Raw genomic sequence first — 54184 nt, 5'->3', positions numbered from 1 at the left:
TTATCATCGAGGCGGTAATTACAACAGATGCTACGGTTTTCTTCAGCTTGTGTTTCACTTGGGTTTCCTCCTGTCAAGTCTGATGTCGGTTATTTAGCCAACTGTACTTTTTCTTTGTCCTTTAATTGGTTTTGTCCAGATACGATCAGTTGTTCACCCTCACTGACGCCGGAGAGGACTTCCTGGAATGTATCGTTTACTCGTCCAAGCGACACCTTCCGCTTCTCCACCTGGTCGCCAACGAGAATAAACACAAAGGTTTCTCCGCCTTCACGCACAACACTGAGCGAAGGTACGGTGACAACCATCTGTTCGCTTTCCTCCGTAAGCAGAATTTGTGCCTTCATCCCCGGTTTCAGCTTACGGTCGCCATTGGGAACCTCCAATTCCAGTGTAAACGACTTCGATTGAGAGCTCATCACGTCGGCTAAGTAGCTCACCTTGGCTTTCGTATGATCCAACGTGCCCGGTATATAGAAGGTAAGCTCTGTCTTGCCCCTTACCAGCTTAGCCATTTCTTCCGTCAGCTCCGCCTTGATTTTGATCGGGTCAAGCTGCTGTACCTGGGCCGCACGGAACCCTCCATTCAAGTACATACCGACCTCGATAGGAAGATCCGTCAGTACACCGCTGACGGTGGCCTTCACTTCCATATTCTCGAGGGTGCGGTCGATCTCGCGGATGGATAAGTTCGATGTTTGGACAGCCTGTTCGAGCTGAGCCAACGAATTCGTGCTTTCAAGTGTTTTCAGCTTATTCTGACTGCTCTCCAGATCAAGGCGCAGGTTGTTAAGCTGCGACTCCATTTGCTCCAGCTGGAATTTGGTCACAAGCCCCATATCATAATCGTTGCGCATCTTGTTATAATCTTTTTCCATATCTTTGATGGACTGTTCAAGCTTCTTGATTCCGTTTTGCAGGTCCAGCTTGGAATCCGCCAAATCTTGACGAGCTTTGGCGATTTGCTGTTGAGCCGTGGCCAAAGCGATTTGTGTCTTTTCCTTTTGAATTAATACATCCGTAGGATCAAGCCGGAAAATCACCTCGCCTTTATTCACCATGTCGCCGCGTTTTTTCAGAATTTCCTTTACGTCGCCGCCCGCTTTGGTGACAATATCCATCTGTATTGAAGAGATGACGTCGGCCACTTGTTCCATAGGCTCACTGATTTTTCTCTTCTCGATGGGCGCCGCCCTTACGGTCTTCAATTGGGCTTCCGCCGTATTCGCCGTAGCATCCGCCGGGGGCTGAGAAGAACAACCCGTAAGGAGAGCCGCGCTGATGACAACAGCCCCCGCTATTTTGGTGCTATGTTTGACTGTATGATTCCATGTCCGATTCATTTGTGCCGATTCTCCTTTTCCTTTATCTATCGATACCGATCGCAGGTTGAATTAAGGTGCGACGGATTCTGTCTTCATAGCGACAGCCTGTTTCTTGTTCCGCCTGAACAATCTGCTTACTCGCTGCTTGGCTCCATCCACCAACTCATACATGACAGGCACCACAACCAGAGTCAGGATGGTAGAAGTCGTCAGACCTCCAATCACGACAACGGACAACCCTTTGGAAATAAGCCCTCCCTCAGCTGCTCCAAAGGCCATAGGCAGCATGGCGGTTATCGTAGCTCCGGCAGTCATAATAATCGGGCGAAAACGGCTTACTCCTCCTTCTATCAATGAATCGCGAATGGAATGCCCCGCCTCTACATTTTGCTGAACGCGGTCGACCAATACGATGGCATTCGTAACCACCACCCCGATCAGCATAAGAAATCCGATCAAAGATGTGATATTGATCGTTTCTCCGGTTAGCAAAAGCGCTATAAATCCGCCAATAGCGGCAAGCGGAAGCGAGAACAGGATAACGAATGGCGCGCTTGCGTTCCCAAAGGCGATAACCATGATCAGATAAACGATGCCGATGGCCGCGGCCATGGCAACAACCATATCACTAATCGTTTTTTGGATGTCGTCGCTAACCCCCTGAACTTCGGTCCGTACGCCGTTGGGAAGCTCAATGGTTCGCAGCGCCGCACTCACTTTATTGCTGACGCCGCCTTTGTCCTTGCTTTCGATCGAAGCCGTGATTCTTACATATTGTTCCTGATTTTCACGGGTAATGTTGGCCGGTGAATCGATTTGACGGACTTGAGCCACTTCATTCAAATAGACCGTAGAACCTCTCGGCGTCTTAATCTGGAGTTGGCCAATTTTATCCACCGAGTCTTTGAAATCGTCATCGAGCATGATCTTCGTATTAAATACGGTGTTGTCGAATCTGAGGTCACCGATACTGTCTTTGGACAGCCAGCTTCGGATATTCTCCAGAATTTGCCCGGAAGACAAGTCGTACAAACGCGCTTTGTTTTGATCGACCCTGATCTCCAGCTCCGTTTTTTTATCGCTTAAGCTGTCCTCGATCTCCGTCAGCTCCGGAAATTCGCGCATTTTTTCTTTGACTAATTCGGCTCCGATCATCAGTTGATCCAGATCGTCGCCTTTCAGCATGTAAATAAAATCCGATCCTGTTTGTGCGCCGCCCGATTCCGTCAAATTACCGGTAACCTCGGAGCCTTGCGGCATCATCTCTGCAATCTTGACCTTCATTTCTTCCAAAAGCTGTTTCGTATCGGAAGCTTCGGATGCTTTGGCCATAATCGAGGTTTTATAAGCGATCCGTTCCTCCCCGTAGTCAAAACCGACCATGGTGTTCACATAGGTAAAGGCCGGCTCATTGTTCGGATCCTTGGCGGCCAGAAGCATATTCTCCACTTCCTTAGCCTTTAAATCCATCGTTTCAAAGGACGTCCCGCGCGGCATCTCCATGGAAAACTGCACTTCTTTTGCCGTACTGCTTTCCGGTATAAACTCATATCCCATGAATGGAACCGTTCCGCCAATGGTCAGGATAAACAAAAGAAAGGAAGCAAAAACGGTTTTCTTTGGATTATCAAGGGTCCAGGAAAGAACCTTTTTATATCGGGTCATAAACTTTCCGTTGTTCGGTTCCTCATGGTGTTTAAGCTTCTGGTGGTTCAGTACCAGCAGTTTGGCCAGCATGGGAATGACGGTCAAAGCGACAACCAGCGAAGACAGAAGCGCCACCGCTATTGTAATGGCAAACGGTCTGAACACTTCACCTACGATCCCGCCTACAAAAGCAACCGGAACAAAAACGCCGGCTGTCGCCAAAGTCGACGAGGTGATGGCGGAAGCCACCTGGGATGTCGCATGCTTGATGACCGATTCGTTGCGTTCATGCGTCTTTACCAGTTCACTGTAAATATTCTCGATAACGACGATGCTGTCGTCCACTACCCGGCCTATGGCTATAGTCAGCCCACCCAGGGTCATGATGTTCAAGGTAATATCCAAAGGCACCATAACAAGCAGCGTAATTAAAATGGATAATGGGATAGAGACCAAAACAATGATCGTCATACGAATATTTTTTAAAAACAGCAGGATCATGAGCGAGGCAAACAGAGCACCCAGAACCGCTTTCTCCAACATGCCGTTGATCGACTTTTTGACTTCGTTGGCCTGGTTCATGATCGGGGTGAATTTCACATTAGGAAATTCCTTCTCCCAATTGGCGATCAGACCTTCGACTTTGCTGACAAATTCAACGGTATTCGCGTCTTTCGCTTTATAGAGCGTCAAGCCGATCGAAGGCTCGCCGTTCAATCTGGACAAGAATGTCGACTCGGAAATGGCTTCGACTTTAGCAATGTCCTTCAGCAGTACCGTATTGCCGTCCGTCGTATTGATTTTCATATTTTCAAGAGCATAGATGGAGTTCAAATCGCTTCGGACGCGCACCATTTGCGTATTGCCGTTAATATCAACGGAACCAGCGGGGCTTGTCGTAAGGGCGGCACGGATGCTTTGCGATACCTGAGCCGGGGTCAAGCCGTAGTTAATGAGCGCATTCATATTCAATTTCATATTCAGGGTAGCTTCCTGATTCCCCACGGCGTCCAGCCGGTCGATCCCGTCAAGTGTGCTCAAGGTGGGATCGATGATATCGTTGTAAATCCGATCGAGATCAGACTGATTTACCCCGTTCTGACCGCTCATCGCCAGAAAGTAGACCGGGATCGAGCTAAAGCCGAATTTGGCCACCTTGGGTTCGGAAGCGCCTTGAGGAAGACTGACATTGGAAAGCATGCCTTCGATATCCCGCTTGGCTTCATCAGGATCCCGCCCGTTTTCCAGCTCGACTTGAATGGTCGAAAAATTGTCAGCGGAGGTCGAAGTAATTTTTTTGAGTCCTTCCAAACCGACGATCGCCTTCTCCAAAGGCTTGGTCACATCCTCCATCACGTCTCTGGGAGGTGCGACATACGTCGTGCTGACAAAAACCATGGGCAGCGAGATATCCGGCATTGTTTCCTGATTAATGGTTACAGCGGCATATCCGCCCCCGACGAACAACATCGCGCAAATGATGATGACGGCTGCGACGTTCTTCATGGAAAAACTCGATAAATGATTCATCTCTCTACTCCTCCATTACGATTGCTGACTACTTAGACGAGTTTTTTTCTATATCCCCTTCAATACACCTGTTATTTCACATTATAGCTGCTCCCTTATCCGAATCCATTCTTCCTCAATGCCTTCGAGCCGCGACATGACCAGCCGATACATCGCCGCGCTCTCAATAAAACGGCGTTTGGTTACTTGAAAAGAAGCTTGCTCTTCCTCCGTCACATTATCGATTTGGGATAAAATCGTAAGCGACTCATCCACCTGCTTTGTGATGGACTCCACTTTATGCCGCATCGTGCGCAGCGTGATCGTACTAAAATCTTCAGCGATGTAATAGTAATCCTTGCGGTCGTTGCCGGTAGGTATTTTCTGGCACATACAGTGCTTCTCCAAAGCGCGGACCTGGACGCTGACAGCTGCCTTCGTCACTCCGAGCTCATCGGCCATTTCCTGCAGACTCAAAGGCTCAGGAGCGAAAAGCAGCAGCGCGAAAATTCTCCCGACCAAGGGACTGAAACCGTCCGTCTCAAAGGAAAGAGACAGATGATTGCTTGCGGCCTGCTTTAGTTCAGCAAAGCTTTGCGGCTTAGAATTCATGATAATCTCCTCGGTTATCTATGTAATTATCGTTAAGAATGTTGTTAACGATATAAACATAATAAACATAAGGTATCCTGCAAACCCTGTCAATGCTTCCAAAGCAAAATTAACCAAACGTTCATAATCACCCTGTGTCTTCATATATAACCGTCCCCGCATTGCAATGATCGGCTGTGTCAGGGACGGCTTAAAGCTTTTTAATACAGATATATAGGAAGACCTATTTTATCGTTTCAAACCATAGGACCTGCTTCGAGGCGAGCAGCTTCTTCTGACCCTTAAAGGAATCGTAGATATTGAGTTTGTAACCCTTCAGAAATTGAACCTGATATATGATTTCGCTGTCCTGCTTCGTTATCTCTACATTCAAATGCTTACCGAGCTGCAGCCTGTCTGCCGCTCCGCTCGAGGAATCTCCTTCAGCCGCTTCTTCAAAAGCAAACTCCTTGGTGAAATTGAGTTTATCCTCGTCGTCTTTGATCTCAATGATTAACTTTCGGCCTTCCATGTTCGAGACGAGCAGCAAATCCTTGGACATCTCATAATCGAACTTCAGCTTCAGCCCCGTCTGATCGATTTGCGGCTTGATATTGCTGAGCGACAGCTTATAAGGAGCCAGATCGATGTCTTTGAAATGATCCTGAACCGTCTGGTTTTCCTGAGGGAGCCAGAAGGCCGCCGCATTCACATAGGCATCCGGCTTTTTGCCGATTTCCGTAAGCTGATCCTCTGTGACCGCATCACCGATCATCACATGCGTTCCGGTGATCGGGAATGTTTTGGGAACGTTGCTGGACAGCATCAAAAGCGCCGTGCCTCCCGGATTGACCTTGCTCTTGATCTCCGTCACGGCTGCGGGATATACGGTTCCGTCCACCGTTTTGATATGGGCGACCAGCTGGGCGATATCCGTGAAACGCTTCTCCAGATTTTTCACTTCAAGCATCACCGCAAAGGTATTCGCCGTATCTCCGATGTACGTTCTGATTTCCCGAACCTTATAGCTTGCGCTTCTTCCCACGCTTGTCACATGATGAGCTTCGCCTATGTTGTTATACGTTACGTTCATCAGCTCCGCACGATGTACGAATTCCAGCAAATCGTCCGTCTGCGCCGCTCCTCCGTTTTGGGCATCATCGGCAGCGGTCTTTTCCTGAAGTACCAGCTTCACCTCACCGAATTCGTAGGTATACGGAATTTTGCCGATAAACTGGAACTGCGCCGATGCGCCCGGAGCCAAACCTATCACTTTATCCGTCCTGATCAGCTTCGCCTCCACCTTCACCGCGCCGTCGAGCATAAAGTATCCCGCCATGTCCGGGATCGGCAGCGATTCCGGACCGTTGTTGGAGAGCGTGAATCCGGCGGTCAAAATGTCCTGATCCTCCCAAGGCAAACGCTGCACGGTATTCAGCCGGGCCGTATAGGTTCCCTTTTTGTTCGAAAAGTGATATTCTTTGCCCGTGTCTACACTGTCCGCCTCCGATACCGGAGGCAGCGCAAAATACGCAATCGGCAGGTTCAGCTTCACATCGGCCGCATGCTGAATGATCACCAGCTGCCAGTTCTCCGGCTTCACGGAAACAGGTACGGAGCCGGACAGTTCAATCTCCTTGTCCACCTGCGGATTAATCGTGAGATCCTTGATTCCTTTGGCCTCCAAAGGATACATATATCCTTCGCTTGTGCGAAGCAAATACTGATACCCGGGAACCACCGCGCTTCGGGCGCCAATGTTTTCCATATTCATCACAATCGTGGGCGTATAGTTTTTTTCGTTTTTGCTCAGCAGCACTTTCTTGATGGATGTCTTGACCGGATTGCCGGCAATCTGGATCGTATGAGCCCCGCCTGCTGCCGTTACGATGCTGTAGTTTGCCGGAACGGCCACTTCGCCGATTTTGCGTTCGAAGTTGGTCTGTGAGAAATCCCATTTGATGAATTCGAAAATAAGGTCTTTTAGCCCGGTCGTTTCATTGACGCTGGCATAGAAGCTGATGTCCTGGCTGGACTTTGGTGTGATCCGGTTTTTGTCTTTATCCTGCGGCAGTACACGAACCGAGATTTGATTGCCGGTCTTCGTCTTCAGCCGGACCCAATAATCGATAAACAACAGGTCGCTGGACCCTACGTTGTTGACCGTAACGGTAAACGTTACCGTATTGCCGCCTTGCTCGGGCAGCATAGTCACATTCTTCAACTCAAAAAAATTGCCGCCCCCGATGTCAACCTTGCCCAGCACCGGTGCGCTTCCAATGGAGATCACGGCGTCGCTGCCGGGAGGAGGCGTACCGCCGTCCGCCGCAAAGGCGGGAACGGCGGAGCTGAGCATAAGTGCGGCTGCCAGAAGAAGTATGCATGATTTCGTTCGCTTGGATTTCCGGTTCATCTTCTGCTAACCTCCTTGTTCCATTTCCTTTCGTTAGTCAAGCGGGTTTAACCCAACGTTCTTGGTTCTGGCATACCCGGTTCGCCGTTCGGATTCTCTTTGAGTTTTTGAATCATGGCGTCCCCTTCGGTCTGCCACTGCTTCAATGCTTCACGGACCTGAAGCTTGCCTTCCATCACTTGTTGAAGCTTCTGATAGCCTATGCTCTGCACCTCATACAATCTCGGATTTTTGAGATAAAGCTTTGTGTCTTCGAACGGTACCGGCATTAATGAAGTGAATGCTTGTTGATTGTAGTCCAACCCGTCCTTTGTCTTGATATATTTTTGCCGGGAAACGATATTGTGCGAGCTGCTGGCCTTCAACCGTGCCCAATCCTCACCGTTAATAAACTTCAGGAACTTCCATGCTTCCTCGGGATCCTGCGCTTTGGCGTTGATCGACATAATACCATCCATCCCGATAAATCCGCCTGTATCCGGCGCTTCCGGGTGAACGGGCAGCGTGACGACATCCCATTCGAACGGAGAAAAGCCTTGAATCCGATCCGCATTCTTCATCACATCGATGATGCGGTCAAGCTCGCCATAGTTAATGATCGCCATCGCTACGCGTCCCGAAAGGAAATCGTCATGCTGGAACGGATTATAGTTTTCATTCGGACCTATGCTCCCGTTCATTTTGGACATATCCAGCGGACCGGGAACAAGCTTTTCCGTGTGGATTTGCAGCATCGTTTTCCATGCGTTCTCCCATTGGTCCGAATCGACCGTCATTTTCTCACCATTGTCGTCAAACATTCTCAGCCGTAAAGGCGCTGTGTAAAGCTGTGTCGCATACGACATGTCCCCGCCCATATTGTAAGTCGAAAATGAGAATCCGTACTTCCGGTTCTCCCCTTCTCCCTTGGCCAACCGGCGGGCCAAATCAAACGTTTGCTCCCAGGTCATTTTATCCGTCGGATACTGCACTCCCGCTTCGTCGAACAACCTTTTGTTATAGATGACGGCAGAAGAATTGAATGTCGGCGCCAACGCATAGATTTTACCTTCACCGACCTTTTTGATGCCCTCGATCACCGCCGGGACGATATCGCTGATATCGAATTTGTCCTTTGTAATCAAAGGATCAAGCTGCGTCAGCAAGTTATTGCTGATCAAGTCAGGCAGCTGCTCATACTGGGTCATGACGATATCCGGCGGATTGTCGCCCTGCATCAATTCCTTCAGCTTCTCCAGCGGATCCTGGGGCTTTTCGTTGGGGTCCGGTCGGCCATACATGTAGCGGTCGTCCATGGCCGAGATGATTTCAATCTTCACATTCGGATTGGCAAATTCATAAAGCTCGGTAAACCGCTGGCGAAAATATTCATCGTTCGCGCTATAGCCCATCGTCGTGGCGATGCGCAGTGTGCGCTCCGTGTTGTCCGATGTGTTCGGACTCGTACAAGCTGCAAGTACAGGTGTCATCATACCGACGCTGACCGACAGCGCCGCCGTTCTTTTGATCCATTTGTTCATTTTTGAAAACCCTCCGATTTTATGGTTTTAAATGTACTTTAATGCAGCTTTACAGCGGTCTCATCCAATGATTTGGGCGTTTTGATGATAATCTTCTCCCCGTCAAATTCCATGGACGCCTTGCTTTCGATTCCCAGCGCCTGCAAATACGCTCTCGGTATTTGCAGCCGTCCGGCCCGGTCCAGCACCACGTATTCCTCGTGAACATCGTGAATCGTCCCGCCGCCTGCGGCAGCTTGATCCAGGTTCGGATTCCGCTTGATGAACTCGGTGCTCGTCATTCCGTCACGGATCGCAACCACGCGGTCCACCTTGCCGGCCAGCGCCATATCATGCGTTACGAGCACAATGGTAACGCCCATCTCCGTATTGAAGCGGCGGAAGATGTCCATGATCATATCCGACGTCTTCGTATCGACGGAGCCCGTCGGCTCGTCGGCAAGGAGCAGGGACGGCCGGTTAGCCAGCGCTATGGCGATCGCCACGCGCTGCTGCTCGCCTCCGGAGAGCTGCTGCAGCTTGTTGTTCAGCCTATCCTTGAGACCGACCCATTCCAGAAGCTGTGCAGCGTAATGCCGGTCATATTTCCCGCTCAGCATCATCGGCATCTCCACATTCTCAAGCGCCGTCAAATACGGCACCAGATTACGGGCATTGTTCTGCCAGATGAATCCAACGGTATTGCGCTTATATTGGACCAGCTCTTCATCCGTAATTTTGAGCAGGTTCCATTCTCCCACGCGAACTTGCCCGGCTGAAGGACGGTCAAGGCCGCCCAGGATGTTCAGAAGCGTAGATTTGCCGCTCCCGCTGTTGCCGATAATCGCCATCATTTCGCCTTGGTCTACCGAAATATTAAGCCCCTGCAGCGCAACGACTTCAATTTCGTCGCTCTTATATATTTTGACGAGACCTTCGCAATGAATCACTACATCATTTCTCCTCTCCCAGTTTCACGGCCTGATGGACACGCAAGCGCCTGATATGAAGGAACAGCAGGCCCGCACCGGTCAGCATCATGACGGCTACGACGACATAGAGCTGATCGGTATCTCTGGCATCGAATACCACACGAAACGGAGGCACCTGCATTTTGACATTCTCTGCCGTCTGGAGGAAAGGCAGGAACAGGTAGCTCGTCAATTTACCGATGCTTAAGCCCAGAACAATCGCCAAGCCTGCGGTAAACATCTGCTCAAGCAGCAGCATGCCTGTCAATTGACGTTTCGATAATCCCATCGCCCGCAATACGCCGAACTGGACCACCCGGCTGGACAAATTGAAAAACCAGTACAAGATGTAGCCAATCAGTGAAACGAGCACCGAGACGAGGAAGCCAAGGCTCAAAATACCGAATACCCCTCCGCGGGCCGGATGCCTTTTTTGAGAGATCAGCTCGTTGCGGACGTCCTTGACGCTGGCGATGTCGACTTTCTTTTCCCTGAGCGCTTCGATCAACGGCGTGACCTTGGCTCCGTCTTTCATCTTCAGCCAAACCTCATAAGGCGTTACCGGAGCCTGATCATAAATGTACTCCAGATTGGCGATCATAAACGGCGTCTGCTCCGGATATTGACTCGGCCAGTAAGGGACGGCGGCAACGACGACGAATTCCACCGGTTGGCCGGATATCGTAATATTCATTAAATCGCCCGGCTTGATCTGATGCTTCTCGGCAAACGTTGTCGGAATAATGACCGCTTGCTCGTATTGTCCGAGCAGATTCAAGTAATGGTTGGGATGCACAGAAAACAAATCTTTACGGAACCAGGCCACCTCCGCAAAATCGACGTTATCGATTCCCATCAGCATGCCCTGGCCGAGCGATTTGCCGGAAACGACAACGTTGCTTTTTGCCAGCAGGACACGTGCCGCATGCTCCACGCCTTCCAGCTGGCGGAACACCTCAAACGGCGGTTCGATATAGCGCATTGTCGGCGGAGGTCCTCCCGTGCCGCCTCCGGGACCGCCCGGTTGTCCGGGACTGCCCGGGCCTTGACCCGGATTCGAACCCCCGGGGCTTTGCGGGTTACCTCCCGCGCTGCCTCCGGGATTGCCCTGGCCTTGACCTTGACCGTTTCCCGGATTCGGGGCTTGAGGCGGCGTTTCGGCGACAGCCTGCCAATCCGCTTTCATCACCACATCTGTCCCGTAGGCATACAAAATCCGGTCCGTCGAGTTCAGATCGATCGTCCTCGCCGCCGAAGCGTTGTACACCCCAAGACCCAGTGTCAGGATCAGCAGAAGCATCAGGGGATAATAGGCCGTTGACGAACGGGACAGCTGCGTCAGCGTTAAGTACATCGGAACGGGCAGAACCCGCTTGCCGAGCCAATTGCAGAAACGGAGCAGCCACGGAAAGATACGCAGAAAAAACAGCCCAAGCCCGATAATCGATAATGCCGGAATGAAAAACAGCAGCGGATGCACCTGCAGCTGATCCGTCGTCATCCCTGTCTGTGCGAACAATTCCTGGCGCTGGCCGAACAAGTAATACCCATATCCGACCAGACACAGCAGCAGCACATCAAGGAACCATTTTTGCCAGAACGGCTTTTTGTCAGAGCGCGCCAATTGTTGTTTATGGCTGACAATCGAGGCTCTGGCATAAATGACGGCCGGAATCACGCTGGCCATCAAAGCAATGACCACGGCGGCTAACCCGTAGAGCAGCGCTTCTTCAGATAGGCCGACCGGAACGGCCTCCCGGTCCACAAAGGTAAGAAAACCGCTGGATGAACCTATGCTTTTGGCCATAAACCACCCGAGCATGGGACCGATGATGATAGCTGCTCCTCCGAGCAGCAGCCCCTCCAGCAGATAGATCCATATAATTTGTCTCGTGCTCCCGCCCCGGCTTCGAATGACCGCAATGACGGTTCGCTGCCGGTCAAGAGACTGTCTGGCATTCATTACGATGTAATAGAATACCATCGCAATCATGGGAGCGGCTAAAGTGAACAGCAGGATCTGCAGCTGCAGGCTTTGTACTTTAAATTCCTGCAGCAGAGGGATAAACGATACGTCCACCCGGGTATCCTTCAGCTTCTGGTACAGCGTAATGTCGAGCCGCTCCAGCTTGCGCTGCAGCGAAGAGAGCTGGCTCGTTTTGATTTCCTGCAAATCAAAAGCGTAATACCAGTTCGCCAGGTTGAGCGGAATTTTTTTCTTCGTCAAGAGCTCGTCGTTAAACCCGGTTTCGCTCATAAAAAAGGTCGTGATGAGCCCTTCTATTCCTTGAAACCAATACGGATCAGCATCATTCTTCGGCTTGAATATGCCCACGATCTTTACTTTCAGCGGGGCGATGCCGAGTCCCCCGGAAATCGGATAATGAAATACATCGCCGACGCGCATGTCCCCCCGGAACATGGATTCCTCATGGATAACGACTTCGATAACGCCGTCTTGCGGCTGTTCCGAGAACCAATTCCCCTGCGTCAGCTCGACCTCTTCCTTGAGTCCGCTCTGTGCCATCAGGGTCATCTGCCTTCTCTTGCTCGGATCCACTTTTGACGGATCGTCAGGGGTAAGCTGCGAACCGCGTATGGACAAACTGCGAACGTACGCGTCCGCCGGGAAACCGATTTCTTGCGGCAGTTCTTCTTTGATATAGGCATCGACATCGGCAAATGCAGACAGATCCGCCCGGTCATTGCCGGAGGCTTGATAGCGGATCAAGACCGAACCGGCGGACATTCCTTGGCTTTTCTCTTTCAGCGTTGCAGCGACGACCCGCTTGAGCGAACCGTCCGAATACATGGGAATGCTCGTGGTAAACGCAACAGCCATAATGAGGCCGGCTAAGGTGCTGAGCGTAAGCCAGCGCGTATTCCACATTTTGCGGAATAAAAAACGAAGCATTGCCATCAGCGTCCCACTACTTTCTGCCCGGGCGTAAGACCTTTCACAATCTCCACATCGGTCGACGTCTGCTGGCCGATTTCCACATCGACTTCCCTTTTACTGCCCTGGTCATCCACAACCTGTACGTAGTTTCGGCCGGCATACGAGCGAAGGGCGGCAAGCGGAATGACAACCGCATTCTCCTTGCGCTGCGTAATGACCGATACGCTGAGCGGTGTGCCCCGATTCAGGTTTTCCGGGAACGGATCCAATTGGATGATCATATAGTTTTCGATCGAATCAGGCTGCCTGCCCTGACCGTCGCCGGGAAAGCCGCCGCCCCCGCTGCCGTCATCGGCTTTCGGATTCGGAAGCTGCAGTACTTTTCCTTTGTGCTGACCGGCCGAGTTAATATCTACAATGGCCTCCATGCCGACCGCCACTTTCTTCAAGTCTTCCCCGCTGAGCGTGGCCGCTACCGTCAGCTGGGACAAGTCGGCGATGGTTGCTACCGCATCATAAGCTTTAGCCGTATCCCCTTTCTTCAGATAAACCGATACGATCGTACCGGAGAACGGGGCCGTAAGCTTTGCGCCCGCAATGGTTTTCTCCAGTTCAATCAGCTCTTCGCGCTTCAGCTCAAAATCGATCTTCGCCTGCTCCAACTGTTCGGCGCTCATCTCGTCGGCCTTGCGCAGCATCTCAATCATGGTCAGCTCGTCTTTGCGCGTCTGAAGCCGTTTCTGCTTCAGCTGGCTTTCAAGCTCCGTGACATCCAGTTCGGCGATCAATTGGCCTTGTGTCACCTGGTCTCCGGCCTTTACGGCAACATTTTTGATGCGGCGGCTGTTCTCATCGGTAAAATACAAGTCTTCTTCCACCGTGGCCATCAGCTTCCCGGAGCCGCGCACCTTCGTTTCCAACGTATCCGTCTTCACCACATACTCCGGTTTTTTGGAAAGCTGGGGCGGCTTGACGATGGGTACGATTTCTTCCTCCTCTTCTTTTGGCAAAAGCGAGCAGCCCGAAGAAACGGCCAACGATGCCGCCATGCATACGAGCAGGAAAGGCTTTCCCCCTTTTTTAACTATTGATAAACTTCCCATCCACCATTTCGAATACACGGTCGGCAACCTCCATTATTGTCGGATCATGCGTTGTCATGCAGATCGTCATGCGTTCCGTTCGGATGATGTCCCGAAAAACGGTCATGACCTGAGCTCCCATTTGCGAATCCAGCTCTGCAGTCGGCTCGTCAGCCAGCAGCAGACTGGGTTTATGAGCTATCGCTTTGGCAATGGCTACGCGCTGCTGCTCTCCCCCGGAGAGCTCGAACGGCCGGTGATGCATCCGTTTGCCCAGACCTACAAGTTCCAAACAGTGAGCCACGCGCGCCTTCCATTCGGATCTTGGCCGACCGGCCATCCGCAGCGACAGCTCTACATTCTCCCAAGCCGATAACAGAGGCATTAATGCAAACGACTGGAAAATGAATCCAATTTCAGTTTTTCTTATGTACGTCCGCCGATCGTCGCTGCATTGATGAATCCAATGCTCCTTGAACCGGATCTCCCCCCGGTTAGGCAGATCCAGCCCCCCGATCAAATTCAGAAGCGTGGTTTTGCCCGAGCCGGATCTTCCCTTCAGCATGACAAGCTGTGTGGGAAACAGCTCCATGTCAATTCCCTTCAACACATGCAGTTCATGTCCTCCCACTGAAAAAGAACGTTCCACACCGGTTACGGTGAGGAGCGGTTTGCTCGTATCGATAACCGGTTCATGCTCCGAAGGATCGTCCATCAGGGCCTGTGCCGAAGAGGCGCTCTCCGCTTCCGCCTGCGCTTGCGCCCCGCGTAAGTCCTGCGGTGCCGGTGGAACTTCAGGAAGCGGCTTCCTGTGCATCCCGTCTTGATGTCGTCTGCGCAGCCATCGAATCATATGGGCCCTCCTTCCGGTTATGAATTTGTCTATAATCTGCCAGAAAGTGTAACTACCATCCATTTAGACGTAGATGTTCAAAGAAAGGTTACAAAAAGATCATTATTTTTTAAAATTTTTTTCCATAATACGACCTCTTCCTCCGATTCCTCTTTAGAAATAGGTGATCTTCATCCCTCCGCTGCAATACAAAAAAAAATCCCTCAAAGAGGAGGACACTCTTGGTCCTTCCCTTTGAGGGATTTCATGAACAGCCCGGGACAACCCCTGCTGTCTCTTGGTTAACGTGCACGGAATTTCTGGGAATGCTCCTTCGCCTGTTCTACGGTTTTGATCCGGTTTCGCTGCCATTCCAGAAGAATCCGGTCGATATAACGAAAATGCACCTTTCCTGCGAATACCGCTTCCTTCAGCCCGGCAAGAATAAGCTCCTCGGGATATCCGTCTTTATCCATCCAACCCGAGATCGACTCCAGCTCCATCGGGGTAAGCGGACGCCCGAACTCTTTTTCGAAGATGGTAAAGATATCCTTTTTTCCGGATGCGTCTGCACCCGCTTGCCTGCGCAAGGCCGCGCGTTCCTCCAGCAGCTCTTCCAGGCGGCACTCCGCCAGCCGCTCCATCAGCGGCTGCCAATTATATTTCTCGCTGTGAACCGCAGATAACGGATCCGTCTCCTCGTCAATCCTCAGCAGCCCTTCCTTCAGCAGCTTTTGCAGGACGGCAATGACCTTCTCCTGCGGGATCGACATGCGCGACTGGATCTCCTCGAACGTCGGAAAATCCTTGTTTTCCTTTTGCTTGAAAGCCATAACGTGAAGAATCAGCATGACATCCTGCTCCTGCAGCCGAAGCTGCGTGTAATACCGGAGCAGCCAATAAGGAACATTCACGTTCCCCTCCTGCCAGCCCGCGAGCAGCACGGACGGCAGCTCCTTCGTATCTTGTTCGCTCCTTCTCATGCAAGCCCTTCCTTTCGGATATTACGGGTATAAACGGTACAGCAGCCGCGGGAACGGAATCGTCTCGCGAACGTGGTCGAGACCGCATATCCAGGCCACTGTGCGCTCCAGCCCCAGACCGAAGCCGGAATGCGGCACCGATCCGTACTTGCGCAGGTCGAGATACCACTGATACGCTTCCTTCGACAGCTCGTGCTGCTGAAACCTTTGCTCCAGCAGCTCCGGATCGTCGATCCGCTGGCTGCCGCCGATAATTTCCCCATATCCTTCCGGCGCGATCAAATCTGCGCACAGCACCACTTCAGGCCGTGCAGGATCCGGCTTCATGTAGAACGCCTTAATGTCCGTCGGATAATGAGTAATAAACACCGGCTTATGATATTGTTGGGCTATCGCCGTTTCGTGGGGAGCGCCGAAGTCTTCCCCCCATTGGATTTCATGGCCGTTCTCCTGCAGAAATTTAACCGCCTCGTCGTATGTAATGCGCGGAAAAGGAGCCTCGATGCCCTCCAGCCTGGATACGTCCCTCCCCAGCACCTCAAGCTCCCTGCGGCAGTGCTCCAGCACCGACTTCACAATGTAGGCGACAAATTGCTCCTGTATTTCAAGGTTTTCCTCATGCGTGAAGAAGGCCATCTCCGGCTCGATCATCCAGAACTCGATCAAATGACGGCGCGTCTTGGACTTCTCCGCCCTAAACGTTGGCCCGAACGAATAAACCCTGCCGAGCGCCATGGCCGCAGCCTCCATGTAGAGCTGGCCGCTCTGGGTCAGGAATGCATCCTCATCGAAATATTTGGTATGGAACAAGCTCGTCGTCCCTTCCGCCGAAGAAGGCGTCAGGATCGGCGGGTCGACCAGATGAAAGCCCCGCTCATCGAAAAACTGCTGCACCGCCCGGATGATTTGCGCCCGAATCACCAGAATCGCGCGCTGCCGCGGAGAACGGATCCACAGGTGGCGGTGATCCATCAGAAAATCGACCCCGTGCTCCTTGGGTGTAATCGGATAATCGCTTGTGAGCTGAATGATCTCCACTCCCGTAACCGTCAGCTCGTAGCCGCCCTTGCTGCGGGCATCTTCACGCACTACGCCCGTGATGTACAAGGAGCTCTCCTGCGCAAGCTTGCCCGTATCCTCCCATACCTGCTCATCCACTTCGTTTTTTACAACCACGCCTTGAATAAAACCGGAACCGTCGCGCAGCTGCAAAAAACGGATTTTCCCACTGGATCGGCTATTGTGCAGCCAGCATCCGATCGTAACGGTTTCGTTCACATGCTGATCCACGTCCCGGATCATACATAAATTGCGGCTCATGAAACCATCCTCCCCCGTATTTCGTTATGTAGCATTTATCAATGAACAGACGTTCGGTATTCGCCTTATCTCATTATTCTACATCATTGCGGTGTAAAATCAAACGGTATGTATCCCTGGCGATGACGAGTTCTTCATTGGTGGGAATGACCAGCGCCTTTACCTTGGACTCCGGCGCCGTGATTTCCCGTTCCCCGGACTCCTTGCGTTCGTTCGCTTGCTCATCCAGCTCGATCCCGAGGAAACTCAAATTCCGGCAAACCGCAGCCCGGAGCATCGCAGAATTCTCTCCCACACCAGCAGTAAACACAACGGCATCCAACCCATTCATTGCGGCGGCATAAGCGCCGATATATTTGCGCAGCCGGTATTCGTACATTTCGAACGCCAGCGACGCATTGCGGTCTCCCGTTTTTATCGCCTGCTCGATCTCCCTCATGTCGCTTCCGATGCCCGAGATCGCCATGAGCCCGCTGTGCCGGTTCAACATCGAACTCACTTCCGCCAGCGTCAGATCTTCTTTGCTCATCGTAACCGGCACGATCGCCGGATCGATGTCACCGCTGCGGGTACCCATCATCAGACCCTCCAGCGGCGTCATCCCCATGCTCGTATCCATCGAGCGGCCGCCCAAGATGGCTGCGCAGCTGGCGCCGTTGCCGATATGACAGGTAACGAGCTTCAATTCCTTAAGCGGACGGCCCAGAAAAGCCGCGGCCCGTTCGCTCACATAGGCGTGGGACATGCCGTGAAAGCCGTAACGGCGGATTTTGTGTTTTTTATAGAGCACCATCGGAATCGGGTACAAATAAGAGGTCGGCGGCATCGTCTGATGAAACGCCGTATCGAAGACAACGGCCTGCGGGATATCGGGCATATTCGCTTCCACGGCCTGGATCCCCAGTATATGCGCCGGGTTATGCAGCGGAGCCAAGTCGAACAGGCGTTTGATTTCGCGTTTGACTTCCTCGTCCACCAAAACGGAGCCGGAAAACGACTCCCCCCCATGCACAACCCTGTGCCCGACCGCTTCAATTTGATCCACGGACTGGAGGATGCCATGAACCGGATGAACAAGAATATCCATCACTTTGCGAAAGGCTGTCGTATGCTCCAATATTTCCCGTACTTCCCGGATTTCCTGTTTTCCTGCAGGTTCAAAGTGTAAAATCGCCGATTCCATCCCTATGCGTTCCACTTTGCCCTTAGCGAGCACGGTTTCATCCTTCATTTGATATAATTGAAACTTCAGCGACGAGCTGCCTGCATTAACGACTAGAATGATCATAGCCGGTCACCGTCCTTATCGTAGCGGAAAAAACCTTGTCCCGTTTTCGTTCCGAGCTGCCCGGCCCGCACCATTTGCTTCAGCAGTACAGACGGCCGGTATTTCACATCCCCGAATTCCCGAAACATGCGTTCCATAGAGGCAAGCACCGAATCCAGACCGAACCGGTCGGCCATCTCCAGCGGACCGTAATGGAAATCATATCCGATCCGCATAGCCGTATCAATATCCTCTGCAGAGGCCACCCGCTCGGAAAGCACATGCATCGCCTCGTTGATCAGCACGCAGAATAGCCTCGTCGTCACAAAGCCCGGAGATTCGTATACTTGAATCCCGCGTTTTTGAATCGTCTCTTCCACAAACTGCTTCGTGCGGACGAAGGTGTCATCACTCGTTTTCAGCGCTCTTATAATTTCCACCAGCTGGATTTTCGATGCCGGATATAGAAAATGAAGGCCGATCACCCGCTCGGGTGCTTTGGTTTCCGCCGCCAGCTCCGTCAGACTTAACGTAGACGTGTTGCTGGCCAGAATGATGTTTGGAGGACACACATCGTCAAGCTGCCGGAAAAGCTGCTTCTTGAGCTCCAAATCCTCATTGATCGACTCGATGACCAAATCGCACTCCATCATTCGGTGCACATACGTTTCTTTTTGTATCTTCGATAATATCATCTTCTTTTCCGCGGCGGTGATCGCCCATTTTTCCAGCTGCTTATCCAAACTCATTTCGATTTGCTCCATCGCTTGCAGCAGCTTTTCCGGCGTGCGGTCGATCAGCACCACATCAAGCCCTTTGCCGGCGAGCATTTCGGCAATGCCCTGCCCCATCGTGCCCGCGCCGACGATCCCGATTTTGTTGAAAATCATGGCCCTCACCCCTTTATGTATACTACAAATGCTATTATATACATTGGATGATGGAAATAAAAAACATGCTCTTGCTATTGTTGATTCTTGACCAATAGAAAACCGCCTACGGATAAGGCGGCTCATCATCTATCGTGCCCAATCAACACGATCGCGTATTTGTCATCGCATTTTTCTTTGATAAAACTCTTGACCAAAGAAAAATGGCATTACCTATCAATAAGATTGTAAATTCCCACCCTGTTTTACCTTTAGTAAAAAATCTTCATTCGTTTCCTGTTCTCCCTAATGTTATTCTTCAATAAGAAATCATTCGGCAAACAACAAAATGGACAGCAAAAAAGCTGCTGAGCATATTCTCTCAACAGCTTTTTCATTTGCAAAAATGGCTTATAAGGCTTGGTGAGCCGCTTCATAGGCTGCAATCTTGTCTTCATGCTGCAGCGTCAGGCCGATATCATCGAGCCCCTGCAGCAGGAATTGGCGGCGATGCTCATCCAGATCGAAGCTGATGGAGAGACCTTGGCCGTCCTTAATCGTTTTGTTCTCCAGATCAACGCTCAATTTGTAGCCTTCATTCGCTGCCGTACGCTGGAACAGTTCCTCGACCTGCTCTTCGCTCAGCTTGATCGGCAGAATGCCGTTCTTAAAGCAGTTATTGTAGAAAATGTCGGCAAACGACGGTGCGATGATGACTTTAAAACCATAGTCCTGAATCGCCCATGGCGCATGCTCACGGGAAGAGCCGCAGCCGAAGTTGGCGCGGGAAAGCAGTATCGAAGCGCCCTGATAGCGGGGCAGGTTCAGACTGAATTCCGGAATGACGGCGCCCTGCTCGTCAAAGCGCCACTCATAGAATAAAAATTGACCGAAGCCGGAGCGCTCGATACGCTTCAGAAATTGCTTGGGAATAATAGCGTCGGTATCCACATTCACGCGGTCCACCGGACCGACCAGGCCTGTATGCTGTTTAAAAGCTTCCATGTCGTTAACTCCTCACATGAGAATGATTGATTTTAAGCTTCTTGCTTCACTTTAAATTTCCAATCGCGCACATCCGTGAAATGTCCTTTGATTGCAGCCGCTGCCGCCATTGCCGGAGATACGAGGTGCGTACGTCCGCCGCGGCCTTGACGGCCTTCGAAGTTCCGGTTGGAGGTCGATGCGCAGCGCTGACCCGGTTGAAGCACGTCAGGGTTCATCGCCAGACACATGCTGCAGCCCGCATCACGCCACTCAAAACCGGCTTCGGTAAAGATTTTGTCGAGTCCTTCTTTTTCCGCCTGTGCTTTCACGCGGCCTGAACCCGGCACTACGATGGCGGTAACGTTCGGAGCCACCTTGTAGCCCTGAGCCACTTCCGCAGCCGCACGCAGGTCCTCGATCCGGCCGTTCGTACAGGAGCCGATAAACACATAATCGATAGCGATCTCCGTCATCGGTGTTCCCGGTGTGAGCGCCATGTATTCCAGCGCTTTCTCGGCGGCTTTACGCTCATTTTCCGTTGGAAAATCAGCAGGGTTCGGCACGCTGGCCGTAATATCCGTACCCATGCCCGGGCTTGTACCCCAGGTGACTTGAGGAATCAGGCTGTCCGCGTCGAATTCCACTACGCGATCGTAAACAGCTCCCTCGTCCGTAACCAGCTGCTTCCACCGGGCAACCGCTTGATCGAACGCTTCGCCTTTCGGTACATAGTCGCGGCCGCGCAGGTATTCGAACGTCGTTTCGTCCGGAGCGATCAAACCGGCTCTTGCTCCGGCTTCGATGGACATGTTGCAGACCGTCATACGTTCTTCCATGGACAAGCCGCGGATCGCTTCGCCCGTGTACTCAATGACATAGCCGGTAGCGAAGTCCGTGCCGTATTTGGCGATAACGCCGAGAATCAAGTCCTTCGCCGTGACGCCCGGTCTCAGCTTGCCGTTGATGCGCACTTCCAGCGTCTTGGGTTTTGCCTGCTGCAAGCATTGCGTTGCGAGCACGTGCTCCACTTCGCTGGTTCCGATTCCGAATGCCAGCGCGCCGAACGCACCGTGCGTGGACGTATGGCTGTCGCCGCACACGATCGTTTTGCCCGGATGCGTCAGTCCCACTTCAGGACCCATAACGTGTACAACGCCTTGATCGATGTGGTTCAGGTCAAACAGCTTCACGCCGAAATCAGCACAGTTCTTGGCAAGCGTGTCGATCTGCTGCTTGGAGATCGGATCGGTAATGTTGAAACGGTCTTTCGTCGGGACGTTGTGATCCATTGTCGCGAACGTCAGATCCGGACGGCGCACTTTGCGGCCGGCCATGCGAAGACCTTCGAACGCTTGCGGGGAAGTCACTTCGTGAACCAAATGAAGATCGATGTAAATAATGCTTGGTTTGCCCGGTTCCGAATGAATGACATGGTTATCCCAAATTTTTTCGATAATTGTTTTTGCCATCGGTTCCACCTCAATATAATATGATGCATCCTATGCGTAATATCGTACCATTTCCATCTTCATTGATCCAAGATATAATATCTATAAGATTGATAGTTTTTGATTATAAGCAATCGTAAAGGAGCGGTGATGATGGAGCTTCGACAACTGCAATACGCACTGCAAATCGCCATAGACAAAAACTTTTCCAGGGCCGCCGAAAAGCTGCATATCGCCCAGCCCTCGCTCAGCCAACAGCTGTCCAAACTGGAGAAAGAAATCGGCGTCCTTTTGTTTCAGAGAACCACGAACTCCGTGGAAGCCACTTATGCCGGAACCCTGTTTGTCGAGAAGGCGCAAAAAATACTCGACATGGTCGAGCAGCTCAAAAAAGAGATGGAGGACATCTCCCAAATGCGCAAAGGCAGGCTGGTCGTCGGCAGCCTGCCCATTACGGGCGCCCATGTGCTGCCCTTGGTGCTGCCGGCGTTCCAGGCGCGCTATCCGGAGATCGATATCGTCCTTGTGGAGGAGACGACGACCAATCTGGAGCAGCTGACCGCAAGCGGGCAGGCCGATATTAGCCTCCTGTCGCTGCCGCTTATCGATGAAACGCTCGACTATGAAGCCGTGATCGAAGAGGAAATTGTGCTGACCGTTCCGAAGACGCATCCGTTAGCCCAATACAGCGCCGATGGACAGGCCAAAGCGGTTGATATCGCCGAACTGAGGAACGAACCTTTCATTACGCTGAAAAAAGGACAGGGCTTCCGCCAAATTACGCTCGATTTGTGTCAGCAGGCCGGATTTACTCCCAACATCGTGTTCGAGAGCAGCAATATCGAAACCGTTCAATCCCTTGCAGCCGCAGGGATGGGTATTGCTTTCGTGCCGCTTATGGTGTCCCGGGGACGACATAGCGAGTTCGCGCCGGCTTACCTGCCGCTGACGATCCGGCCCACGCGGACTCTGGTGATCGCTTACCGCAAAGGCAGATATTTATCGAAAGCCGTCACTGCTTTCATGGAGACGTTCCGCGATGTCATGAACAAGGAGAATGCAAACAACCGGTCAGATCAGACCTGACCGGTTGAACCTTTTTCCTATGCAGCCCCGTATGATCCTTGCAGTTCGGCGCGGTGATGATGAGTACCGACAGGTTAACCTGTCGCCTGCAGCAAGTCCGCTAACTCTTCTGCACTTCACCCTGCGCGATCAGAATAAACTCTTGTTCTGTACTTTCAATTTCGTTGCTCTCAAAAGCAAGATCTTTCGTTTCTCGCGTGTTGAATATCGCAAAAAGAGACAGTAATCCGATCACCATCATGTAGACCGCAACGGGCACCCAGGAATTGTTAAAACCGTTCATCAGCGCCGTAGCAATCAGAGGAGCGGTGCCTCCAGCCAATGCAGCCCCTAATTGATAGCCGACGGTTACGCCCGTGTACCGAACGTTCGTACTGAAAATTTCGGAAAAAAGCGTCCCCAGCACAGCCGTAACCGGAGCCCACAAGATGCCTAATCCGATGATGGTCGCAATCGTTAACCACAGCGTCGAGCCCAGCGAAAGAATATAGAAATATGGGAACGCATACAAAACAATGGCAACGATTCCCCAGATGAACAAGGGTTTTCGTCCCACTTTATCGGAAAAAGCCCCCATAAAAGGAATCGCGATGGTTGTAATTAACGTTCCGATGGTCACTGCATTCAGCACCGGTGTAGCTGTGAATCCCAGATGCCCCGTGGCGTAGGAAATAATGAACGTCGAGAAAATATAAAACGGAGCCGTTTCTCCGGCTTTGAGACCCACGGCAATGAGCACGGATTTCCAATGGTAACGGAACGTGTCGACAATCGGAACCTTGGCTATGTTTCCGCTTTCTTTGGCTTCCTTAAACGCGGGTGTTTCATCGATCCCCTTCCGGATCCATAACCCGAGCAGAACGAGCACGGCGCTTAAAATAAACGGCACACGCCAGCCCCATGCCAAAAATTGGTTTTCAGGCAGGGCAGTCATCAGCGTAATCGATATTGTACCGAGAAGCAGGCCGATGGTAACCCCCATTTGCGGCACGCTTCCAAAGAAACCCCTTTTTCCTTTAGGCGCATACTCGACCGCGAGCAGCAAGGCGCCGCCCCATTCTCCTCCGATGCCAAGCCCCTGTATAAGCCTTAAGGTAATAAGCAAAATCGGAGCCCATACGCCAATCGTTTCATACGAAGGAAGCAAACCGATTAAAACCGTGGCGCCTCCCATCAATCCTAATGTGAGAACAAGCGTTTTTTTTCGTCCGATTTTATCCCCTATATGGCTGAAGATGACGCCGCCCAGCGGGCGAATAAAGAACGGAAGGGCAAACGAGGTGTAAGCGAGCATCAAACCCACGACAGGATCGATCGTAGGGAAAAATATTTTATTGAATACAAGTGCTGCAAGCGTTCCATAGAGAAAATAATCGTACCACTCGATCGAGCTTCCGATCAAACTCGCCACAAGTGCCTTGGTCGATGTTTTTTTTGATTCTTGCTTTTGCTGCATGAATATTTCCCCCATTTAGACTACCCATGATCCCGATCGATCACGGGCAGTCTATGATTTAAATTCACTTCGCGCATTTAGTCAAAGTCGAGCCGGCTTTATGGTCATCGCTGTTACAGATGGATGTATACCTCATTGTCTTCAATGGATACATCGTAGCGCTCGACGGTTACTTCATAGCTCTTCGTTCTCATCTTAGGATCCACGATCATGCAGCCCGTTTTAATGTCGAATTCCCATTGGTGCCATGGGCATCTTACAATCTCGCCGTCACGTTCGTATTCAAAGTGGCCAGGACCCGTAGAGGTAATATATGCTGCCGTAAGGCCGGCGCAAAGAGCCGCTCCCTGATGCGGGCAAGTGTTGCGGATGGCATAAAATTGCCCCGCGATGTTATAAACACCGATGCTTCGGCCATTCGCTTCAACGATCTTTTTCTTTCCTTCAGGAATTTCCGATGCCTTGCCAACCAGAAAAACAGACATCACTTTGCACCTTCCTTTCGAGCTCCTCTTGCCGGCAGACCATATAGATCAGCTGCATTCTGATAAAAAATTTTCTCCCATAATGAATCTTCCAACTTGGGAAACGCTCTCACAGGCGAGTCAAAATCCCAGTGCGGGTAATCCGTGCAGAACATTAAGACCTCGTCGGCATAAACGGCGTTCATCATTTGGGTAAACGTCTCCGGATTCGGCGTCGGCTCAAGCGGCTGCGAGGACACTCGCACATTGCTGCGGAAATATTCGCTCGGTTTTTTCTTCACCCATGGCGTTTGGAAGCGCAGCGCTTTCCAATCCTCGTCCAGCTTCCATAAATACGGCGCAAGCCAAAACACGCCTGCCTCCTGAAGAACGACCTTTAAGGTCGGAAATTTTTCGAAAACGCCTTCATAGATAAAGCTCGCCAGGTGCGCCGCCATCACCATCGGTCTGCTGGCCCGATACTCGGGGTAATAGCTGACGTAACCGGCGCCGGTATTCGGCCCGTTAATGCCGACCCCTTCCATCAGGACATGAATCGTAAAAGGAAGATTATGCTCGACGCAGGCTTCGTAAATCGGATGGTAGTATCTGTGCCCGTACGGTTTTTCAGCCCCGCTGGACACAATGACTTGAACCATATCCGGATGAGAACCGACACGGCGAATTTCTTTTGCGGACTGCAGCGGATCCTGCTTAGGAATAAATACGGACCCTTTCAGCCTGCTGTCCTTTGCAAGCCAATGCTCCAATGTGTATTCATTAATCGCGGTGCTGATCGCAGCGGCGTAATCGAGATCGGGCGAAGCCTGACACGAGTAATCGCTGCCGGTTAATATCCCATACTCGATTTGATACGGATCCAACAGCTGTTCTCTCATGAAATTCAGGTCGCTTCCGGGAAAGCCTCCGCCAGGAGGAACAGAGTCGGCCATCTGGCCCACTTTAATTCCCCCGTTCAGATATAAAGAGCCCGGGAGCCGCCACCCCCACAAATCGATTTGATCACGGTAAGCCCGGGGCAAATACTGCTTGATCACATCAAGTGGGGTATAATTATGAATGTCGACATCAATAATGCTGCGCTTCATTTTGATTTTAGGCTCTGCAGGTTTCACTTCATTTACTGCCATAATGATCTCACTCCTTAGGTTAATCTGGCCGGCCCAAATTTATTGGTCCGGCCCAAGTTATTTGTCCGGCAATTTAAACGTGCACCACAATTCTGTCCTCTTCAACGGAAACATCGTATACCTTTACCCTGTACCTGTCCGGATCGACGAGCGACGCTCCTGTCTTTACATTGAATTCCCATCCATGCCAAGGACAAACCAGAATTTCTCCTTCCATACCGTAAATGTATTCATGCGGTTTGGAAGTCAACGTGGTTCCCGAAAAATGGCCTTTGCACAGCTCCGCCTGTTCATGCGGGCACACATTGCGAATGGCATGATAACGCTCGCCATCGTAATAAATCCCGATGCTTCGCCCTTCAATGCTGATGATCTTGCATGTTCCGACTGCGATCTCTCCGACTTCCGCTGCAACGTGCTTCATCCTGTCAGGCCACCTTCTTCCTCTACGGAATAGCTGTCCGTCAGCCCATACAGTTCGGCAGCGTTCTCAAAGGCTATACGGCGGCGCAGCTCCTCCGGCAGTTTTTGGAGGACGAAGGTTGGAGTGTCATTGTCCCAATGTGGGTAATCGGTTGCAAACATGACGGTTTTCTCCGCCCGCATCATGCTGAGCATTTGAATGAGCTCCTGATTGCTCGGCTCCTCGATAGGCTGTGTTGTAAAGCGGCAATGTTCAATGATATATTCGCTTGGTTTCTTTTTCAGCCACGGAACTTCGCTGCGCATGGCCCTGAAATTTTTGTCCATTCTCCACATCAGATGTGGCACCCATGCCAAGCCTCCCTCAATGAAGGCGATTTTCAGGGTTGGGAAGGTTTCAAATACACCCTCGCAAACAATACTGTTGATCTGCGACATATGATGGATCGCCAAAATATTATGGCGTTCAAAATTCGTTGTCGGATAACCCGCTGCCGAAATGGGAGGATTGATCCCGTCTCCTTCGCCGCCGCCGTGGAACGCAACGACCAGATTGTTGCGCACAGCCGCTTCATATATTGGATAATAACGGCGCTGCCCGTAAGGTTCTCTTGACGAGACGGCCATAATCACTTGAACGACTTTCGGATGCGAACCGAGACGGTCGATTTCCTTTGCCGCCAGGAGCGGATCCTGGGTAGCTACAAGGATCGAGGCCAGCCAACGATCGTCCGTCGGAATCCATGTGTCGAGCGTATAGTCATTGAATGCCGAGGCCACAGCCGCCGCGTAATCCGGGTTATTGTGAGCGGAGATCGTAAGCAGGCTGCCCGTAAGAATCGCTTTGCTGATATTGTAGCGGTCAAGCGCATCGGATATGGCATATTCCGGGTCTGAACCGGCAGGCAATCCGTTGCCCGGCGACGCATCCCTGCGGGACAATGGAATGGGTTTAAAAATTGTTATGGGCAGCGAAGCCTCGGGAGCGCTCAACCGGGGCCACCATACCCTGGGAAGATAAGGCTTTAAGTCGTCATAACTTTTTAAGGTTTGGTGAAAATCGCAATCAATAATCCCATGCTTTAACGACTTTTTTGATTTTGCATTGGCGGTAATCATGCGGTTCATCCTTCCTTATTCATTAAGTTTTAATAAACAATGAAATGATTTCGGGGACGTATTACAACCGGTCCTTATAAACGGTCTTCACCTGCGTATAGAATTCAATCGCCGTCTTGCCCTGTTCCCGCGAACCTGTGCTTGAATTCTTGCAGCCGCCGAACGGAACCTGCGGCTCCGCGCCCGCCGTTTCCGAATTGACATGCACAATCCCCGCTTCGATGTCTTCGACAAATCGCTCCGCCAGCGTCAGGTTGTTGGTGCAGATCGCCGCACTCAAGCCAAATTCCGTATCGTTGGCGAGCTCGATCGCTTCATCGTAATTTTTCGCCTTAAACAGCGCGATCACTGGACCGAATATTTCTTCGCGCGCAATTCGCGCATCTCTCGATACATTTTCGAATACGGTCGGCAGCACATAAAATCCGTTTGCAAGCGACGGGTCCGTTGGCCGTTCGCCTCCGCAGAGCAATGTCGCTTCCGCCTTCCCCGCTTCGATCAGCTCCAATACGCCGTCAAGCTGCGATTGGGATACGGCAGGGCCGATGAAGGTGTCCGCATCCAACGGATTGCCCACTTTCAACTGCTTCGTACGTTCGACCAGCCGGTCGCGGAAGACTTCATATATGCCTTCCTCCACAATAACGCGGCTTGTTGCCGTACATTTTTGTCCGGTGGATCTAAATGCCCCGCTAATCGCGATGTCCACCGCTTTCTCCAAGTCGGCATCGGCCAGCACCACAAGCGGATTTTTGCCCCCCATCTCCAATTGGACCTTCTTGCCCGAAGCTACGGCTTGATTCTGAATCTGATGGCCGACCTGGTTGGAGCCTGTAAACGAAATCGCTTTGATATGCGGATTCTCAACCAAAGCCGTACCAATGACGGATCCTCTGCCAAATACGCAATTGACGACGCCTGCGGGCAGTCCCGCTTCATCAAGTGCACTGATGATATGGTAAACGCATTTCGGAGTAATGTCCGCCGGTTTAATCACCACGGTATTCCCGTAAATGAGGGCCGGCGCCATCTTCCACATCGGAATCGCAATCGGAAAATTCCAAGGGGTTATCAATCCGACAGGGCCTACCGGAACACGTGTCGTATACAAGAAGGTTTCCGCATTAACGGAAGGGATCACTTCACCGATCGGCTGCCGGGCTTCCGCCGCATAATATTCCAGAATACTGATCGCACGCCGTGTCTCGCCAATGCCCTCTGCCAATGTTTTTCCTTCTTCCAGCGAGAGGTCACGGCCTACTTCCTCGACTTTTTCGTTCAAAATGGCTGCTGCTTTGATCAAATAGGATGCCCGCTGTTGAAATGAAAGCTTCTTCCATGAAGAAAATGCCTTCTTTGCCGCGGCCGCCGCCTCCTGCACATCTTCCGCCGAACTTGACGGGAATTCTCCCAAAACCTCCTGATTATGCGGACTCAAGTTCAATTTGTAATCTCCTGAAACCGGTTCTTTCCATTGCCCGTTAATGTAGTTTAAATAACGCATAGTTTCTCCTCCTCTAAATTATCTCTCACTCGATAAATCCCAGCGGGCTGTCCCCGGAAAACGATTTTTTATAGATTTGCTCTACATCGCTTATGCTTACCCTTCTTGGATTGATAGCGACATTTCCGCTTTTGAAGGTGTCCTCGATCATGCCGGGGATCAGTTCTTCATTCACTCCAAGTGCTTTAAACGATTTGGGAATGCCAAGCTGATGGTTTAATTTGATAACCTCCTTTACTCCCTCCACGGCGGCCGCCATTTCATTTTCCTGCGGCGAGATCCCCAAGGCGTTGGCCGCCAGCGCATACGCATGCGGATTGCCGACCAAATTAAAGGACATCACATAGGGCAGTAAAACGGCATTGGCTACACCATGCGGAATCCCCGCAAAACCGCTGACAGGGTGCGACATGGCGTGAACCAGGCCTAAACGCGATACGGTAAAGGCGATGCCTGCCAATGTGCTGGCATACAGCATCCGGCCAAGATCGGTAATGTTTCCGTTGGCCGCCGCAGGCCTCAAGGATTTGCCGATCAGACGGATCGCCTCCAAAGCGCAGGAATCCCCATACCAATTTTGAATGTTATTCGTTAAAGCTTCGATGGCGTGAGTTAATGCATCCATACCGGTAGAAGCAACCAGATGAGGAGGAAGACTAAGCAGCAAATTCGGATCTAATATAGCCACTTTCGGGATGATGTAGGATGATATAATGGGCTTCTTGAAATGATTCTCATCTGTGACTACCGTTACATTCGTTACTTCCGACCCCGTCCCGCATGTTGTCGGTACAGTAATCAACGGCGGAAGCTGATTTTTAATCTGGTCTATTCCCGTATAGCTCATGATGGGTTCCGAATTGGTAACCAGTACTCCGGCCGCTTTGGCGGTATCAATGGAGCTTCCGCCCCCCACAGCCAAAATGCCGTCGCATTGTTCAGAAAAATAAAATTCCTTTGCCTGCTCCACACACGCTATATTGGGATCGGGCAGTACCCTGTCGTATATCGCAAACTGTATATGGCTGTCGGCCAAGCTTTGAGTCATGTTCTCCAGCAAACCGGACTGAATGACTCCTTTATCCGTAACAATCATGACTCGTTTACACTTTAGTGAATCGAATTCACTACCTATACGCGTACTGCTGCCTATTCCAAATTCAATTCTGACCGGTAAAAAAACGGAAGACAAGATCATCCACTCCTTTTTGATTTCAATCCGATTATTTTTTATATATTTAGGTAAATCGAATCCGGTGGTACTTATAAATCCAAATTTTTCCCTTCGCGTATGGCAAAAAGCGAAATAAGAGAAATGATGCAGGCGGCGACAATGTATAAAGCTACCGGTACCCAGGAATCATTGAAAGCATTAAGCAGTGCAAGCGCAACCATCGGCGTTGTACCTCCGAACACTGCGGCACCCAACTGATTCCCGACAGAAATGCCCGTATAACGTATATTCGTGCTGAAAATCTCGGAGAACATCGTTCCCATCACAGCCTCCAGCGGGGCCCATATAATGCCGATCGCGATAATCGTCGCTACGGTCAACCATATGGCAGACTGCAGCGATAGCAAATAAAAATACGGGAAGGCAAACAGCAGCATCGCGATGGTTCCGCCAATGTAAAGCGGCTTTCTGCCGACTTTATCCGAAAGTTTCCCCATCAAAGGGATCATGAATATGGTTACCAGATTGGCAATGGCTACGGCATTAAGAACAGTAGACGTTTGATACCCCAGATACCCCGTAGCGTAAGCGATTACAAAAGTGGCAAAAATATAATAGGGCGAGGTTTCAACAAATTTGGCGCCGGCAGTAATGAACACGGATTTCCAGTGATACCGGAACGTATCCACCAGCGGCATCTTGGCGATATCGCCGCTCTCTTTTGCTTCCTGGAAAACCGGCGTCTCTTCGATGCCTTTACGAATCCAAAGACCTACAATAATCAATACAGCGCTAAGGATAAAAGGCAGCCTCCAGCCCCATGAGAGAAATTGTTCCTCCGGCAGATTGCTTAACAGCGAGATGGCAACAGTTCCCAGAAGCATTCCGACGGGTACGCCCAGCTGCGGGATACTCCCGAAGAACCCTCGGTTCTTTTTGGATGAATATTCTACGGCCAACAGTACGGAACCGCCCCACTCCCCGCCGATCCCAAGGCCCTGGCACAATCTCAAAAAGACGAGCAGGATAGGAGCCCAAATCCCGATAGCATTATAATCCGGCAATAAACCGATCAGTACGGTTGCTCCGCCCATCAGCATTAAAGTTAACATCAGCGTCTTTTTTCTACCGATTTTATCGCCGATATGACTAAATACAATACCTCCTAAGGGACGAATGAAAAACGAGAGCCCGAACGACATATAGGCCAGCAGTAAGCCTACTATGGGATCATCGCTGGGAAAATACAGTTTATTAAATACCAATGCAGCCATGGAACCGTAAAGAAAAAAATCAAACCACTCGATGGAGCTTCCAACCATACTTGCCAACAATGCTCTGTTTGCTTTTTTCTTATTTATCTCCGGTGGAGCTGCAATTTGAACTTGAGCCATTGTATCCCCCGCTTTAGCAAGTGATTTTTTCTATCAAAGTTCTATCCGCCTTTATAATATAACGCTTTCAGTAACTCGAAAAACAGGCATGCTGCACCGCTGAACACACGTTAAAAAAACATGCTGCCATTCAATTTTTTCCGTTGGTGTGATAAACTTAATGATGGAGGTGCATCTTTTCAAATGGGAGTTTGGTCGCTTGCCATTTATTATGAAAAGATCCCTCTTTTTTTGTCCAAAGCGCCGTCGTCAGCTTGTCACTTCCATTGGAGCGTATCCCAATTTGGCTGATACCTTGGAAGTCGTTTCAAGCAAATGCTTTACCAATTCTTTTTCTTTGGACATGATTCGAATGGTTGGCGCACAGATGCTGATCGCCGCCGCTATCGAGCCATTTCTGGAAAACACCGGGGCGGATAGGCACGAAATCCCGTTTTCGAAAGTTTCATACGAAAGATAGTAGCCCAGCTTCCGGATTTGCGCCAGCTCCAGCCGGAAAATATTGGGATCCACCGTGGTGTGCGAAGTATACGGCTCCAGTTTGGTCGTCGATAAATAATGCTCCACCTTTGCTTCATCGCTGAAAGCCAGCAAGACTTTTCCGAGTGCCGTGGAATACGGCGGCGACGTTAATGACAAGTGAAACTGCAACCGTAAGGATGAATCATTCGAAACGACCCGATCCAGCAGCACGACAACATTGGCATCCAGTACACCTAAGTGAACGAGTTCATTCGTAACTTTAGCCAATTCTACCAATGAAGGATGGGTCACCTTGCGAATATCCAACCGCTTTTCGAAGGCATATCCCAATTCAAGGCAGGCCAAGCCCAGCTGGTAATTTCCTGTACTGGAATCCTGGGTAATAAATTGCTTCTCCTTTAAGCCATCCAATATTTTTAACAAGTAGCTTTTTCGGATTTTTAAAAGCTCCGACATTTCAACCAAAGAAAGCTCGCTTTTATCTTTAAAAGCCAGCAGGATGTCTAAAGCATGAGCTACGTTGCCGTAGGAGCTTTTTGCAGTCTCCATTTGATTTCACCTCCTCTTTTTGGTAAATTCCGTTCACTAAACTGATTTTATTATCAAAAGGAAAAAAAATCAATACTTTTTAATCGATACCATAGTATGTTTTCCTAAAACCATGATTCCGTCCGCCATGAATTCAGCACATATATATCCGGCACAGGCTCCGCAGCAAAGTCAGTCCGTTGTTTTGACCTTACTTTAATTAGTGAATGATATTTACTAAAAAAGACGATTCCCCTCTCTTCTCCGATCATGTTTCCTGCTGTTCGCCGCATTCCTGCCAACGTTTCGTGTATCCTGAACGGGAAGATCGCAGAAACATGCCGTCAGCCGACCGGTTATATCATTTTTTATTTCATTTTTCGTCCTTTTCCTTCATGGTTTTGCAAACCTTCTGTACCTGCAGGTTTTTTCATGTTACATTAGTTTTATCCGCCTTTCATCTATATGAAGCGCAGGATCATTTTGCGTTTGCGAACCATTTTTGAACCCATTGGAGTGACCTTTCGAATGAATAATGCAGCCCAAAGCGCCGTCAGCGCTTTTCCGATTCAACCTGCGCAGCGTCTTGTTGACCTGCCCACACAGTTTTTCGCCAAGCTCGTGCGCAAAGCGAACGAACAAACCGCTGCGGGCCATGACGTTATTAATTTGGGACAGGGTAATCCTGACCGTCCAACCCCTCCTCATATTGTGAAAGCATTGCAGGAAGCTGCGGAAAATCCGCTGTACCACCGCTATCCCCCCTTTAACGGCTATTTGTTTTTAAAAGAAGCCGTAGCCAAGCGGTACAGGGAGGATTACGGAGTCGAGCTCGACCCGGAAAAGGAAGTGGCGATTTTGTTCGGCGGCAAAACCGGGCTTGTCGAGATCGCGCAGTGCCTGCTGAACCCCGGAGACGTATGTCTTGTTCCCGATCCCGGATATCCCGATTACTGGTCCGGCGTCGCGCTGTCCGGAGCCCGTATGGCCTTCATGCCGCTGCGTGAAGCGAACGCTTTTCTTCCGGACTACAGTGCGCTGTCTTCCGATGAGATCAACAAAGCGAAACTGATGTTTATCAACTACCCGAATAATCCGACGGGCGTAACCGCTCCCGCTTCCTTTTATAAGGAAACCGTCGATTTCGCCGCCAGGAACGGCATTGTAGTGGCCAGCGACTTTGCATACGGCGCCATCGGCTTCGACGGACAGCAGCCGATCAGCTTCCTGCAAACTCCGGGGGCCAAAGAAGTAGGCATCGAATTCTACACGCTCTCCAAAACGTACAACATGGCCGGCTGGCGCGTCGGCTTCTGTCTGGGCAATGCCGAGGTCGTCCGGATGATCAATTTGATTCAGGACCATTATTACTGCAGTCTGTTCGGCGGCATCCAGGAAGCGGCGTCCGTGGCGCTGACCGGCCCTCAGGATTGCGTAAAGGAGCTTGTCTCGGTCTACCAGAGCCGCAGAGACGCCCTGTTCGAAGCGCTCGACAGCATCGGCTGGAAAGCGAACCGTTCGCAAGGATCTTTCTTTACGTGGCTGCCCGTTCCCAAAGGGTATTCTTCCGAATCGCTGGCCGACATGCTGCTGGACAAAGCGAAGATCGTCGTCGCACCGGGCGTCGGCTTTGGAAAACACGGGGAAGGCTATGTCCGTCTTGGCCTGCTCAGCACGGAGGCCAGACTCAAGGAAGCGATAGCACGCATCCAAGCGCTCGGTTTGTTCGGATAATCCGGCCGGCGGCCGGGCGGCCGCGCTTCCCGCCTTTACAAACCTTACCACGCATGTTATTCTTAAATGAAAAGCAAACGTTATGACGGGACTAGTAGGAAGCCCCCTGCACGTCCAGAGAGTAAATTCCGATGGCTGCGAGAATTTACCGTGGAGCCTTCCGAACCCGCCCCTGAACGGCCAACGAAGAGTTGGACGGCACTCCCTGCCGTTAACGGGGACGGAGACGGATGATTTTTTCATCAAGTAAGGTGGTACCGCGGAAGTAGAGGCTTTCGTCCTTAGCAGGACGGGGCCTTTTTGTATTGATAAGACAAAGTAAGGAAAAGAGTGATCCAGATGCAGCAAACGATTGTAGTCAAAATCGGCAGCAGCTCGCTCACCTCCGATGAAGGCGGTTTGAACCAAGCCAAAATCCGGTTTTTTGCCGCGGAGCTTGCTCAGCTCCGCAGACAAGGGTATGCTGTGCTGCTTGTTACTTCAGGCGCAGTGGCGGCAGGCTTTCGGGAAATGGGCTATACCGTACGTCCCAAGCTGCTGCACGAGAAGCAGGCTTCCGCTTCCGTCGGCCAGGCGCTGCTTATGCAGGCCTACCAAGCGGCTTTCGGGCAGCATGAGATCCGTGTCGGACAAATCCTGCTGACCCGCTCCGATTTTGTAAGCCGTAAACGAATCCATAACGCTCAGATGACGATAGAGGAATTGTTGCGGCACGGCATCCTGCCAATTATCAACGAGAATGATACCGTCTCCGTCGACGAGCTCAAATTCGGCGACAACGATACCCTGTCCGCGCTGGTAGCCAATCTCGTCCGTGCCCGCAGGCTGGTGATCATCACCGATACCGACGGACTGTATACGGCAGACCCGCGCAAGAACGCCGGGGCCAAACGGATCGACCGCGTATCTGAGATTGACGAGGAAGTGTACAGCATCGCCGGCGACTCCGGCTCCATGGTCGGAACCGGCGGCATGCGCTCCAAGGTCGAGGCGGCCCGGATTGCGATGCGCGGCGGCGTACCCGTATTCGTCGGGCGCGTCGCAGACCCGGGCGATATGCTGCTTGCCGTTGAAGGAACGGGTAAGGGCACTTACTTTGATACGAGCGCGCACAATCTCCCGATGAAAAAGCAGTGGCTCGGTTTTCACTCTCAGCCGCACGGCAAGGTTATCGTGGACGAAGGCGCGGAGATTGCCCTGGTAACGCGCGGCAAAAGCCTGCTCCCGGCAGGCGTCAAGGAAGTTATAGGCGACTTTCATCCCGGCGACGTCATTGAAGTGGCCGGACCTACGCTCCGGACGATCGGCCGCGGTGTCGTGAACTATGCCGCATGGCAGCTTCAAGCCGTCCGGGGTCTCAGCACCGAAGAAGTCCAAAAAAGAATTGACGTTTCCCGGATCGAAGTCATTCACCGGGACGAATGGATTACGCTCTCTACAGCGGTCAAATGAACGGTGCCGTTCATTCATCAATCGTATCCTAAAGGAGATGGTCATCGTGACGAACATGGATCAAACTTTAGCTCCCAGCGAAGTGGTCGAGAAGGCCAGGCTTGCAAAGCAAGCCGCGCCGAAGCTGAATCTGTTGACAACGGAGCAAAAAAATAACGCCTTGCTGCGCATGGCGGATGCCCTGGTGCAGGAAGCCGATTCGATCATTGCCGCCAATGCGGAAGATTTGCATCGCGGAAGGGAGAGCGGTATCACCACGTCCCTTCTCGACAGGCTGGCGCTGAACGTCCAGCGCATCGAAGCCATGGCCGAAGGCTTGCGGCAGGTCGTAGCGCTGCCCGACCCGATTGGCGATACGCTGGAGGAGTTCGAACGTCCGAACGGCTTGAAGATCCGCAAGGTGCGGGTGCCGATCGGCGTCATCGGGATGATCTATGAAGCCCGTCCTAACGTTACGGTCGACGCCGCGGGCTTGTGCCTGAAAACCGGTAACGCGGTTGTGCTGCGCGGCGGCTCATCCGCCCTTTACTCTAACAAACGTATAGTGGAGGTTCTTCACGCCGCGCTGGCCCAAACGGATGTCCCTACGGATGCGCTGCAGCTGATCATGGATCCAAGCCGTTCTTCCGTCGACGAAATGCTGAAGCTCAACGGTCTGCTCGATGTGCTGATTCCACGGGGCGGGGCCTCGCTGATTCAAAATGTAGTGAAAAACGCCACTGTACCGGTCATCGAAACCGGAGCCGGCATCTGTCACACCTTCATTGACGAAAGCGCGCAGCCGGATATGGCTCTTCAGATCGCCATCAATGCCAAGGTTCAGCGTCCTTCGGTTTGCAACGCGATGGAGACGCTGCTGGTGCACCGCAAATTCGCCGAGCGTCATCTTGGAATCATTGGAGAACAGTTTACACAGCATCGGGTGGAACTGCGCGGCGACGAGGCCGCACGGAAGCTTGTGCCGTCCATCGCGGCCGCTTCCGATAAAGACTGGGATACCGAATATAATGATTACATCCTCAATGTGAGGGTTGTCGACAGCCTTGACGAAGCGCTGGAGCATATCCGCCGCCACGGCACGATGCACTCGGAGTGTATCGTCACCGAGAATGCCGCCAACGCGGAACGCTTCCTCACGGAAGTGGATGCGGCCGCCGTCTATCATAATGCCTCCACCCGGTTCACCGATGGCTTTGAATTCGGCTTCGGCGCAGAGATCGGCATCAGCACGCAGAAGCTGCATGCCCGTGGTCCAATGGGCTTGCCGGCCTTGACCTCAAGCAAATTCCGCATTGTCGGAAACGGACAAATCCGTGGATAAGAGCATGCCTTTGGCCTCTCTTTTTTCCACGCAGTAAAGGAGTAACCCAGATGACCTCATCCTTGTCTCATATGAAATTCACGTTTATCGGAGCCGGCTCGATGGCCGAAGCGATCATTCGCGGACTGATCACCAAAGGCGGCGTGCACGGGGAAAATATTTTTGTCATCAACCGCTCTAACCGCGCCCGGCTCGAAGAGCTCCGCGAGCGTTACGGCATCCGCAGTTCCGTCAACGAATTGGAAAAAGACGACGCCATCCGAACGGGGCATATCGTCGTTCTGGCCTTTAAACCGAAAGATGCCCTTGAGGGTCTGTCCAAGATCAAGCATCTGATAAGGCCCGAGCAGCTGCTTGTATCCGTCATCGCCGGCCTGACGATCGATACCATGCAAACACTGCTCGACGCAGCGGATTACTCTATCGTCAGAACCATGCCGAATACGTCGAGCACCATCGGCCTCGGGGTGACCGGAATGAGCTTTTCCCCGAATGTCACGCCGGCAGGCCGTCAGCTTGCCGTCCAAATGTTTGAATCGGCCGGCATCGTATCCACTGTGGAAGAGCCGCTGCTTGACACAATTACCGGTGTTTCCGGGAGCGGACCGGCTTACATTTATTATATGATGGAAGCCATGATCCAGGGCGGCGTTCAGGGAGGGCTTGAACCTGAAGAAGCGCGGCGGCTTGTCGTTCAAACGGTCCTTGGCGCTGCCAGTATGGTACAGGCCACCGGGGAAGATCCTGCCGATTTGCGCCGGAAGGTCACTTCGCCTAACGGGACGACTCAGGCCGCGCTGGAGACGCTTGATCGTCACGGATTCCCGGAAGCGGTCGCGAAGGCCGTGCTCCGCGCCGCCGAACGCGCCGGTGAGCTGGGTGCGGCGATCAGCGCCTCCGTCACTTCCCAAACCAAGTAAAGTAGGTGTCATGCAATGAATGTGGAAACCCATGGCGCATATTGCGTAGCGACCTATCGCTGCTACGACGAAAAAGCCGATTTTCATAAGAAAGCGGCTGGCATCGCCGTCGGATTAACCGTCGGAAGCTGGACAGACCTGCCGCAAGCGCGCAAGGCCGAAATGGAAAAGCATTTGGGCCGCGTAGTTCGCGTGGAGGTTCATGAGCCTGCGGCCGGAGAGTCCGCATCCGAAAGATACGCCGATATTCAAATCGCTTATCCCGATATCAATTTCAGCCGCGACATCCCTGCCCTGCTCGTCACGGTATTCGGCAAGCTGTCGATGGACGGCCGCATCAAGCTGATCGATCTCTCGTTCTCCGAAGCTTTCTTATCCGCCTTTCCCGGGCCGAGATACGGTATTCAGGGCGTCCGCGACCTGCTCGGTATTCACGACCGGCCGCTGTTAATGAGCATTTTCAAATCGGTCATCGGCCACGATCTTCCGGCCCTGCGCGAGCAGTTCCTGCAGCAGGCCTTAGGCGGCGTCGATTTGATTAAGGACGACGAAATCCTGTTCGAGAACCCGCTAACCCCGATCGAGCGGCGTGTGGAGGCCTGCATGCAGGCCGCGGCGGAAGCACAGAAAGCAACCGGGCAAAAGCTGCTGTATGCCGTCAATCTGACAGGCCCGACCTTCGGTTTGATTGAGCAGGCCCGTAAAGCCATCGATGCCGGGGCGAATGCGCTGCTCTTCAACGTACTGGCTTACGGCTTCGATGCCTTGGCCGAGTTAAGCCGGCATCCGGATATCCGCGTGCCGATTATGGCCCACCCGGCTATGGCAGGAGCGTTCTACCCGTCTCCATATCACGGGATCGCGGCCAGCGTTCTGCTCGGCAAGCTGATGCGGCTGGCAGGAGCGGATCTCGTCTTGTTCCCCTCCCCTTACGGCTCGGTCGTGATGCCGCGGGAAGAGAATATGGCGATCAAAGAAGCGCTGCTGACCACAGACGCATCGGCATACGCCTTGTCCGCAAACGGACAAGCCCCGCTGGCGCAGAGCTTTCCTGTTCCGTCTGCGGGCATTCACCCCGGACTCGTGCCTCTGATCCTCAAGGATTTCGGCGATCAAGTCGTCGTCAATGCCGGAGGCGGAGTCCATGGGCATCCGATGGGCGCCGCGGCGGGAGGCCGCGCCTTCCGTCAAGCCATCGCCGGCTGCCTGGCTGGCAGACCGCTTCGCGAATATGCGGCTGACGGGCACGCGGAGCTGCAAGCGGCGATCGACGCCTGGGGGATCAAGGAATGAGCAAAAATCGGATTATTTTTTGCGATTTCGACGGAACCATCACGGTGAACGACAACATTGTAGCGATCATGAAGCATTTTCAGCCTCCGGGCTGGGACGCGCTCGTGGATCAGGTGATTCACAAAAAGATATCGATTCGCGAAGGCGTCGGGCGCATGTTCGCCCTGCTCCCCACTTCGATGCATCAGGAAGTTGTAGATTATGCCATAGGCAACGTAACGATCCGCGCCGGATTTCGGGAGCTGCTTGAATACTGCAGCCGCGAGGACGTGCATTTTCTGGTGACCAGCGGCGGAATCGACTTTTTTGTCTACCCCGTTCTGTCGCAGTTCCCGATCCCGCAGGAGAACATTTACTGCAACGGCAGCGACTTCAGCGGATCGCATATTCGGATCGAATGGCCGCATGCCTGCGACGAGCATTGCGCAAACGACTGCGGCATGTGCAAGACGACCATCATCCGTCAATATCCTGCCGAGTCATACGAGCGCATTTTGATCGGAGACAGCGTCACCGATTTTGAAGGGGCCAAGCTCGCGGACATCGTCTTTGCCCGCGCGCATTTGGTGCAGCTCTGCAAGGAGCTGAACTTGAATTATTACCCCTTTGAAAATTTTTTCGATGTCATTAAGCAGCTTGAGGAGATGAGAACACGTTGAGTTTCGACGCCATTCGTTTAGAAGAAAAGCAGCAGGCGTTTGCCGAGCTTCGCGAAGTCAAAACGATTTTTGCCGAGCGGGGATGGTTTCCGGGCACAAGCGGCAATTTGTCCATTCGCACGGGTGAGTTCTCCCCGGATCAGTTCGCTTTTGCAATCACCTCCAGCGGAAAAGACAAGTCCGTCCATACCCCCTCCGATTACTTGCTGGTGGACCAGAACGGCAAGCCGATGGAAGCGACCGGGTTGAAGCCGTCTGCGGAGACGCTGATCCACTGTGAAATTTACCGTGCGACCGGGTGCGGCGCCATTTTTCATGTACATACGGTATTCAATAACCTGGTGTCCGAGCTGTACGGAGAGCGCGGCAGCGTACCTGTAGACGGCGTAGAACTGATCAAGGCGTTCAACATTTGGGAAGAGGAAGCGCAAATCGAAATTCCGATTCTGCCCAACTACGCCGACATTCCGAGCATTGCCAAGCTTGTAAAAGGAGCGATTGTCCCCCGTATTCCCGGTATCCTGCTGCGTAAGCACGGAATTTATGCCTGGGGAGCGAACGCCTTCGAAGCGAAGCGGCATCTCGAAGCATTCGAATTCCTGTTCGAATATGCTTACCGCCTTGCTCTGCTCAAAAAATAACGGTCACCGCAAAAAACTCCAATTAATCAACACTGAAATGCACCCCTTAGAATAGACATTGGAACCCCCCCTTCGGGTTATTCCGATTCTTTCTAGGGGTGTATTTTTATGACGATCAAAGGTCATAAGTTTAAGCTTGATCCGGAATCCAAAATCTCTACAGCGATAATAAACGCGGGTAAAAAAATGTGCGTTAATACCAAGTATTTGCATATTTGGATCATGAACCAACCATACTAGGAAAAACAAGAATGAGAACAGTGGTATTTCGCTCTTGGCGGTTTTATCCGCTGACCACCAGACTGAATTTTTCGACGAGAGGGGATTGTTATGGGTAAAAAAAAACGTTCTTGAATCGTCTGCTGCGTTCTGATCGGCAACAGTCTGCAAATGCCGGATTGCAAGACAAAGATCCGAAAACCCAAACCGGATTTTCCGAACATCTGGACGAAAACCTTCAACTGCTTCAGAGCATTTATGCGAATTGTTCCGACGTCATTTTTCACGACTTTTTCATTGGCGATCAAACCAAAGCCGTGCTTATTTACATCGAAGGTCTTACTCATGTCGAAGAGGTCGATCAGCATGTACTCGCGCCGCTCCAGCAGGAATTCCCTCTGGAGCATACCCTTTCGAACATTCGAAAGAAAATTGCCGTCTCATCCATCAAACCTGTGAAAACCGTCGCTGATGCCATTGAAGAAATATCCGGCGGGAATCCCGTCCTGCTCATGGATCGGGAAGGCCAAGGATTGTCGGTCGGATTGTCCAAGTGGGATAAACGTTCAATTGAAGAGCCTACGGCCGAGTCGGTTTTACGGGGACCAAGAGAAGGATTCATCGAATCGCTAAGGACCAATACGACTTTGCTGCGGCGGAAAGTAAGAAGTCCGAATTTGAAAATCAAAGCGATGAACATCGGAACCTATTCCGTAACGCCGATCGCCATTGCCTATATCGAGGGAATTGCAGCTCCCGCATTAGTCGAGGAAATGATGAGCCGGTTACGGCGGATTGAGATCGACGGCATGTTGGCAAGCGTGTATATCGAGGAATTTATTGAAGACAATCCTTATTCCCCTTTCCCTCAGCTTCTTTCGACGGAACGGCCTGATGTGGCAAGCGCCTACTTGCTGGAAGGGCATGTCGCCGTCTTGGTCGACGGAACCCCCAGTGTGCTGGTCGCTCCGGTGACGTTTTTATCCATGCTGCAATCACCTGAAGATTATTATGAGCGATACGTTGTGGGTACGGCGATCCGTTGGCTGCGTTATTTGTTTTTTTCCATCTCTTTGCTGGGGCCATCCATTTACGTCGCCGTCATTACGTTTCACCAGGAAATGATTCCGCCCTCCCTTCTGTTAACCATGGTGAAATCGCGTGAACAAGTACCGTTTCCCGCTATTGCGGAGGCCTTGCTGATGGAATCCATGTTTGAAGCGCTGCGGGAGGCCGGCGCCAGACTCCCCAAGCAGATCGGTACAGCCGTCAGCATTGTCGGGGCGCTTGTCATCGGTCAAGCGGCTATTGCAGCCGGAATCGTCTCCGCTCCGATGGTGATGGTTGTGGCCATCACGGGGATCGCTTCATTTATGGCTCCCCGGTTCACCGTTGGAATTGCCGTCAGGCTGCTTCGTTTCCCCATGATGTTCCTTGCAGGGTTCCTGGGAGTCCTTGGTGTGATCCTGGGGGTGATTGTCATTTTGAATCATCTTCTCACTCTTCGTTCTTTTGGGGTGCCTTATTTGTCGCCTCTGGCTCCGTTTAAAGGTCGCGATTTAAAAGATGTCCTTTGGCGGGCTCCGCGTTGGATGATGAACACGCGCCAGCACTTGACCGGAGAATGGAACGAATATCGGCAGCCCCCCGGGCAACGGCCAAATCCAGCCAAAGGGGATGAAGAGGGATAATCGGAAGGGGATTTTCATGCGTACAACAAAACGAAAAAGCGTTTTTGTCCTCTTTTTCCTTTCTATTCATGCACTATGGCTTTCCGGCTGTTGGGACCGTACGGAAGTGAACAATTTGGCGATCATTACAGCTGTCGGTTTGGATTGGACGGAAGATCGCCAATTGGAGCTGTCTGTCAAAATATATCTTACGTCACCTTCATCTTCTCAACAGATGGGAGGGTTCTCCGCCGATAGCGGGGGGACCGGACTGTCGATCGTACGATCGGTGAAAGGACTGACCATGGCGGCTTCGGTTGCCCAATTGCAGCAAGTGCTCACCCGCAAAGTGTTTTGGGGGCAGGCCGAGGTGCTCATTATTGGGGAAAGATTGGCGAAAGAAGGACTTGCCGAACCGATGGAATTTTTTACGCGTCACCCCTCTCCGAGGGAACGCATACAAGTATTCATCAGCAAAGGGTCGGCGAAAGATGTGCTGCAGCTTGACCCCCCTATTGAACGCTCAATTGCCAAAGGGCTGCGGTCAATGGCCGAGTCGCGAATCGGACTGAATATCACGATGAAAGATCTGATGCAAATGATGGCCGGCAGAGCCAGGGCGGCCGTCATTCCATTGGTGGAAATCAAACCGAAACAAGGAATGCAGGAGGCGTTCCCGTTTCTGAATGGAACGGGCATATTAAAAAACGGGAAAATGGTCGGGCGTATGAACGACAGCACAACCCGGGGGATCTTGTGGCTGAGAAACGAAATAAAAAGGGCTACCACGACCATTTCCCCGAAAAACGCCAAAGGCTATGTTTCCTTCCAACTGCTGAGGAGCCATACGGAATTGGTTCCGCATATTCATGGGGACGACTGGAGCATCACCGTCCGAATTGACACCCAGGACGACATCATTGAAAATACAACGGGCCTGGATCTTGCCGATCCAAAGTATATCAAAGAGCTGGAAACCGAATTGGCGACCGGTATTGAGCATCGTGTGCACATGGCCCTGACACAAGCGCAGAAAGAAATGAAAGCCGACATATTCGGTTTTGCCGATGCTTTTTACCGCAATTATCCAAAAGAATGGAATCGAAACAAGAATCGCTGGGACGACATCTACCCAAATCTGAAAGTCATGCTGGAGACGGAGCCTAAAATATACAGACCGGGAATGACAGGCAAAAACATTTTCAAGTCGAAACAGGAGTGAGAAAAAATGGAATGGGTGAAGGTCTTGGGAATCGGAGCGGTTTTGGTTTGTATGACCCTGTATGAATGGCCAAGGATGAAAAGGCAAATGAAAAAAGAAAAAACCGCCTTTGCCGCACTAACCGTTTTGGGAGGAATTCTGGCTTGTTTGCTCGTTTTCTATCCGGAAACGCCAGGGCCCACACAATGCATTGACGCCATGTACAAACCGCTGGTAAACGTTGTAGAGAAATGGACTATGGAAAGGAGCGGATGAGAAGGATGCCCGAAAAAACGAGAATTTCCCCCTTACAATTGGGAATGATGATGTATTTGGCCACCACCCCTACCGCGATTCTCACCGCCCCCACGATTACGTACAAATTTGCGAAACAGGATCTGTGGATTTCCCCGATATGGGCTTTTAGCGGGTTGATTGCCGTTTATGTCGCGCTGCGGCTCCATAACATGTATCCCGGCCTAAATATTAGCCAAGCAAGCGAACGCATCGTCACCCGGTTCCTCGGAAAAATCATAGGGATCCTGTTCTCGTTCTTTTATTTGTATCTCAACGGAATTATCGTACGGGAATACGGCGAATTCGTGGTCAGCGCATTCCTGCTCAACACCCCGCTCATCGTAGTGTCGGGCAGCATGGTTCTGGTATGTGCCATAACCGTACGCGGAGGCGTGGAAATTGTGGGAAGGTTTTCCGAGCTCTTGCTTCCCGTTTTTATCGCCTTTTTTTTACTCATCATTGTTCCGATCATTCCTGATCTGCGTTTTTCAAACATGCTTCCGATCATGGGAGAAGGGATCAGGCCTTCGATCGAGGGGGCTTTCGTCCTGCAAACCTGGTTTGCCGAATTGATCACTGTATCGTTTTTTCTTCCTTATGTAGCTGATCAAAGAAAGGCGAAAACAAGCATCTCGATTACCTTTTTAATAATCATACTGACACTGGTTGTGTCCAATCTGTCGACCCTGCTCCTTCTGGGGGATTTAACAGGCAGTTTTACTTATCCCTTTCTGATCCTTGCGAGGTACATTGACCTGGCCGAGTTTCTCACCCATTTGGAATCGCTGTACATGGCCATTTGGGTGTTGGGCGCGTTTGTGAAAATCTGTGTATTTTTTTATGTGGCCGTTCTTGTCACCTCCCAATGGATGAACCTGTCCGATTATCGACCGATTGTGTTCCCGTTAGGCTTTCTGTTAGTTTTGTTGAGCATGTGGGTAGCACCCAATTTTCAGGAATTGACGCATGCGATAGCCACGTCCGTAACCCTTTCTGTTTTGACTATGTTCGTGATCGTTCCCTGGCTGCTGTTCTGCATGGCATGGGTGAGAAATCGATTGTTGTCCTGGAGGTAACCCCCCATACCTGACACCGTAAAGATGACGCCCATGCTGCGCACATACTAAACAAGCTGACGCCGGTTATATACCGACGTCAGCTCGCTGCCCAGGTATTTTTCAATGTCCACTACACTAATAAGGGCTTAAAACAGCTGGGTCACCTGGAGTTTTATGCTTATTTCCCGTATTCCGCAGGATTGCTCCGCCATGCTTTAAGCGCCTGCAGGTCCTGCTCCCGGATGCTGCCCGCCTTCAGCGCAACGTCCAGCAGCGTCGTATAATTCGTCAGTGTTTCAAAAGGAATGCCGGCACCTTCGAAGGCTTCTTTTGCCTTGTCGAATTGGTAGGAGAAAATGCCAAGCACGCCAAGCGCCTGTGCCCCGGCGTCGTTCATGGCCAGCGCCACTTTCAGCGAGCTGCCGCCCGTGGAAATCAAATCCTCAATGACGACTGTTTTTTGACCCGGCTTAATGGAGCCTTCGATCAGATTTTCCTTGCCATGCCCCTTGGCCTTATCGCGGACATAAACCATCGGCAGATTCAGCTTCTGGGCCACCCAAGCGGCGTGAGGAATTCCTCCGGTCGCCGCTCCTGCAATGACTTCCACATCCGGGAAGTTGTCGCGGATCAGCGAAACGAATCCTTCTGCAATCCGCTCGCGAATTTCAGGGTAAGAAATCGTCAGGCGGTTGTCGCAATAGATCGGAGATTTCAGTCCCGATGTCCAGGTGAACGGCTGATTCGGACGGAGCGCTACGGCTCCGATCGCAAGCAGGTCCGAAGCAATACGTTCTGCCAGCTCATGGTTTGTACGAATGGGTTGCACGCTTAGATCATTCCTCTCCATTTGTTCTTTATATGGTCGGACTTCTTCCTATACGGAGGCCAGAATCGCTTCCAGCGCTCCTCTGGGGTCCGGCGACGCTGTGATCGGGCGACCGATAACGATGAAATCCGTTCCTTGTGCAAAGGCCTCTGCAGGCGTCATCACACGAGACTGATCTCCGATATCCGCGCCTGCAGGACGGATTCCGGGCGTAACGGTCATAAAATCGGGTCCGCATGTCTCTTTGATCCGAACCACTTCCAACGGGGAAGCCACGACTCCGTTCAAGCCGGCCGTCCGGGCCAGCTTGGCATAACGCAGGACGGCATCCTCCACCGTACCTGCGATACCGATCTCCTCATTCATCACCGCAAGGCTTGTGCTCGTCAATTGAGTCACCGCGATTACTGCGGGTCTGTTGCCCGCTTGAAGCCCTTTGTCTACCCCTTCCAACGCCGCTTCCATCATGGTCCTGCCGCCTGCCGCATGCACGTTGAACATGTCCACACCGAGCCTCGTAATGCTTTCCGCGCCGCCCTTGACCGTATTTGGAATATCGTGCATCTTGAGGTCCAAAAACACATGGTAGCCTTGATCCTTGAGCTTTTGGACAAAGGAAGGGCCTGCGCTGTAAAATAGCTGCATGCCCACCTTCATATAGCAAGGAATGCCGGCAAGCGAGCTCACCAGCGCTTCCGCCTGTTGGGCATGGGCATAATCGAGCGCAACCATGATTCGCTCTGCCTTATTCTTGTCAAACGCCATGTTCCCCGCCTCCTGTTCAAGAATGAAGCTGTTTTTTAGCCCAATCAAGGGATTAGCACAGCATCCCCGCAGTCAGCGGGACACTGTGCTAATTCCGGATGGTGTCAGGCTTGAGACACCGGCATAGCCGTGGATTGGAAGTAGATGGACTCCAGCACATGCAGCAGCGCGCTTACCGTATCAAGCGACGTCATACACACCACGCCGTTCTCTACCGCCTCGCGGCGGATACGGAATCCGTCGCGCTCCGGCGTTTTGCCTTTGGTCAGCGTGTTGACCACAAAGTGCGCTTCCCCGTTACGAATCAGATCCAGAATGTTCGGCGAGCCTTCGCTCAGCTTGTTCACACGGGTCACCTTCAGCCCGGCCGCCTCAAGCGCCTTCGCGGTTCCGCCCGTAGCCACAATCCGATAGCCGAGCCGTTCGAAGGAGCGGAGGATGGCCGTTGCTTCTTCTTTATCCTTATCGGCGATCGTCGCAATAATCGCGCCGGTCGGCGGAACCTTCATGCCGGAGCCGATCAAGCCTTTATACAGGGCTTTGGCGAACGTTTTGTCACGGCCCATCACTTCACCGGTCGATTTCATCTCCGGTCCTAGCGTCGTGTCTACGCGGCGCAGCTTGGCAAAGGAGAACACCGGTACCTTCACCGATACATAATCATCCTCCGGCCACAATCCGGTTTGATAGCCCATATCGGCCAGCTTCTCGCCCATGATGACGCGAGTCGCCACGTTGGCCATCGGAATATTCGTTACTTTGCTCAAGAACGGCACCGTCCTCGAGGAACGCGGGTTAACCTCGATCACATAGACTTCGCCTTGATAGATGACGAACTGTATATTAACAAGCCCGACAACGTTTAAGCCTCTGGCAATCTTGGTGGTGATCTCGATAATTTTTTGCTTCAGCTCTTCGGAAACCGTCTGCGGAGGATATACCGCAATCGAGTCGCCCGAGTGAACGCCCGCTCTTTCGACATGCTCCATGATGCCTGGAATCAGTACGGTTTCTTTGTCGCAGATCGCGTCGACTTCCACTTCTTTGCCGAGCATGTACCGGTCGATCAGAACCGGATGCTCCGGATTGATTTTAACCGCATATTCCATATAGCTCAGCAGCTCCTCGTCGGAGTACACGATTTCCATCGCACGGCCGCCAAGCACATAGGACGGGCGTACGAGCACCGGATAACCGAATTTCGATGCCATGCCCACCGCCTGGTCTACGGAGGTTACCGTACCGCCGGGAGGCTGCGCGATCTCCAGCGAGCGCAGAAGCGCCTCGAACTTTTTGCGGTCTTCCGCCGCATCAATGCTTTCCAGATCGGTACCCAGAATGCGCACGCCGGCTTTGGCCAGCGGAGCCGCCAGGTTAATCGCGGTTTGACCGCCGAACTGAACGATCACGCCGATCGGCTGCTCGCGCTCGATCACGTTCATCACGTCTTCAAAGAACAACGGCTCGAAATACAGACGGTCGGAGGTATTAAAGTCCGTCGATACGGTTTCGGGATTGTTGTTAATGATGACCGCTTCATAGCCTGCTTTCTGGATCGCCCATACGGCATGCACGGTCGAGTAGTCGAACTCGATGCCTTGGCCGATCCGGATCGGACCGGAGCCCAGAACGACGACCTTTTGCTTCGTCGTCTCTTTCACTTCGTCTTCCGTTTCGTAGGTCGAGTAGTAGTAAGGTGTCGTCGCTTCGAACTCGGCCGCGCACGTATCCACCATCTTGTATACCGGCTTGATATTCAGGCCGAGACGGTAAGCGCGAACGTCCGCTTCCTTCGTCAGATTCAGTCCTTGGTCCGCCTGGCTTCTGATCTCCGCGATCGCGCGGTCCGTAAAGCCTTTGCGCTTCGCTTCGCGCAGCAGCTCTTCCGAAAGCTCAGGCTGCAGCAGCTCGGCCTCGAATTGGATCAAGCCTTCCAGCTTGTGCAGGAACCACCAGTCCACCTTCGTAAGATCATGCAGCTGCTGTACGGTGTAGCCGCGGCGCAGCGCCTCCGCGATCAGGAAGATACGCTCATCGTCGGGCTTCGCCAGGCGCTGATCCAGCACCTCTTTATCCAGCTTGTCGGTCTCCTTCAAATAAAGGCGGTGTACGCCGATTTCCAGGGAACGGATCGCTTTATGAATCGATTCTTCGAACGTCCGGCCAATCGCCATAACCTCACCCGTAGCTTTCATCTGCGTACCGAGCTTCCGGTTGGCCGACGTGAACTTATCGAACGGCCAGCGGGGGATTTTGGATACGATATAGTCGAGCGTCGGCTCAAAGCAAGCATAGGTTTGTCCCGTTACCGGGTTCACGATTTCGTCCAGCGTGTACCCCACGGCAATTTTGGCCGCCATTTTGGCAATCGGATAGCCGGTCGCTTTTGACGCAAGCGCCGACGAGCGGCTAACCCGGGGATTGACTTCGATCACATAGTATTGATAGCTGTGCGGGTCAAGCGCAAACTGTACGTTGCATCCGCCTTCGATGTTCAGGGCGCGGATGATTTTTAGCGATGCCGAGCGGAGCATTTGGTACTCGCGGTCGGAGAGCGTTTGGCTCGGCGCCACGACGATGCTGTCGCCGGTATGTACGCCTACCGGGTCGAAGTTCTCCATGTTGCAGACGACGATACAGTTGTCGTTCGCATCACGCATGACTTCATACTCCACTTCTTTCATGCCCGCGATGCTTTTCTCAATCAGACATTGGCCGATCGGGCTGTAGCGAATGCCGGAGGATACCGTCTCGACGAGTTCCTCCTCGCTCGCGCAAATTCCGCCGCCCGTACCGCCTAGCGTGTAGGCCGGACGTACGATGATCGGATAGCCGATATCGTTCGCGAAATCAACGGCTTCCTCCACGGTCGTAACAATCGTGCTGTCCGGCACCGGCTGTTCCAGCTCGCGCATCAGATCACGGAACAAGTCGCGGTCCTCGGCCTTCTCGATGGCCGTCAGCTGCGTTCCGAGCAGCTTTACGTTCTCGCGCTCCAGCACGCCTGCGCGCGCCAGCTCCACAGCCATGTTGAGGCCCGTTTGGCCGCCCAGCGTCGGCAGCAGGCCGTCCGGCCGCTCCTGACGAATGATTTGAGTGACAAAATCAAGCGTAATGGGTTCGATATATACTTTGTCGGCCATGTTGGTGTCGGTCATGATGGTGGCCGGGTTACTGTTGATAAGGACAACTTCATAGCCCTCTTCTTTCAGCGCCTGACAGGCCTGCGTACCGGCATAGTCGAACTCGGCCGCTTGTCCGATCACGATCGGCCCGGAGCCGATCACAAGTATTTTCTTGAGGTCATTATTTCTCGGCATAGTGCAGTTCTCCTTTCGATGCGGAAGCGGATTTGGCGCCGCCCGCCTGATAAGCCGCTGCAATTTGCGCCTGGCGCGGTACCGGCGGATGGTTCTTCTTATGTTCACGGATCATGTCCAGAAAATCGTCGAACAGATAGCTGGAGTCAAACGGTCCGGGAGCCGCCTCCGGATGATACTGCACGGAGAAGACCGGATGCTTTTTATGACGCAGGCCTTCGATCGTACGGTCGTTGTTGTTGATATGCGTCACTTCCAGGTCCGTACCGCTGATGGAATCTTCCTTTACCGTATATCCATGGTTTTGTGAAGTAATGTAGCACCGGCCGGACTTCAAATCCTTAACCGGATGGTTCCCGCCGCGATGCCCGAACTTGAGCTTTTCGGTGTCGGCTCCGCTGGCCAGCGCAATGAGCTGATGACCCAGACAGATGCCGAAAATCGGAAACTGTCCGATCAGCTCGGAAATCATCTGGACGGCATGCGGTACATCCTTCGGATTTCCGGGGCCGTTGGACAGCATAATGCCGTCCGGCGCGAGGCGGCGGATTTGATCGGCTGTCGTGTCCTGCGGCACCACGACCACATCGCAGCCGCGCTTGGTCAGATCGCGCAGAATGCCGCTCTTCGAACCGAAGTCTACAAGCACGATACGTTCTTTCGTCCCCGGTGCGCTGTACACGCTTTTGGTGGATACGCGGGATACCTGATCGGTCATCAACGGTGCAGCTTTCAACTGCTCCAGCAGCTCTTCCACACGCTTGTTGGATGTCGTCAAAATGCCCTTCATTGCGCCATGATGACGGATACGGCGGGTCAGCATCCGCGTATCGATGCCGCTGATTCCGGGAATGCCGTATTCCTTAAGCAGGCTGTCGATCGTATATTCCGCTCTCCAGTTGCTCGGCACTGTCTCATGCTCACGGACGACAAATCCATGAACATACGGGCGAATCGATTCAAAATCGTCCCGCGTAATGCCGTAGTTGCCGATCAGCGGATAGGTCATCGTCACGATCTGTCCGCAATAGGACGGATCGGAAAGAACCTCTTGATATCCTGTAATCCCTGTATTAAAAACGACCTCGCCTACCGAGTCGCCGGTGCTTCCGAATGCTTTACCGGTAAACAGCGTACCGTCTTCCAACAACAATCTAGCCTGCATGTCTGGTCAACTCCTTCATTCTGCTGTGTTCGTAAGTACTTGTAAACCCATAAACCTCACTCCGACCATACCACTTTGCCTTCCACCATGGTCATCGCCGGCCAGCCCTTAAGCTTCCAGCCGGTAAACGGGGTGTTGCGGCCCTTGGTTTCAAATTCCGCAGGGTTCACTTCCTTCTCCGTCTCCAAATCGATCAGCGTCAGGTCCGCCGTCCGGCCGGCCTCCAATATGCCCCAAGGCAGTCCGAACACTTCCGCCGGAAGCCTGGTCATCTTGTCCACCAGGAACTGCAGCGTCCATTCGCCTGTCGCTACGAACTTCGTATAAAGAAGCGGAAAGGCTGTTTCAAAGCCGACGATACCGAACGGCGCCAGCTGCATCCCGCGCGCCTTTTCTTCTTCGCTGTGCGGAGCGTGGTCGGTTACCACGATATCGATCGTACCGTCCACGAGGCCCTCGATACAAGCCCGCACGTCACGAGGCGTACGCAGCGGAGGATTCATCTTCCAATTGGCGTCCATGCTGTCCGGAATGTCTTCGTCGGAGAGCAGCAGATGGTGCGGACAAACCTCCGCCGTTACTTTGATGCCGATCTGCTTGGCTTGACGGATCAAGCGAACGGATTGCTCCGTGCTCACATGGCATACGTGGTAATGAACCCCTGTCGCTTCGGCCAGAAGAATATCGCGGCCCACATGAATGGCTTCCGATTCGTTCGGAATGCCCTTCAGCCCGTGCTTGCGAGCGAACGCTCCCTCGCTTACGGCCGCTCCCTCCACCAGGGTGTTGTCCTCGCAATGCGCGATGATCGGCATTCCGATCGAAGCCGCTTTGGCCATGGCGTCCTTCATCATCTGAGCGCTTTGTACCCCGACCCCGTCGTCGGTGAAGCCGATCGCGCCAGCCGCTTTCAGCGCTTCGAAATCCGTCAGCTCGCGGCCCAGCTCATTTTTCGTGATGCAGGCATAAGGCAGTACGCGCACAACCCCTTCGGTTTCAGCCTTGTTCAGCACGTATTTCAAAGTTTCCACCGTGTCGGTCACCGGCCGCGTATTCGGCATGCAGGCAATGGTCGTAAAACCGCCCCGCGCCGCCGAACGCGTTCCTGTCGCAATCGTTTCTTTATACTCAAAGCCCGGTTCACGCAAATGCACGTGCATGTCGATCAGCCCGGGTGCGAGAAACTTGCCTTGCGCGTCGATGACCGTATGCCCTGAGGTGTCAGGCGCCGTACCTGCTTCTATGATGCGCTCAATTTGATTTCCTTCCACAAGAACATGCTTTGCCGCCAGTTCATTGCCGCCATTCAATACTGCAGCGTTCAGAATCCAGATTCCCATCGGTACCTCCGCATCGTGTATTTTCAACTTAAAGCACGCTCGATCACAGCCATCCGAATCGGTACGCCGTGGCTCATTTGCGTGAAGATTTTCGATTTATCGCATTCGACCAGTTCGTCGTCGATTTCTACGTTCCGATTCACCGGAGCGGGGTGCATGATGATCGCATGCGGCGCCAGCTTGGCCGCCCGCTCCACAGTCAGCCCGTAAGCGGCGCGGTATTCTTCAGCCGATCGGAACAGAGAGCCTTCATGCCGCTCCAGCTGTACTCTGAGCATCATGACAACATCGGCCTTCAGCGCTTCCTCGATCGTGGTGTAAGGCGCATATTCCGCCAATTCGGCGGCCTGCATTTCTGCAGGAGCGCAGAAGCTTACTCTGGCCCCGAGCGTCCGGAGCGCCCACAGGTTCGAGCGCGCCACCCGGCTGTGCCGAATGTCTCCGATAATCGCTACATGAAGCCCGCTGATGTGGCCAAAATGTTTGCGTATCGTGTACAGGTCGAGCAGAGCCTGCGTCGGATGCTCGTTATTGCCGTCGCCGGCATTGATCAGAGGCACTTTAATTTTCTGTGCCAGCTCGGCAAGAAGGCCGTTCGGCTTCATCCGGATCACGCCCGCGTCGATCCCCATCGACTCCAGGGTCCGCACCGTATCGTATATCGACTCGCCTTTTTGCACGCTGGAGACGGCGGCCGTGAAATTCAGCACTTCGGCTCCAAGCCGTTTTTCCGCTACTTCAAAGGAGAAGCGCGTTCTCGTGCTGTTCTCAAAAAACATATTGGCTACAAAGCGTCCCTGCAGATGGTTCGATACCTTCACCGGGTACTCCTCCCAGTAGGCCGCCCGGTCCAAAATGGACGTGAGCTCCGCAGCGCTTAGCCCCTTAGTGCCGAGAAGATGCTTATGCGTGTGTACCTGCAGTGTCATTCTTTTGGCCCCCTCTGCCCCGTAATTACGACTTGATCGATTCCATCCACTTCCTTCAGCTCCACATCGATGTTCTCCAGCCGGGAGGTGGGGATGTTCTTGCCGACATAGTCCGGCCGAATCGGAAGCTCCCTGTGTCCGCGGTCCACCAGCACCGCAAGCTGAATCATTTGCGGCCGGCCCAGATCCATCAGCGCATCCATCGCCGCTCTGACGGTCCGGCCCGTATATAGTACATCATCAAACAAAATCAGCTTTTTATTACGAATCTCCAGTTGATCCGGAACCGACTCCGCCGCCGCGGCATCCTCACCGCCGCCCGCCGCTTTGCTCCGGTCATCCCGGTACCTGGTCACGTCGACCTCGCCAACGGGAACGGGAACGCCCTCGATTTCACGAATTCGCTCAGCCACTCTGGCAGCCAAGTGTATTCCGCGCGTTCGAATCCCGATGAGCATGCAGTTCTCGAAGCCTTTGTTTCTTTCCAAAATCTCGTGAGCGATCCGCGTCAACGCCCGCCGAATGGCGGTCTCATCCATTAGCACATGCTCGGTCTGCTGCATCTGCAGGGCAACCTCCTCCACCTGAGCTTTTTGAAATCGGTCGTGAGACGAAAAAAACCTTGCCGATAAGGCAAGGTATATGCACAAGAACAGAACTCAGCCTCCGGATGCGGGTATACTTCACCCGAATTTATCTGCCGCAGCACGCTCCGGATAGACCGTTCATATTCATCGTTCACCTTGCCAGCCTCACGGGACTGAAATTAAAGGTGCTATTCAGTTAAAAAGAATTATCCCACGTTCGACATCGCTTGTCAATAGACCGCGAATCTTCGTTCCGAAGCATTCCGTTAGTGTAAAATCTCCGTGGGTGTAGGAATTGGAAAAAGCGGATATAGAAAAAGAGCTTCTCCCTTGGTAAAGTGATGTTTGCGCACAACACAC

43 protein-coding genes are annotated in these 54184 nt (G+C 52.4%); 12 read left to right on the top strand and 31 right to left on the bottom strand.

Translation table 11 applies throughout. From position 1 onward, the window contains the following. Nucleotides 1–89: 89 nt before the first annotated feature. The 15 genes from BLT35_RS21315 to leuC form a co-directional block, all read right to left on the bottom strand. On the bottom strand, nucleotides 90–1343 hold the full coding sequence (locus BLT35_RS21315; RefSeq protein WP_062407747.1) for an efflux RND transporter periplasmic adaptor subunit: 1254 nt from the start codon (nucleotides 1341–1343) through the stop codon (nucleotides 90–92). Nucleotides 1344–1394: 51 nt separating this feature from the next. After that, nucleotides 1395–4502, bottom strand: a complete 3108-nt coding sequence (locus BLT35_RS21310; protein WP_062407745.1) for an efflux RND transporter permease subunit — start codon at nucleotides 4500–4502, stop codon at nucleotides 1395–1397. Between the two features lie 81 nt (nucleotides 4503–4583). After that, complete coding sequence (locus BLT35_RS21305; RefSeq protein ID WP_074729684.1) at nucleotides 4584–5093, bottom strand: GbsR/MarR family transcriptional regulator; 510 nt, start codon at nucleotides 5091–5093, stop codon at nucleotides 4584–4586. Nucleotides 5094–5316: 223 nt separating this feature from the next. After that, a complete protein-coding gene (locus tag BLT35_RS21300) occupies nucleotides 5317–7485 on the bottom strand; it encodes a hypothetical protein (RefSeq protein ID WP_074729683.1) in 2169 nt (722 codons plus the stop codon). A gap of 47 nt (nucleotides 7486–7532) precedes the next feature. Further along, a complete protein-coding gene (locus tag BLT35_RS21295; protein WP_074729682.1) occupies nucleotides 7533–9005 on the bottom strand; it encodes an ABC transporter substrate-binding protein in 1473 nt (490 codons plus the stop codon). A 38-nt stretch (nucleotides 9006–9043) separates the two neighbouring features. Beyond that, nucleotides 9044–9934 carry an ABC transporter ATP-binding protein gene (locus BLT35_RS21290; RefSeq protein ID WP_074729681.1) on the bottom strand — a complete coding sequence of 297 codons (891 nt, stop codon included), beginning with the start codon at nucleotides 9932–9934 and terminating at the stop codon, nucleotides 9044–9046. A 4-nt stretch (nucleotides 9935–9938) separates the two neighbouring features. Then, nucleotides 9939–12875: an ABC transporter permease gene (locus BLT35_RS21285; protein ID WP_074729680.1), complete on the bottom strand. Its 2937-nt coding sequence runs from the start codon at nucleotides 12873–12875 to the stop codon at nucleotides 9939–9941. Continuing rightward, nucleotides 12875–13903 carry an efflux RND transporter periplasmic adaptor subunit gene (locus BLT35_RS21280; protein ID WP_082660978.1) on the bottom strand — a complete coding sequence of 343 codons (1029 nt, stop codon included), beginning with the start codon at nucleotides 13901–13903 and terminating at the stop codon, nucleotides 12875–12877. The genes BLT35_RS21285 and BLT35_RS21280 overlap by 1 nt, the downstream gene beginning before the upstream one ends. A 31-nt stretch (nucleotides 13904–13934) precedes the next feature. Then, nucleotides 13935–14789, bottom strand: a complete 855-nt coding sequence (locus BLT35_RS21275; RefSeq protein ID WP_082660688.1) for an ABC transporter ATP-binding protein — start codon at nucleotides 14787–14789, stop codon at nucleotides 13935–13937. A 281-nt stretch (nucleotides 14790–15070) separates the two neighbouring features. Continuing rightward, a complete protein-coding gene (locus BLT35_RS21270; RefSeq protein WP_062407733.1) occupies nucleotides 15071–15751 on the bottom strand; it encodes a DnaD domain-containing protein in 681 nt (226 codons plus the stop codon). Nucleotides 15752–15772: 21 nt separating this feature from the next. Beyond that, the gene (gene asnS / locus BLT35_RS21265; protein ID WP_062407731.1) at nucleotides 15773–17071 is read right to left on the bottom strand and encodes an asparagine--tRNA ligase; all 1299 of its coding nucleotides are present in this window, start codon (nucleotides 17069–17071) and stop codon (nucleotides 15773–15775) included. A gap of 73 nt (nucleotides 17072–17144) precedes the next feature. Continuing rightward, nucleotides 17145–18359 carry an acetate/propionate family kinase gene (locus BLT35_RS21260; protein WP_062407730.1) on the bottom strand — a complete coding sequence of 405 codons (1215 nt, stop codon included), beginning with the start codon at nucleotides 18357–18359 and terminating at the stop codon, nucleotides 17145–17147. After that, on the bottom strand, nucleotides 18356–19228 hold the full coding sequence (locus BLT35_RS21255; RefSeq protein WP_054818096.1) for a 3-hydroxyacyl-CoA dehydrogenase family protein: 873 nt from the start codon (nucleotides 19226–19228) through the stop codon (nucleotides 18356–18358). Before BLT35_RS21255 ends, BLT35_RS21260 begins: the two co-directional genes overlap by 4 nt. Nucleotides 19229–19618: 390 nt before the next feature. Further along, complete coding sequence (leuD, locus tag BLT35_RS21250) at nucleotides 19619–20212, bottom strand: 3-isopropylmalate dehydratase small subunit (protein WP_062407728.1); 594 nt, start codon at nucleotides 20210–20212, stop codon at nucleotides 19619–19621. Between the two features lie 32 nt (nucleotides 20213–20244). Beyond that, nucleotides 20245–21663, bottom strand: a complete 1419-nt coding sequence (leuC, locus tag BLT35_RS21245) for a 3-isopropylmalate dehydratase large subunit (RefSeq protein WP_062407726.1) — start codon at nucleotides 21661–21663, stop codon at nucleotides 20245–20247. Between the two features lie 132 nt (nucleotides 21664–21795). On the opposite strand from leuC, the gene BLT35_RS21240 reads away from it, so the two are divergent. Further along, nucleotides 21796–22728 (top strand): LysR family transcriptional regulator, encoded by a 933-nt coding sequence (locus BLT35_RS21240; protein ID WP_062407725.1) that lies wholly within the window; start codon nucleotides 21796–21798, stop codon nucleotides 22726–22728. 100 nt (nucleotides 22729–22828) lie between these two features. Here the strand turns inward: BLT35_RS21240 and BLT35_RS21235 are convergent, their stop codons facing one another. From BLT35_RS21235 to BLT35_RS21195, 9 genes are all read right to left on the bottom strand, one after another. Continuing rightward, complete coding sequence (locus tag BLT35_RS21235) at nucleotides 22829–24184, bottom strand: MFS transporter (RefSeq protein ID WP_062407723.1); 1356 nt, start codon at nucleotides 24182–24184, stop codon at nucleotides 22829–22831. Between the two features lie 113 nt (nucleotides 24185–24297). After that, complete coding sequence (locus BLT35_RS21230) at nucleotides 24298–24669, bottom strand: Rieske (2Fe-2S) protein (RefSeq protein ID WP_054818095.1); 372 nt, start codon at nucleotides 24667–24669, stop codon at nucleotides 24298–24300. Then, a complete protein-coding gene (locus tag BLT35_RS21225) occupies nucleotides 24669–25799 on the bottom strand; it encodes an amidohydrolase family protein (RefSeq protein ID WP_062407721.1) in 1131 nt (376 codons plus the stop codon). The genes BLT35_RS21230 and BLT35_RS21225 overlap by 1 nt, the downstream gene beginning before the upstream one ends. A 73-nt stretch (nucleotides 25800–25872) precedes the next feature. Beyond that, the gene (locus BLT35_RS21220; RefSeq protein WP_054818094.1) at nucleotides 25873–26223 is read right to left on the bottom strand and encodes a Rieske (2Fe-2S) protein; all 351 of its coding nucleotides are present in this window, start codon (nucleotides 26221–26223) and stop codon (nucleotides 25873–25875) included. After that, nucleotides 26220–27341 (bottom strand): amidohydrolase family protein, encoded by a 1122-nt coding sequence (locus BLT35_RS21215; protein ID WP_062407719.1) that lies wholly within the window; start codon nucleotides 27339–27341, stop codon nucleotides 26220–26222. Before BLT35_RS21215 ends, BLT35_RS21220 begins: the two co-directional genes overlap by 4 nt. Before the next feature lie 61 nt (nucleotides 27342–27402). Continuing rightward, nucleotides 27403–28845, bottom strand: a complete 1443-nt coding sequence (locus BLT35_RS21210) for an aldehyde dehydrogenase family protein (RefSeq protein ID WP_062407717.1) — start codon at nucleotides 28843–28845, stop codon at nucleotides 27403–27405. Between the two features lie 25 nt (nucleotides 28846–28870). Next, entirely contained in the window at nucleotides 28871–30037 is a 1167-nt protein-coding gene (locus BLT35_RS21205) for an iron-containing alcohol dehydrogenase (protein WP_160327345.1), read from the bottom strand. Nucleotides 30038–30108: 71 nt separating this feature from the next. Continuing rightward, entirely contained in the window at nucleotides 30109–31413 is a 1305-nt protein-coding gene (locus BLT35_RS21200) for an MFS transporter (RefSeq protein ID WP_171005930.1), read from the bottom strand. 249 nt (nucleotides 31414–31662) lie between these two features. Beyond that, a complete protein-coding gene (locus BLT35_RS21195) occupies nucleotides 31663–32445 on the bottom strand; it encodes an IclR family transcriptional regulator (protein WP_054818089.1) in 783 nt (260 codons plus the stop codon). Nucleotides 32446–32952: 507 nt separating this feature from the next. On the opposite strand from BLT35_RS21195, the gene BLT35_RS21190 reads away from it, so the two are divergent. From BLT35_RS21190 to BLT35_RS21140, 11 genes are all read left to right on the top strand, one after another. Continuing rightward, nucleotides 32953–34158 (top strand): pyridoxal phosphate-dependent aminotransferase, encoded by a 1206-nt coding sequence (locus BLT35_RS21190; RefSeq protein ID WP_074729678.1) that lies wholly within the window; start codon nucleotides 32953–32955, stop codon nucleotides 34156–34158. 339 nt (nucleotides 34159–34497) lie between these two features. Next, the gene (proB, locus tag BLT35_RS21185) at nucleotides 34498–35610 is read left to right on the top strand and encodes a glutamate 5-kinase (protein ID WP_074729677.1); all 1113 of its coding nucleotides are present in this window, start codon (nucleotides 34498–34500) and stop codon (nucleotides 35608–35610) included. A 55-nt stretch (nucleotides 35611–35665) separates the two neighbouring features. Continuing rightward, complete coding sequence (locus BLT35_RS21180; protein WP_171005936.1) at nucleotides 35666–36931, top strand: glutamate-5-semialdehyde dehydrogenase; 1266 nt, start codon at nucleotides 35666–35668, stop codon at nucleotides 36929–36931. Nucleotides 36932–36981: 50 nt separating this feature from the next. After that, nucleotides 36982–37851: a pyrroline-5-carboxylate reductase gene (proC, locus tag BLT35_RS21175; RefSeq protein WP_062407707.1), complete on the top strand. Its 870-nt coding sequence runs from the start codon at nucleotides 36982–36984 to the stop codon at nucleotides 37849–37851. Nucleotides 37852–37866: 15 nt separating this feature from the next. Further along, the gene (locus tag BLT35_RS21170; RefSeq protein ID WP_062407706.1) at nucleotides 37867–39144 is read left to right on the top strand and encodes a 2,3-diketo-5-methylthiopentyl-1-phosphate enolase; all 1278 of its coding nucleotides are present in this window, start codon (nucleotides 37867–37869) and stop codon (nucleotides 39142–39144) included. Continuing rightward, a complete protein-coding gene (locus BLT35_RS21165; RefSeq protein WP_062407705.1) occupies nucleotides 39141–39803 on the top strand; it encodes a 2-hydroxy-3-keto-5-methylthiopentenyl-1-phosphate phosphatase in 663 nt (220 codons plus the stop codon). Before BLT35_RS21170 ends, BLT35_RS21165 begins: the two co-directional genes overlap by 4 nt. Further along, nucleotides 39800–40444 carry a methylthioribulose 1-phosphate dehydratase gene (gene mtnB, locus BLT35_RS21160; RefSeq protein WP_074729675.1) on the top strand — a complete coding sequence of 215 codons (645 nt, stop codon included), beginning with the start codon at nucleotides 39800–39802 and terminating at the stop codon, nucleotides 40442–40444. The genes BLT35_RS21165 and mtnB overlap by 4 nt, the downstream gene beginning before the upstream one ends. Before the next feature lie 359 nt (nucleotides 40445–40803). Beyond that, nucleotides 40804–42354 (top strand): spore germination protein, encoded by a 1551-nt coding sequence (locus BLT35_RS21155; RefSeq protein WP_373864977.1) that lies wholly within the window; start codon nucleotides 40804–40806, stop codon nucleotides 42352–42354. Between the two features lie 16 nt (nucleotides 42355–42370). Further along, nucleotides 42371–43555 carry a Ger(x)C family spore germination protein gene (locus BLT35_RS21150; protein ID WP_074729674.1) on the top strand — a complete coding sequence of 395 codons (1185 nt, stop codon included), beginning with the start codon at nucleotides 42371–42373 and terminating at the stop codon, nucleotides 43553–43555. 6 nt (nucleotides 43556–43561) lie between these two features. Next, entirely contained in the window at nucleotides 43562–43810 is a 249-nt protein-coding gene (locus tag BLT35_RS21145; protein ID WP_074729673.1) for a hypothetical protein, read from the top strand. 5 nt (nucleotides 43811–43815) lie between these two features. Continuing rightward, nucleotides 43816–44907 (top strand): GerAB/ArcD/ProY family transporter, encoded by a 1092-nt coding sequence (locus BLT35_RS21140; protein WP_074729672.1) that lies wholly within the window; start codon nucleotides 43816–43818, stop codon nucleotides 44905–44907. Nucleotides 44908–45067: 160 nt separating this feature from the next. Here the strand turns inward: BLT35_RS21140 and pyrE are convergent, their stop codons facing one another. The 7 genes from pyrE to pyrR form a co-directional block, all read right to left on the bottom strand. After that, nucleotides 45068–45709, bottom strand: a complete 642-nt coding sequence (pyrE, locus tag BLT35_RS21135) for an orotate phosphoribosyltransferase (protein ID WP_269465279.1) — start codon at nucleotides 45707–45709, stop codon at nucleotides 45068–45070. A 57-nt stretch (nucleotides 45710–45766) separates the two neighbouring features. After that, nucleotides 45767–46483 carry an orotidine-5'-phosphate decarboxylase gene (gene pyrF, locus BLT35_RS21130; protein WP_054818084.1) on the bottom strand — a complete coding sequence of 239 codons (717 nt, stop codon included), beginning with the start codon at nucleotides 46481–46483 and terminating at the stop codon, nucleotides 45767–45769. Nucleotides 46484–46587: 104 nt separating this feature from the next. After that, entirely contained in the window at nucleotides 46588–49803 is a 3216-nt protein-coding gene (gene carB, locus BLT35_RS21125; protein ID WP_074729671.1) for a carbamoyl-phosphate synthase large subunit, read from the bottom strand. Beyond that, nucleotides 49790–50968, bottom strand: a complete 1179-nt coding sequence (locus BLT35_RS21120; protein WP_074729670.1) for a carbamoyl phosphate synthase small subunit — start codon at nucleotides 50966–50968, stop codon at nucleotides 49790–49792. The genes carB and BLT35_RS21120 overlap by 14 nt, the downstream gene beginning before the upstream one ends. Before the next feature lie 56 nt (nucleotides 50969–51024). Continuing rightward, the gene (gene pyrC / locus BLT35_RS21115; RefSeq protein WP_074729669.1) at nucleotides 51025–52308 is read right to left on the bottom strand and encodes a dihydroorotase; all 1284 of its coding nucleotides are present in this window, start codon (nucleotides 52306–52308) and stop codon (nucleotides 51025–51027) included. Nucleotides 52309–52331: 23 nt separating this feature from the next. Next, nucleotides 52332–53237, bottom strand: a complete 906-nt coding sequence (locus BLT35_RS21110) for an aspartate carbamoyltransferase catalytic subunit (RefSeq protein WP_074729668.1) — start codon at nucleotides 53235–53237, stop codon at nucleotides 52332–52334. Continuing rightward, nucleotides 53234–53800, bottom strand: coding sequence for a bifunctional pyr operon transcriptional regulator/uracil phosphoribosyltransferase PyrR (pyrR, locus tag BLT35_RS21105; protein WP_054818103.1), 567 nt, complete (start codon nucleotides 53798–53800; stop codon nucleotides 53234–53236). The genes BLT35_RS21110 and pyrR overlap by 4 nt, the downstream gene beginning before the upstream one ends. Between the last annotated feature and the right edge of the window lie 384 nt (nucleotides 53801–54184).

Source organism: Paenibacillus naphthalenovorans (assembly GCF_900099895.1).
GTDB lineage: Bacteria > Bacillota > Bacilli > Paenibacillales > NBRC-103111 > Paenibacillus_G > Paenibacillus_G naphthalenovorans.
This window is presented reverse-complemented; position numbering and strand designations above follow the sequence as displayed.

Excerpts from the sequence above, each read along its gene's own strand:
- BLT35_RS21315 (WP_062407747.1), bottom strand. The coding sequence starts at position 1,343 with ATGAATCGGACATGGAATCATACAGTCAAACATAGCACCAAAATAGCG.
- BLT35_RS21310 (WP_062407745.1), bottom strand. The coding sequence starts at position 4,502 with ATGAATCATTTATCGAGTTTTTCCATGAAGAACGTCGCAGCCGTCATC.
- BLT35_RS21305 (WP_074729684.1), bottom strand. The coding sequence starts at position 5,093 with ATGAATTCTAAGCCGCAAAGCTTTGCTGAACTAAAGCAGGCCGCAAGC.
- BLT35_RS21300 (WP_074729683.1), bottom strand. The coding sequence starts at position 7,485 with ATGAACCGGAAATCCAAGCGAACGAAATCATGCATACTTCTTCTGGCA.
- BLT35_RS21295 (WP_074729682.1), bottom strand. The coding sequence starts at position 9,005 with ATGAACAAATGGATCAAAAGAACGGCGGCGCTGTCGGTCAGCGTCGGT.
- BLT35_RS21285 (WP_074729680.1), bottom strand. The coding sequence starts at position 12,875 with ATGGCAATGCTTCGTTTTTTATTCCGCAAAATGTGGAATACGCGCTGG.
- BLT35_RS21280 (WP_082660978.1), bottom strand. The coding sequence starts at position 13,903 with ATGGCGGCATCGTTGGCCGTTTCTTCGGGCTGCTCGCTTTTGCCAAAA.
- BLT35_RS21275 (WP_082660688.1), bottom strand. The coding sequence starts at position 14,789 with ATGATTCGATGGCTGCGCAGACGACATCAAGACGGGATGCACAGGAAG.
- BLT35_RS21270 (WP_062407733.1), bottom strand. The coding sequence starts at position 15,751 with ATGAGAAGGAGCGAACAAGATACGAAGGAGCTGCCGTCCGTGCTGCTC.
- asnS (WP_062407731.1), bottom strand. The coding sequence starts at position 17,071 with ATGAGCCGCAATTTATGTATGATCCGGGACGTGGATCAGCATGTGAAC.
- BLT35_RS21260 (WP_062407730.1), bottom strand. The coding sequence starts at position 18,359 with ATGATCATTCTAGTCGTTAATGCAGGCAGCTCGTCGCTGAAGTTTCAA.
- BLT35_RS21255 (WP_054818096.1), bottom strand. The coding sequence starts at position 19,228 with ATGATTTTCAACAAAATCGGGATCGTCGGCGCGGGCACGATGGGGCAG.
- leuD (WP_062407728.1), bottom strand. The coding sequence starts at position 20,212 with ATGGAAGCTTTTAAACAGCATACAGGCCTGGTCGGTCCGGTGGACCGC.
- leuC (WP_062407726.1), bottom strand. The coding sequence starts at position 21,663 with ATGGCAAAAACAATTATCGAAAAAATTTGGGATAACCATGTCATTCAT.
- BLT35_RS21240 (WP_062407725.1), top strand. The coding sequence starts at position 21,796 with ATGGAGCTTCGACAACTGCAATACGCACTGCAAATCGCCATAGACAAA.
- BLT35_RS21235 (WP_062407723.1), bottom strand. The coding sequence starts at position 24,184 with ATGCAGCAAAAGCAAGAATCAAAAAAAACATCGACCAAGGCACTTGTG.
- BLT35_RS21230 (WP_054818095.1), bottom strand. The coding sequence starts at position 24,669 with ATGTCTGTTTTTCTGGTTGGCAAGGCATCGGAAATTCCTGAAGGAAAG.
- BLT35_RS21225 (WP_062407721.1), bottom strand. The coding sequence starts at position 25,799 with ATGGCAGTAAATGAAGTGAAACCTGCAGAGCCTAAAATCAAAATGAAG.
- BLT35_RS21220 (WP_054818094.1), bottom strand. The coding sequence starts at position 26,223 with ATGAAGCACGTTGCAGCGGAAGTCGGAGAGATCGCAGTCGGAACATGC.
- BLT35_RS21215 (WP_062407719.1), bottom strand. The coding sequence starts at position 27,341 with ATGATTACCGCCAATGCAAAATCAAAAAAGTCGTTAAAGCATGGGATT.
- BLT35_RS21210 (WP_062407717.1), bottom strand. The coding sequence starts at position 28,845 with ATGCGTTATTTAAACTACATTAACGGGCAATGGAAAGAACCGGTTTCA.
- BLT35_RS21200 (WP_171005930.1), bottom strand. The coding sequence starts at position 31,413 with ATGGCTCAAGTTCAAATTGCAGCTCCACCGGAGATAAATAAGAAAAAA.
- BLT35_RS21195 (WP_054818089.1), bottom strand. The coding sequence starts at position 32,445 with ATGGAGACTGCAAAAAGCTCCTACGGCAACGTAGCTCATGCTTTAGAC.
- BLT35_RS21190 (WP_074729678.1), top strand. The coding sequence starts at position 32,953 with ATGAATAATGCAGCCCAAAGCGCCGTCAGCGCTTTTCCGATTCAACCT.
- proB (WP_074729677.1), top strand. The coding sequence starts at position 34,498 with ATGCAGCAAACGATTGTAGTCAAAATCGGCAGCAGCTCGCTCACCTCC.
- BLT35_RS21180 (WP_171005936.1), top strand. The coding sequence starts at position 35,666 with ATGGATCAAACTTTAGCTCCCAGCGAAGTGGTCGAGAAGGCCAGGCTT.
- proC (WP_062407707.1), top strand. The coding sequence starts at position 36,982 with ATGACCTCATCCTTGTCTCATATGAAATTCACGTTTATCGGAGCCGGC.
- BLT35_RS21170 (WP_062407706.1), top strand. The coding sequence starts at position 37,867 with ATGAATGTGGAAACCCATGGCGCATATTGCGTAGCGACCTATCGCTGC.
- BLT35_RS21165 (WP_062407705.1), top strand. The coding sequence starts at position 39,141 with ATGAGCAAAAATCGGATTATTTTTTGCGATTTCGACGGAACCATCACG.
- BLT35_RS21150 (WP_074729674.1), top strand. The coding sequence starts at position 42,371 with ATGCGTACAACAAAACGAAAAAGCGTTTTTGTCCTCTTTTTCCTTTCT.
- BLT35_RS21145 (WP_074729673.1), top strand. The coding sequence starts at position 43,562 with ATGGAATGGGTGAAGGTCTTGGGAATCGGAGCGGTTTTGGTTTGTATG.
- BLT35_RS21140 (WP_074729672.1), top strand. The coding sequence starts at position 43,816 with ATGCCCGAAAAAACGAGAATTTCCCCCTTACAATTGGGAATGATGATG.
- pyrF (WP_054818084.1), bottom strand. The coding sequence starts at position 46,483 with ATGGCGTTTGACAAGAATAAGGCAGAGCGAATCATGGTTGCGCTCGAT.
- carB (WP_074729671.1), bottom strand. The coding sequence starts at position 49,803 with ATGCCGAGAAATAATGACCTCAAGAAAATACTTGTGATCGGCTCCGGG.
- BLT35_RS21120 (WP_074729670.1), bottom strand. The coding sequence starts at position 50,968 with ATGCAGGCTAGATTGTTGTTGGAAGACGGTACGCTGTTTACCGGTAAA.
- pyrC (WP_074729669.1), bottom strand. The coding sequence starts at position 52,308 with ATGGGAATCTGGATTCTGAACGCTGCAGTATTGAATGGCGGCAATGAA.
- BLT35_RS21110 (WP_074729668.1), bottom strand. The coding sequence starts at position 53,237 with ATGACACTGCAGGTACACACGCATAAGCATCTTCTCGGCACTAAGGGG.
- pyrR (WP_054818103.1), bottom strand. The coding sequence starts at position 53,800 with ATGCAGCAGACCGAGCATGTGCTAATGGATGAGACCGCCATTCGGCGG.